This window comes from Microbacterium sp. Y832 (assembly GCF_057669765.1).
Window position 1 is genome coordinate 510374 of sequence record NZ_JBYHFM010000002.1, and the last position, 57671, is coordinate 568044.

Below are 57671 nucleotides of genomic sequence, written 5' to 3' on the forward strand. Positions count from 1 at the left end.
GCGAACCGACGTCGAGGGTGCGGAAGTCCTCCCACACGCGCTCGAGCTTGGCGATCTGCTCGTCGGCGCTCTTGCGCGTCTGAGCCATCTCCTTCTCGGCGGCGTCCTTGACCTTCTTCTTCTGGTCGGCCTTGGCGCCCTCTTCCTCAAGCGCTGCGAGCTCTTCTTCCAGCTTCAGCAGGCGCTCGGCGACCTTGGCGTCACGGCGGTCGCCGAGCGTCTTGATCTCGAGGCGGATGTTGTTCTCCTGCGTCGCGAGGTCGCGGTGACGCGCCTCTTCGTCGACGGAGATCACCATGTAGGCAGCGAAGTAGATGACCTTCTCGAGGTCCTTCGGAGCCATGTCCAGCAGGTAGCCGAGGCGCGAAGGCACACCCTTGAAGTACCAGATGTGCGTGACGGGCGCGGCGAGCTCGATGTGGCCCATGCGCTCGCGGCGGACCGAGGACTTGGTGACCTCGACGCCGCAGCGCTCGCAGACGATGCCCTTGAAGCGGACGCGCTTGTACTTGCCGCAGGCGCACTCCCAGTCACGGGAAGGTCCGAAGATCTGCTCGCCGAAGAGGCCGTCCTTCTCGGGCTTGAGCGTGCGGTAGTTGATGGTCTCGGGCTTCTTGACCTCGCCGTACGACCAACGACGGATGTCGTCGGCGGTGGCGAGACCGATGCGAAGCTCATCGAAAGTTGTTGATTCGAGCACTAGTCTCAGTTCTCCTGTATCGGAATTCTTGGTGAGTCAGTCGTTGGTCTGAGCGCCGAAGCGTCAGATCTCGTCGATCGAGGACGACTCGAAGCGGCTGGAGATGTTGATTCCGAGCTCCTCTGCCGCGCGGAATGCGTCGTCGTCCGTATCGCGGAGGTTGACCGGCGTGCCGTCGGCCGAGAGCACCTCGACGTTCAGGCAGAGCGACTGCATCTCCTTCATGAGGACCTTGAACGACTCGGGAATCCCGGGTTCCTGGATGTTCTCGCCCTTGACGATCGCCTCGTAGACCTTGACGCGGCCGAGGATGTCGTCGGACTTGATCGTGAGGAGTTCCTGCAGCGCGTACGCGGCACCGTAGGCCTCAAGTGCCCACACCTCCATCTCACCGAACCGCTGACCACCGAACTGGGCCTTACCACCCAGGGGCTGCTGCGTGATCATCGAGTAGGGACCCGTCGAACGCGCGTGGATCTTGTCATCGACCAGGTGGTGCAGCTTCAGGATGTACATGTAGCCGACCGAGATGGGCGCCGGGAACGGCTCGCCGGAGCGGCCGTCGAACAGACGCGTCTTACCCGTCGAGTCGATGAGGCGCTCACCGTCGCGCGTGGGAAGGGTCGAGTCGAGCAGACCTGCGATCTCCTCCTCGAACGCACCGTCGAACACGGGGGTCGCGACCTTCGTGCCGGGGGCGGCCTCACGTGCGGCGTCGGGCAGGCCCATGGCCCACTTCGGCGTGCCTTCGACCTTCCAGCCCTGCTGGGCGATCCAGCCGAGGTGCAGCTCGAGAACCTGGCCGAAGTTCATGCGGCCGGGGATGCCGAGCGGGTTCAGGACAACCTGGACCGGCGTGCCGTCCGCGAGGAACGGCATGTCTTCGACGGGGAGGATCTTCGCGATGACGCCCTTGTTGCCGTGACGGCCGGCGAGCTTGTCACCCTCGGTGATCTTTCGCTTCTGGGCGATGTAGACCACGACGCGGCGGTTGACGCCCGAGCCGAGCTCGTCGTCGCCGTCCTCGGCGTTGAACTCCTTGACGGCGATGATCGTGCCCTGCTCGCCGTGGGGAACCTTCAGCGACGTGTCGCGCACTTCGCGGCTCTTCTCGTTGAAGATCGCGCGGAGCAGGCGCTCCTCGGCCGACAGCTCGGTCTCACCCTTGGGCGTGACTTTGCCGACGAGGATGTCGCCGGGGCGAACCTCGGCGCCGATGCGGATGATGCCGCGCTCGTCGAGGTCCTTCAGCAGGTCGGGGCTGACGTTGGGGAGGTCACGGGTGATCTCCTCCTTGCCGAGCTTCGTGTCACGGGCATCCACCTCGTACTCCTCGATGTGAATCGAAGAGAGGGTGTCGTCCTTGACGAGTTCCTGGCTGAGGATGATCGCATCCTCGAAGTTGTGGCCTTCCCACATCATGAACGCGACGAGGAGGTTCTTGCCGAGCGCGAGCTCGCCGTTCTCGGTGGCCGGTCCGTCGGCGATGACCTCGCCGACCTCGACCCGGTCACCGGCCGACACGACGACGCGCTGGTTGTAGGACGTGCCCTGGTTCGAGCGGTCGAACTTGCGCAGGTAGTAGTCCTGCGTGCCGCCCTCGTCGAGCTGGACCGTGACGACGTCTGCCGAGACCTCGGCGACGACACCGGCCTTGGCTGCCGTGACGACATCGCCGGCGTCGATCGCGGCGTAGCCCTCCATACCGGTGCCCACGACGGGCGAGTCCGAGCGCAGGAGCGGAACAGCCTGACGCTGCATGTTCGCACCCATGAGAGCGCGGTTCGCATCGTCGTGCTCGAGGAACGGGATGAGCGAGGTCGCAACCGACACCATCTGGCGCGGCGAGACGTCCATGTACCCGATCTCGTCGGCGTGGAAGAGGTCGACCTCGCCACCCTGTCCGCGACGGGCGAGGACGCGCTCGTCGACGAACGAACCGTCGGGGTTGAGGGCGACTCCGGCCTGCGCGACGATGTAGTCGCTCTCGACGGATGCCGTGAGGTAGTCGATCTGCTCGCTGACCTTGCCGTCGACGACCTTGCGGTACGGCGTCTCGATGAAGCCGAACGCGTTGATGCGTGCGAACGACGCGAGCGAGCCGATCAGGCCGATGTTCGGGCCTTCCGGCGTCTCGATCGGGCACATGCGGCCGTAGTGCGAGGGGTGGACGTCACGAACCTCGACGCCGGCACGCTCACGCGACAGACCGCCGGGGCCGAGGGCCGAGAGGCGGCGCTTGTGGGTCAGGCCCGCGAGCGGGTTGTTCTGATCCATGAACTGCGACAGCTGGCTCGTTCCGAAGAACTCCTTGATCGCGGCCACGACGGGACGCACGTTGATGAGCGTCTGCGGCGTGATGGCCTCGATGTCCTGCGTCGTCATGCGCTCACGCACGACGCGCTCCATACGGGAAAGACCCGTGCGGACCTGGTTCTGGATGAGCTCGCCGACGGCGCGGATACGACGGTTGCCGAAGTTGTCGATGTCGTCGATGTTGAGACGGATCTCGGCCGGCTTGCCGTCGCGCATGCCCTCGAAGGTGTGGTCGCCACGGTGCAGGCGCACGAGGTACTTGATCGTCGCGACGATGTCGTCGACGGTGAGGACCGAATCGCTCAGCGGCGTGTCGAGACCGAGCTTCTGGTTGATCTTGTAGCGACCGACCTTCGCGAGGTCGTAGCGCTTCGGGTTGAAGTAGAAGTTGTCCAGCAGCGCGCGGGCGGCCTCAGCGGCGACCTGCTCGCCCGGACGGAGCTTGCGGTAGATGTCGCGCAGCGCGTCTTCCTTCGAGAGGATCGTGTCCTTCGCGAGGGTCTCTTCGATCGAGTCGAAGCCGGCGAACTCGTTCTGGATGTCCTCGGTTGTGAGGCCGAGGGCCTTGAGGAAGACGGTGACCGACTGCTTGCGCTTGCGGTCGATGCGCACGCCGACCTGGTCGCGCTTGTCGACCTCGAACTCGAGCCATGCGCCGCGGCTGGGGATGACGCGCGCCGAGACGATGTCCTTGTCGGAGGTCTTGTCGGGCGTGCGGTCGAAGTACACGCCGGGCGAGCGGACGAGCTGCGAGACGACGACGCGCTCGGTGCCGTTGATGATGAACGTGCCCTTGCCGGTCTGCAGGGGGAAGTCGCCCATGAAGACCGTCTGCGTCTTGATCTCACCGGTCTGGTGGTTCATGAACTCGGCCTCGACGTACAGCGGGGCGGCGTAGGTCTTGCCGCGCTCCTTGCACTCGTCGATCGAGTACTTCTCAGGCTCGAGGTAGGGGTTCGTGAACGAGAGCTGCATCGTCTCGCTCAGGTCCTCGATGGGCGAGATCTCCTCGAAGATCTCCTCGAGACCGCTGATCTCGGGGACATCGGTGCGTCCGGCGGCCTTCGCGTCGGCGACGCGGGCCTTCCAGCCGTCGTTGCCGACGAGCCAGTCGAACGACTCCGTCTGCAACGCGAGGAGGTCTGGGACCTCCAGCGTGTCGGAGATCTTGGCGAACGAGAGGCGAGAAGCGCCGCGTCCGCTCTTGGGGGTGGTGGGGTTGGTTGCGTTGCGCGCAGCAGCCAAGGGGAATACCTCCGTGGACCCGAGGGCCCGTTTCCTTGTCGTCAGGTGGAGTGCTCCGTCCTCCCGAAGCCCGGCGCCACGCGCGCGACACTCCGATGGTGAGTGAGGCGGGGGCACACGGGCACAGCCGACCACCATATGAGGGCAGGGGAACCAGAGCGCAACTACCGACTATAGCCCGCCAGACGCGCCGTGTCCAGCTCGATTCTTGACGAGCTTGCCCTGCTGCGGTATAGACGCGCGTCGTGTCACACGATGACGGCGCGCGCGTGCCGGAATCGCACGCGTGTTCCCGGTCGTGCTTGGGCCAGCAGATCCAGCGCAGCATCCGTCATGACGGCGATGACGGGGTAGCCGCCGGTCACAGGCCCGTCGACGCCGAGCACGACGGGCAGCCCGTCGGGAGGAACCTGCAGCGCACCCGGAACCATGCCCTCGCTCGGCAGCTCCTCGTCACGCACGTGCGTCAACGCGGGGCCGTCGAGACGGATTCCGACGCGGTCGGCGGCGGGAGAGACGGTCCACACCGCGGCGAAGAGCGACTCGAGGGCAGATGCGGCGAACCAGTCGGCGCGCGGTCCCGGTGCGAGCTCGAGGTGGAGCTCGTCATGGCGCGGAGCTCCCCACGGCGCGATGTCGGCGACCGGAATGCGTGCGGCGGGCTCGGCGCCGATCGGGATCGTGTCGCCCGCGGCGAGCCGGTCGGGGCCGAGGCCCGCGAGCAGGTCGGTCGATCGCGAGCCGAGCACGCCCACCGGGATCCACCCGCCGCGCACGGCGAGGTAGGCCCGCGCACCGTGTACGAAGGAGTCGATGTGCAGCTCGCTTCCGGCCGGCCACGCGTGCGCCGTGTACGGATCGATCGCGCGGCCGTCGAGGGTGAGCGGACCCCAGGCTCCGGCGACGGCGAACCACGCATCGACCTCGGCCACGGCGCGGAAGCCGCCCATCGTGATCTCGATCACAGCGGCGCCCTCGTCGTTGCCGACGAGCCGGTTCGCCGTGCGCAGCGCCGCGCGGTCGGCGGCGCCCGAGCGCGCGACGCCGAGCGCCGCATTGCCCGCCCGCCCGAGGTCCTGCACGGTCGCGAGGATCCCCGCCTCCTCGACACGCACTCCGCCCGCCGCCTGACTGCGAGACGGCACCGACGCGGCGGAACCGGGCGGTTCGCCCGCCGTCGCGGCCGCGGGCTGCCCTGGGGTCCTTCCGGGTTCGGCTGCGGGGATGGTGCGCAAGCGCACGCGGGTCCCCGGACTGAGCAGAGCGGGGGATGCCGCACCCTCGGCCGCAGCACTCCACAGTGGCGCCGCGGTCGTGCCGACGAGCCGCCAGCCTCCCGGCGACTCCCGGGGGTACGCGCCCGTGAACCCCGCCGCGAGCCCGACCGAGCCTGCCGGCACCCGCGTGCGCGGCGTCGGCAGCCGCGGCACATCGAACGTCCACGCCTCACTCACGAGGTAGCCGAACCCGGGTGCGAAACCCGTGAAGGCGACCGTCCACTCGGCGCCCGCGTGCCGGCGCACGAGCTCGTCCGTGCTCATGCCCAGCAGCTCCGCCGTCTCGGACAGGTCTGCCCCGTCGTACACGACCTCGAGGTCGACGACGGCGTCTTCACGGCGCGGCGGCTCGGGTCCGTCCGCGCCCACGCCCAGCGCCCACGCGCGCGCCGCCGGCAGCGTCAAGCGTGCCGGGTCGACGATGACGAGCACCGTCCGCGCCGCCGGCACGAGGTCGACGACCCCTTCGGCGCGGGATGCCGCGAGCCTGTCGTAGAGCGCCGACGCATCAGCGAGCGCGTCGGTCTCGAGCAGCAGAGCCCGCTCCCCCATCGGCCGCACGGTCACCACGGCGATCGAACCTCGATCCGCTCGGCATCCAACGCTGCCCGGACGCACTGGGCGATCGCCACGGCGCCTGGTGAATCCCCGTGCACACAGAGCGAGGCGGCATCCGATCTGACGCGCCCCCCGTCGACGGCGACGACGACCCCCTCGACCGCGAGACGCACGGCACGATCGGCGATCTCGGCGGCATCGGTCAGCAGATCGCCGGGCGCTCCGCGCGGAACGAGCCCACCCGTGGCGAGATACCCCCGGTCAAGGAAAGCCTCGCGCACGAACGGCACTCCGCGCTGCTCGGCGTGGAACCCGACCTCGCCGTCGAGTCCCAGAATCGGGATGCCGCGACCCAGCTGCGCCGACAGCTCGACGACGACGTCCACGACGAGGGCGGCTTCGACGGGGTCACGCGTCACCGCGTGGTAGAGCGCCCCGTGCGGCTTGACGTAGCGCACGTCGGCCCCGGCCGACACGAGCGCCTCCAGCTGCTGCACGAGTGAAGCAGCGAGGTCGTCGGGGGTGATGGCGATGCGCGTGCGCCCGAAGCCGGCGAGGTCGGGGTACGACAGATGCGCGCCGACGGCGACGCCGTGCCGCCCGGACTGCTCGACGGCGGCGCGCAACGACTCGGTGTCTCCCGCGTGCCCGCCGCACGCGATGCTCGCGCTCGAGATGACGGCGAACATCGCCTCGTCGTCGGCCGTCGGCACGCCGTCGACCGTCTCGCCCAGATCGGCGTTGAGATCGATCGCCACCATGCGTCCCACGGTAGCCGGGCGAAGAGCCTGGCTCCGGGCTGGGCCCACCCCAGTACGGTGGGGGCATGGCACGCGCACGGCTCGAACCCGACGACGCGCCTCGCGCCCGTCTCTCGGACGGCACGACGGCCCGCGTCGTGCCCGCGCGCTTCGCCGGCGGACTCGAACTGGTCGTCGACGGCACGCCGCAGTCCCACGTCGACCTCGACGATCCGACCCACCTGCACTTCGAGTACGTCGCGCGCATGGGCGCCGTGATCGACCAGCTGCGGATGCCGCGCCAGCCCCTCACCGTCGTGCACCTCGGCGCGGGGGCCCTCACCCTCCCCCGCTACATCGAGGCGACGCGGCGCGGATCGCGCCAGCAGGTCATCGAGCTCGAACCCGCTCTGTGGGATCTCGTGCGCGAGCACATCCCCCTCCCCCGCGGGGCGGCGATCCGCGTGCGCATCGGCGACGCCCGCGCCGGGCTCGCGCGTCTGCCGGCCGCGCTCGCGGGCAACGTCGACCTGCTCGTGTCCGACGTCTACTCGGGGGCGCAGACCCCCGCGCACCTGACGACCGTCGAGTTCTACCGCGACGCGGCGACGCTGCTCGCGCCCGACGGCGTCCTGCTCGTCAATGTCGCCGACGGCGCGGGGCTCGCCTTCGCCCGGCGCCAGGTCGCGACGGTCCGCCACGTGCTCGAGCATGTCGCCGTGCTCGCCGAGGTGCAGACGCTCAAGGGGCGACGCTTCGGCAACCTCGTCGTCGTCGCCTCGGCCGCGCCGCTTCCGACCGAGTGGCTGCCTCGACTCATGGCGGCCGGACCACACCCCGCCAAGGTGGCGCAGGGCCCCGAGATCGACGAGTTCGTGCGCGGGGCTGCGGTCGTGACGGATGCCACCGCGACGGCCTCGCCGAAGCCCGCGGCATCCGTCTTCGAACGCTGACCCCACCGGATGCCCCGACCCGGCGTGCCGGATAGGTGCCCGCGTGATGCCGGGGCACACTAGTAGGCATCGTGCGCGGGAGGGAGTCGTCGTGAGCTATATCAAGGGTTACGACCCGGAGACTCTGCGTGAGATCGTCGACCCGCACGAGTGCGCGGCGCGTCTGGACGAGATCGGCGAGCAGCGCAGCCTGCCCGCACTCCTGGAGCGCGTGTGGCTGCTCAAGGTGCTCGGCCGTATCGAGGACTCGCTCGTGCTGTCGGAGCAGTCCGTGCGCGTCGCGCGCATGGCGGGCACGCGCAAGGATCTGCTGCGGTCGCGCATCCTGCACGCGTCGGTCGTGCAGATGCGCGGAGCGCATGCCGCCGCCGAGCAGGAGCTGACGATGTGCGCCGACGAGGCCGACGGCCAGGGCTGGTCGGGCATCGCGGCCTTCGCCTACCAGCACCGCGGACGGAACAGCTACGAAGCCGGTGACTTCGACGCCGCGCGCCGCGACTTCAAGCGCGCACTGTTCCTGCGCCAGGAGGCCGGCGCGACCGACGCCCAGCTCGAATCGGCACTGCTCGCCGTCGACGCCGCAGACCGACGCCGCGCGGCCGCCCTCACCGGGTGAGTGTCGCAGGTTTGTTCTAACGTCTCGGCATGTCGGAACTGCATCGCGTGAGGCGATGGGCCGAAGCGCTCATCGCGACCCATCTGGATCCGTCGTGGACGTTCGCGTTCGACAACGCGAAGCGCCGAGCAGGTCTGTGCGACTATCAGCGCAAGCGGATCAGCATGTCGCGCTATCTCGCCGCCCGCTACGACGACGACGACAATCATCAGACCCTGCTGCACGAGGTCGCTCACGCTCTGGCCGGCCCCACGGCGGGTCACGGCCGCGAGTGGCTGCGCGTAGCCCGCGACCTCGGCTACGTCGGCGGCACGACACACCGCGGCGAGACGGCGACCGACCTCGCTCCATGGGTCGGCCGGTGCCCCGCGGGCCACGTCGCCTACCGGCATCGTCGCCCGTCGAGAGCGATGTCTTGTGCGACGTGCGCGCCCCGGTTCGACGAGCGCAACCTCTTCGCGTGGTCGCGCCGCGAGATCACGGCGGCGGCGCGTCTTGCCGCCATGACGCCGCGCTGAGCGCTCAGGCCGAGACGAACACGCCGTCGATGAGAATCGGCACGACAGAGACGACGTCGACCGCGGCCGCCTCGAGCACGTCGTCGCGCGCGCCGTCGTCGAGCAGGGCCTGACCGGACCCGCTCGCTGTGAGCAGGTGGCGGGTCGCGCGGCGCAGGCCGTGGAATCCCTCCGCCGCGACGGCGGCCTCGGGTGACGTGTGGTCGATGCCGAGCGTGGTGAGGGCGTCGATGACGGCGCCGGCTCCGAGAAAGTCCTCGACGGCGAAGCGCGGCGTGCCGTTCTCGTCGCGCTGACCGACCGCCACGACGGCGATGCTCGTGCGCCCCGCGCGACGCGTCTGCTCGGCGAGCACGGCGCGCGCCGTAGCCGAGGCGTTGCGCAGGCATCCGAGGAGCACGAGAGCTCCCGCCCGCGCGGCCGCACGGACGAGGGCCGCCGCTTCGTCATCGCGCGAGTCGTCGGCGACCGCGACGCTCTGCGTCCCCTCGGCGAGCGCATCGGTCACGTGCGTCGAGAGACCGAGCACGTCGACGACCACGACGATCTCCGCGTCGGCGAGCCGGGCCAGGCCCTCCGCGCCCCACTCGAGCCGGACTTGATAGCGGTGCTGGTCGAACGGTGAAGGCATCCCTCGATGCTAGGGGCGGTGCAACACTGGAGCATGCGCATCCTGCTGAAGCTCGAGATCGCCTGCGACCCGGATGCCGCGTGGCGTGCCCTGCACTCGCCGCGCGCCGTCGCCGAGCTCTACGGCCCGTTCCTCGAACTCGCGCCGATGGCGCCGGAGGGCCTGCCCACGAGCATGACCCCCGGAGACGACATGCCCGTCGAGCTCACGGCACTCGGCTCCATCCCGATGGGGCAGCAGCTCATCCACGTGAGTGAGCGCACCGTCGCCGATCCCGCCGGCACCGTGCGGATCCTGCGGGACAGCGGCATCCCGCTGACCGGTCCGCTGTCGAGCCTCGACGTGTGGGACCACCAGATGGCGGTCTCGCCGATTCCCGGGCGACCCGACCGCACGCTGTGGCGCGACCGCCTCGTCATCGGTGGCCCTACGGCCGCCGTGCTCTGGCCCGTGCTCTGGGCGACCTGGCAGTGGCGCGGTGCGCGCATCCGCGCCCTCGCCCCCTCGTGGGCGCACGACCCCGCAGACTGACCCGGCCGCCGCGGCCTACTCGGCGAGCGCCTCGACAGGGGCGACACGCGTGGCGATGCGCGTGGGCACGACGGCCGCGACCAGGGTGAGCACCGCCGTGGCGACGACGATCGCCACGATGGGCCACACCGGCACGACGGGCAGCACGAACGTGGGTGACAGCCAGAGCGGCGGCACGCGCACAGCGCCGAGCAGCGACTGGGCCCCCGCCCAGCCGTACGCGATGCCGAGCACGAGGCCCAGTGCGGTCGACGTGATCGTGATGTGCGCCGCCTCGAGCAGCACCATGCGCCGCACCTGTCCGTTGGAGACCCCGAGCGAGCGCAGCAGCCCCAGCTCGCGTCGCCGCTGGACGACGCCGAGCGTGAGCAGGTTGACCAGCCCGACGGCCGCGATGACGGCCGACACGGCGACGAGTCCCATCATGACCGCCGAGAACATGTCGATGACGAAGGCGAACTCAGGGTCGAGGGTGCCGCCTCCTGAGGCGGCCACAACCGCTTTGGCCGATTCGAGCGCGACGGCGAACATCGTCACGAGCGTCACTCCCATGACGACCCCGATCGCCATGCGGCTCGAGCGTTCCGGGTGGCGCAGGGCGTTCTCGGCGGCAAGGCGTGCCGTGGCCGAGCGACCGAAGGCGCGTCCGACGAGCCGAAGCGCAAGCGGCATGACGACCGTCGCCCCGAGGGCGAGCCCCGTGAACGAGAGCACGCCGCCGGCGAAGGCGACGATGACGCCGAGGGGCGAGACGAGTCCCGCGAGGACGCCGAACACGAGCAGCGCGACGCCGAGACCCAGCAGCACGACGGCGACGACGTTGCGTCGCGTGCGGCCTGCCACATCGGAGTGCGAGATCTCGACAGAACTGCCGAGCGCCTGCAGCGGCGTGACCGTCAGGACGCGGCGCGACCCCACCCACGCCGAGGCCCACGTCGTGAGCACGACGATTCCCGCCGGCGCCATCAGGTCGGGGCGTACGAGCACGAAATCGAGTCCCTCGAGCCCGAGCGCGGTCTCGGCCAGGAGCACGCCGGCCGCCGACAGCGCGGTTCCGAGCACCAACCCGATGACCGCGCCCACCGCGCCGACGACGAGGCCCTGGCGTGCGACCTCGGCGCGCTGCGAGCGGGCCGAGGCGCCGATGAGGCGCATCAGGGCGATCCGCCTCGTGCGGCCGGCGATGACGGTGGCGAAGGTGTTCGCCGTCACGATCGAGGCGACGTAGACGGCGAGGCCGAGCAGCAGCCCCGTGAGGATGGAGACGACGATCTGGAGCGTCTCGCTGTCGCCGATGTACGGGTCGGCGCGCAGCATCGCCCCGATGAAGTTCGTCGCCGTGAGCAGCACGACGCCGAAGGCGGCGGAGATCCCCGCCACGAGGATGCTGGCGCCCATGCCTCGCTCACGCATGTATCCGAGAGGCGCAGCGCGGGTCGCGGCGACGTCGGGGCGCGGCATCCGCTCGATCGTCGCGGAGCTCATGACGACACCTCGGCACCGAGCTCGGTGGCGAGCATGTAGGCGGAGATCTCTTCGGCGCTCTGGCGGGACTTGTCGGCGACGATGCGGCCGTCGCCGAGGAACAGCACCCGGTCTGCGTGGCTCGCCGCGACGGGGTCGTGCGTGACCATCGCGATCGACTGGCCGTGCTCGCGCGTCGCTGCGGCGAGCAGTCGCAGCACATCGCGTCCGCTGCGGGAGTCGAGGTTGCCGGTCGGCTCATCGGCGAACACCAGGTCGGGAGCCGTCGCGAGAGCCCGGGCGATCGCGACGCGCTGCTGCTGGCCGCCCGACAGCTCGTGAGGGCGGTGACCCAGCCTCGCTGCGAGTCCGAGAGAGTCGATGAGCCCCTCGATGCGCGCCCGTTCGAGCACCGACGGGCGACGACCGTCGAGGTCGAACGGCAGCATGATGTTGGCGCGTGCGTCGAGGGTAGGCACGAGGTTGAAGGACTGGAAGACGAAGCCGACGCGACGGCGGCGCAGGATCGTCAGCTCGAGGTCGGACAGACCCGTGATGTCGGTGTCGCCGATCCATGCCCGACCGCTCGTGGGCGCGTCGAGGCCGGCCATGATGTGCATGAGCGTGGACTTGCCCGACCCGGACGGGCCCATGATCGCGGTGAACTCGCCCCGGCGGATGCCGACGCTGACGCCGTCCAGCGCGCGGACGGCGCCGGCGCCGGTGCCGTAGGTTTTCGTGAGCTGGTGCACCCGGGCGGCGAGCCCGAGATCGGTCGATGTCAGTTCCATGCTCCGACGGTACGAATCGGATGCTCCCGCCCGCGTCGGCCTGTCGGGGCATCCGACTACATCTGGAGGATGATCCTCTTCCGAGCGACGCCCGCTGGTCGTAGTCTCTGCTTCGTCAGCGCAAAGGAGCGATCATGGCCGCGACACCCCTCCCCTCCAGCGGAGCTGTCTCCCCGGAACCGAAGACCTGCGACGCGAGTGGCATGGCCGAGATCCACCGCATGTTCCTCAAGGGATTTCGCGAAGGACCGCCCCTCGTGCGGGGCGTGCGGACGGGGAACACGGCGCACGCCGAGGTCGTCGCCACGCAGCTCGACCTTCTCTCGAGTGCCTTGCACGCCCACCACGACGGCGAGGACGAGAGGCTGTGGGGTCCTCTCGTCGAGCGCTCCCCCGCCTGCGCCGTCCACGTGGAGCGCATGAAGCAGCATCACGCCGCCATGCTCGCCGAGCTGACGGCTATGGATGCCGCTCTGCCCGCGTGGCGCGCCTCCGCGACCTCCACCGCCGCCGCACCGCTGCTCGCGGCACTCGACGGGATCAACGGGGCTCTGGCGATCCATCTGCCCGACGAGGAGCAGAACATCGTGCCCGTCATGGAGCGCACCATCACGCAGAAGGAGGTCGAGTGGTTCTCTGAGCACGGGCGCGCCTCGACGCCGAAGGGGCAGACGTGGAACGCGCTCGGCGCGATCGTTTCGTCGCAGCCCGACGGCGGCGATGCATGGCTGCGCAAGAACCTTCCGGCTCCGGTGCGTGTGATGTGGCGGTGGGTGGGCAAGCCCCGCTACGAGCGCACGCGCGCGGCGCTCGAGGGTCGCTGACCGAGCGCCCTCCCCGCGGGGGCGCGCGTCAGGTGAGCCCGTGCTCGAACGCGAAGACGACGAGCTGCACACGATCGCGCAGGCCCAGTTTCGTGAGGATGCGGCTGATGTGCGTCTTGACCGTCGCCTCGGAGAGGTATTCGCGCCCGGCGATCTCTGCGTTGGACAATCCGCGCGCCGCGAGCGCGAAGATCTCACGCTCGCGCTCGGTGAGCGCCTCGTAGGCGGGCGGAACGCTCACGGCGGCGGGCTGCGAGAAATGCGCGAAGAGATCGCGGGTGGCGGATGCCGCGATGACGGCCGACCCCGCGTGCACGGTGCGGATCGCGGCGAGGAGCAGCTCCGGCTCGGCGTCCTTCAACAGGAAGCCGCTCGCCCCCTGCCGGATCGCGCGTGCCGCGGCTTCGTCGAGGTCGAACGTCGTGAGCATGACGATCCGCGGCGGGTCCGGATCGGCGAGCAGCTCTGCCGTCGCCGCGAGGCCGTCCATGATCGGCATGCGGATGTCCATGAGGACGACGTCAGGCCGCGTCGCCCGCACGACATCGATCGCTTCGCGGCCGTCGGAGGCTTCGCCCACCACGTCGAGGTCGGCCTGCGAGGCCACGAGCATGCGGATGCCGGCGCGGAACAGCGCCTGGTCATCGACGAGCACGACACGGATCATCCGCCGGCTCCCTTCCGTCGTCGGGTGGGTGTGGTGTCAGGCGTCATGCGGTCGGCGCCTGACCGATGGGCAGCATCGCCGCCACGACGAACTCGTCGCCGCGCTCAGCGGCATCGAGCCGCCCGCCGATGAGGTGCGCGCGCTCACGCATGCCGATGAGGCCGTGACCGCTCCCGGTGGAGCGTTCGCCCGCGCGGAGCGGATTGCGCACGACGACCTCGACCCGATCGGGATGCCAGGCCAGCAGCACCGAGACGACACCGGCACCGTGGCGCAGCGCGTTGGTGAGCGCCTCCTGCAGGATGCGGTACACGGCCAGCTGCACGGCGGCAGGCGGCTCGCCCGGGGCCACCGGTTCGACCGAGACGCGCAGCTGGATGCCCGCGGCCCGCACCTGCGCGTAGAGCTGCTCCAGGTCGGCGAGTGTCGGCTGCGGGCCGTCGCCCTGGCTGTGGCGCAGCTGCGTCAGCAGCATCCGCACGTCGGCCAGCGCCGAGCGCGCCGTCGTCGAGATCGTGCCGAGCGCGGTGGTCGCGGCGGAGGGGTCGGCAGCCGCGGCATATCGCGCGCCGTCCGCCTGCGCGATGACGACGGCGAGCGAGTGGGCGACGACATCGTGCATGTCACGGGCGATCCGCACGCGCTCCTGCTCGACGACGGCCTCGGCCTCGGCGCGCTCCTGCGCTTGACGGTTCGCCTGGGCGCGACGCGCGGCGCGCACGAGCGCGCCGATCGTCCAGGCGAGCCCGAGTGCGAAGACGCCGGCGACGAGGATCAGGAGGGCCAGCGGAATCGCCTGCCACGTGACCGCTCCGCCGGCAAGGAGGTTCTCGGCCAGCAGGTACACCGTGATGACGACCGCGCCGACGAGCGACGACGCGAGGCCGATCCAGTACACACGGTCCGACCCGTACGCCGCTGCGGTGAACAGCACGACGAACACGGCGAGGTCGGCGAAAGTCGGTGGCCGGCCGAGCGACATCTGGATGACTGCGGCGAGCCAGGCGATCCCGAGCGCGAGGCCGGGAGCGAGCCGGCTCAGGGCAGCGGCGACGGTGAAGGGCACGACGAAGGCGAGCGCACCGAGGACGTCATTCGAGGGGTACACCCCCATGCCGGCAGACGTGACGAGCTCGAGCGGAAGCGCCACCGCGAAGAAGATCAGCGCCGCCGTCGCATCGACGACGATCTGGTAGGGCTTCAGGCGACGGAACACGGCTTTCACGCTACGGGAGAGCGCAGGCCGCGGCATCCGTCTGGCGATGTATCCCGACTGGACCCCTTGCCGGGTGTCGGCACCAGGCTCTACTGTCCCGAGACGGGCTGAATCCAGCGGCGGGACCTGATCGAGGACGATCCGGTCGACGAAGGAGACACGATGACGACGGTACGCGCGGCGATCTCGCAGACGACGTGGACAGGCGACAAGGAGTCGATGCTCGACAAGCACGAGCGCTTCGCGCGGGATGCCGCAGCGCAGGGCGCGCAGGTGATCTGCTTCCAGGAGCTGTTCTACGGCCCGTACTTCGGCATCACGCAAGACAAGAAGTACTACCGCTACGCCGAAGCCGCGGATGGCCCGATCGTCCAGCGCTTCGCGTCGCTCGCGAAGGAACTCGGCATCGTGACGGTGCTCCCCATCTACGAAGAAGCCGCGACCGGCGTCTACTACAACACCTCCGTCCTCGTCGATGCGGACGGCACGATCCTGGGCACGTACCGCAAGCACCACCTGCCGCACCTCGACCGGTTCTGGGAGAAGTTCTACTTCCGTCCGGGCAATCTCGGCTATCCCGTCTTCGAGACGGCGGTCGGTCGCGTCGGCATGTACATCTGCTACGACCGGCACTTTCCCGAGGGATGGCGCGAATTGGGTCTCAACGACGCGCACATGGTGTTCAACCCGAACGCGACCAAGCCGGGGCTGTCGAACCGGCTGTGGGAGGTCGAAGGACCGGCCGCCGCTGTCGCCAACGGGTACTTCGTGCTTCAGCCGAACCGCGTCGGGCGGGAGGACAACGAGTACGGCGACCTCGCCGTGGATTTCTACGGCACGAGCCAGATCATCGACCCCCGCGGTGACTTCGTCGGCGAGCGCGGTTCGGGCGAGCACGAGGAGCTGCTCGTGCGCGACCTCGACATGGACATGGTGCTCGAGATGCGCGACGACTGGCAGTTCTACCGGGACCGCCGGCCCGACTCCTACACCGGGATCGCGAAGCCATGAGCACGACACTCATCACCGGCGGCACGGTCGTCTCGGCGACGGGGCGCGCGCGGGCCGACGTGCTGATCGACGGTGAGACGATCGCGGCCGTGCTCGCGCCGGGTTCGCAGCTGCTCGGCACCGATGTCGCGGCATCCGTCGACCGGGTGATCGATGCGACCGGCAAGTATGTCATCCCGGGCGGGATCGACGCGCACACCCACATGCAGCTGCCGTTCGGCGGCACGAACGCGAGCGACACGTTCGAGACGGGCACGCGCGCGGCAGCGTGGGGCGGCACGACGTCGATCATCGACTTCGCCGTGCAGCGCCAGGGCGAGCGCGTGCAGGACGGCCTCGCACGCTGGCACGAGCTCGCGGCGGGCAACTGCGCCGTGGACTACGGCTTCCACCAGATCGTCGGGGGTGTCGATGAGGACTCGCTGCAGGCGCTGCGCGGGCTCGTCGACGAGGGCATCTCGAGTTTCAAGCTGTTCATGGCGTACCCGGGTGTCTTCTACTCCGACGACGCGCAGGTTCTGCGCGCGATGCAGGTGAGTCGCGACACGGGCATGCTCACGATGATGCACGCCGAGAACGGGCCGGCGATAGACGTCCTCGCGGCGCAGCTCGTGGACCGCGGCGAGACCTCCCCGTACTTCCACGGCATCGCCCGCGCCTGGCAGATGGAGGAAGAAGCCACGCACCGCGCGATCATGCTCGCGAACCTCACGGGCGCGCCTCTGTACGTCGTGCACGTCAGCGCGAAGCAGGCCGTCGAGCAGCTCGCCTGGGCGCGCGACAAGGGCCAGAACGTGTTCGGCGAGACATGCCCGCAGTACCTCTACCTGTCGCTCGAAGAGCAGCTGGGCGCATCGAGCGAGCGGTGGGGGGCGTTCGAGGGGGCGAAGTGGGTGTGCTCGACGCCGCTGCGCTCGCGCGCCGAGGGGCACCAGGATCACATGTGGCAGGCGCTGCGGACGAACGACCTGCAGATGGTGTCGACCGACCACTGTCCGTTCTGCATGAAGGACCAGAAGGAGCTCGGGCTCGGCGACTTCCGTGCGATCCCGAACGGCATCGGCTCGATCGAGCACCGCATCGACCTCATGTACCAGGGGGTCGTGACGGGTCGGATCGCCCTCGAGCGGTGGGTGGAGCTGACGTCGACGACGCCGGCGCGCATGTTCGGGCTGTATGGGCGCAAGGGCGTCATCCAGCCCGGTGCCGACGGCGACGTCGTCGTCTACGACCCGCACGGGCACACGACGATCGGGATGCCGGTGGACGAGAACGGCAGCCCCACGGGCCGCACCCACCACATGAACATGGATCATTCGGCGTGGGAGGGGTTCGAGATCGACGGGCACGTCGACACCGTGCTCTCGCGCGGGCGGGTCATCGTCGATGGCGGCGAGTATCTCGGCGCGAAGGGCGACGGACGGTTCCTCAAGCGCGGCCTGTCGCAGTACCTGGTGTGACGTGGACTTCGGCGTCGTTCTGCAGACCAATCCGCCCGCCGCGCGCACCGTGCAGCTGGCAAAGCTCGCCGAGTCGCACGGGTTCAGCCATGTGTGGACCTTCGACTCGCACCTGCTGTGGCAGGAGCCGTATGTCATCCACTCTGCGATCCTCGCCGAGACGCATCGCGTCACAGTCGGCCCCTTCGTCACCAATCCCGCGACGCGCGACTGGACGGTGACGGCGTCGGTCTTCGCGACGCTCAACGAGATGTACGGCAACCGCACCGTGTGCGGGATCGGACGCGGCGACTCCGCCGTGCGCGTCACGGGCGGCAAACCCACGACCCTGGCCGAGCTGCGCGAGGCGGTCCACGTCATCCGCGAACTCGGCAATTCGCGCGCGGTCGAACACAACGGCGCGACGCTGCAGTTCCCGTGGAGCCGCGGATCGAGCCTGGATGTCTGGGTGGCGGCATATGGCCCGTTGGCGCTCCGACTGACCGGAGAGGTCGGCGACGGGTTCATCCTGCAATTGGCCGACCTCGACATCGCCGAATGGATGATCACGACGGTGAAGGATGCCGCCGCCGCGGCGGGCCGCGACCCCGACTCGCTTGCCATCTGCGTCGCGGCGCCCATGTACGTCGGCGACGACGTCGCGCACATGCGAGACCAGTGCCGGTGGTTCGGGGGGATGGTGGGCAACCACGTCGCCGACATCGTCGCGAAGTACGGTCACCACGGCGCGGTGCCCGACGCACTCACGGCGTACATCGCGGGGCGCACGGGCTACGACTACAACACGCACGGAAAGGCCGACAATGACCACGTCGACTTCGTGCCCGACGAGATCGTCGACCGCTTCTGCATCCTCGGCACGGCTGACGAGCACATCACCAAGCTGAAGCGACTGCGGGATCTCGGCGTGACGCAGTTCGCGGGCTACCTGCAGCACGACAGCAAGGAAGAGACGCTGCGCGTCTACGGCGAGACCGTCATCCCCGCCCTCACCGGCCACGCCCCCGCCACGCGCTGATCACGGGGCCGGTGTACGCCCGGGACGGGCGTCCGCCGCGTCGGCGCGAGGGGTTAGCGTGGAACGGTGAGCGAAGGGATGAGGCGAAGCGTCCGGGGCGCCGCGATCGCACTCGCGATCGGGCTCGTCGCGACCGGATGCACCGTCGATGGCGAGGCGCCGCCCCCCGTACGAGCGCTCGAAGACGACGACGCCGTCGAGCTCGTGCCGATCACGCTGCACCTGCCCGACACGGGCGGCGCGCGTGTCGCGGGCTACGTCGTCGCTGTCGATCTCGGCTACTACACCGATGCGGGCCTCGAGGTCGAGATCGTCGTGCCCGACGACGAGACGCCTCCGTCCGATCTCCCGTCCGAGCAGCTGCCGGACTTCACCGTCGCCGACCTGCCCTGGGCCATCACTCTGGCCGAGGCGGACGCCGACGACGCCGACGCCGACGAATCCGGCGCCGACGAGCCCGACCCCCAGGACACCGCCCCCGACGAGCCCGACCCCCAGGACAGCGACCCCGAAGAACCCGACATCGACCCCGATGCCGACTCGGACGGGAACGACACCGTGCTCGCCATCGCCCAGAACTTCGTCGCCGCGGCATCCGCCGCCCCCGCGGGGTCCGACGCGGTCTGGACCGACGCGGTCTGGGCCGATGCGGCGCGAATCGAGGCCGACGAGGACTACGCCGATGCGGCCGTACGCTTCATCGCGGCCTCGACGAAGGGCTGGATCTACGCCCGGGACTCCCCCGACGAGGCGGCCAAGATCGTTCGTGCCGCCGGCCCGGCGCCCGACGGATCACCGACGCTGAGAGACGTCAACGCCCTGCTCTGGCCGGCCGAAGCGGGCTTCGGCATCATCGACGACGAAGAATGGCAGGAAGCCGTCGAGGCCGCCCGTGAGACGCTGGCCGACGCGCCCCGTCGTCTTCTCGATGGCGACGGCCCGGCCGTGCCGTACACGAACGAGTACATCGAGCGGGCGCTGGACGCCCTCGAGGGCGAGCGCATCGACATCACCGGCGACGGCCGCTGAAGTCCGCGGCCGGACGTTCCGTCTCGCATCCGCCGTCGATGACCTCTTCTGTACCTTGACCCCGCGCCGCCGGGGGACCAACGTAGCCAGGAGACCCCGCGCCACCGGTTGGAGAACGACATGACAGAAGACCTGGATGCTGAGACGACGCGCCTCGACCGCGCTCATGTGTTCCACTCGTGGTCGGCGCAGGGCTCGCTGTCGCTGCCGGTCGTCGCCGGCGCCCAGGGCGCGCGGGTGTGGGATCACGCCGGCAACCGCCTGCTCGACTTCTCGAGCCAGCTCGTCAACGTCAACATCGGTCACCAGCATCCGGCCGTCGTCGCGGCCATCCAGGAGCAGGCCGCGACGCTCGCCACGATCGGCCCCGCAACGGCGAATCTGACGCGGGCACGCGCCGCCGAGCGCATCGCGCAGAAGGCGCCCGAGGGGATGAACAAGGTCTTCTTCACCAACGGCGGCGCCGACGCCGTCGAGAACGCGATCCGCATGGCCCGCCTGCACACGGGCCGGGACACCGTGCTGTCGACGTACCGGTCGTACCACGGCAACACCGGCGCGGCGATCGTTGCGACCGGCGACTGGCGCCGCTTTCCCAACCAGTACGCGCGCGGACACGTGCACTTCTTCGGGCCCTTCCTGTACCGCACCGAGTTCTGGGCCACGACGCCCGAGGAGGAATGCGAGCGCGCTCTGCACCACCTGTCGCGCGTCATCGAGTCCGAGGGGCCGCAGACGATCGCGGCGATCCTGCTCGAGTCGGTGCCGGGCACGGCGGGGATCATTCCTCCGCCGCCGGGGTACCTCGCCGGCGTGCGGGCGCTGGCCGACAAGCACGGCATCGTCCTCATCCTCGACGAGGTGATGGCCGGCTTCGGCCGCACGGGCAACTGGTTCGCCTTCGAGGGCCACGGTGGCGAGCCCGACCTCATCGCTTTCGCGAAGGGCGTCAACTCCGGCTATGTCCCCGTCGGCGGCGTCATCATCTCCGACGCGATCGCGGAGACCTTCGATGACCGCGTGTTCCCCGGTGGCCTGACGTATTCGGGGCACCCGCTGGCGGCGGCATCCATCATCGCGGCGATCGATGCCATGCAGAACGAAGGGATCGTCGAGAACGCACGGCGCATCGGCGACGAGGCCATCGGGCCCGGCCTCGCGCAGCTCGCCGAGGACCATCCACTCATCGGCGAGGTGCGCGGCGAGGGCGTGTTCTGGGCGCTCGACCTCGTGAGTGATCGCGAGACGCGCGAACCCGTCGGGGGCGACACCATCGCCCGGCTCAAGAAGGAGCTCATGGCACGAGGGCTCATGCCTTTCACGGCGGAGAACCGCATCCACGTCGTGCCGCCGTGCATCGTCACGGTCGATGAGGTGGCCGAAGCCATGGCGATCTACGACGATGCGCTGGCGAGCGTCGAAGCGGATCTCGCCTGAGCAGGCGCGTTCGCTCGTTCGAATCTGTCGACGAGGAGGGAAACACGATGACCGAGCACACGATCCTCGATCACTGGGTCGGCGGGGCTGCCTGGGCCGGTACCGGGACCCGCATGGGCGATGTCTACAACCCCGCACGGGGCACCGTGCAGAAGTCGGTGCGCTTCGCCTCGGCCGATGATGTCGCCGCGGTGGTCGACATCGCGTCGGATGCCGCACTGTCCTGGCGCGACGCGTCAATCGCCAAGCGCCAGACCGTCATGTTCGCCTTCCGAGAGCTGCTCAATGCGCGCAAACAGGAACTCGCCGAGATCCTCACCGCCGAGCACGGCAAGGTGCTCTCGGACGCCCTCGGCGAGATCGCGCGAGGCCTGGAGGTCGTCGAGTTCGCGTGCGGACTGGGGCACCTGACGAAGGGCGCGTACTCCGAGAACGTCTCGACCCAGATCGACGTGTACACGCTGCGCCAGCCGCTCGGCGTCGTGGGCATCATCAGCCCCTTCAACTTTCCGGCGATGGTGCCGCTGTGGTTCTTCTCGATCGCGGTCGCGGCGGGCAACGCCGTCGTGCTGAAGCCCAGCGAGAAGGACCCGAGCGCGGCGAACTGGCTCGCCGAGCTCTTCACCGAGGCAGGGCTTCCGGACGGAGTGTTCAACGTCGTGCACGGCGACAAGGAAGCCGTTGACGCGCTGCTGGCGAGCCCCGACGTGAGCGCCGTCTCGTTCGTGGGCTCGACGCCCATCGCGAAGTACGTCTACGAGACGGCGACGGCCTCCGGCAAGCGCGTGCAGGCCTTCGGCGGCGCGAAGAACCACATGCTCGTGCTGCCTGACGCCGACCTCGACCTCGCCGCCGATGCCGCCGTCAACGCCGGGTTCGGCTCGGCCGGAGAACGCTGCATGGCCATCTCGGTCGTGCTCGCCGTCGACGCGGTCGCCGACGTGCTCGCCGCCAAGATCGCCGAGCGGATGAGCACGCTGCGCACGGGTGACGGCATGCGCGGCTGCGACATGGGGCCCCTCATCACGAAGGTGCACCGCGACAAGGTCGCGTCCTACATCGATGTCGCGGCATCCGATGGCGCCGAGGTCGTCGTCGACGGACGAGACGTCGAGGTCGACGGCGAGGCCGACGGTTTCTGGCTCGGCCCCACCCTCATCGACCGGGTGCCCACGTCGTCGACCGTGTACACCGACGAGATCTTCGGCCCTGTGCTGTCGATCGTGCGCGTGGAGGGCTACGAAGAGGGCGTGGCGATCATCAACGGCAGCCCGTATGCGAACGGCACGGCGATCTTCACCAACGACGGCGGCGCGGCTCGACGCTTCCAGCGCGAGGCGACGGTGGGGATGATCGGCGTCAATGTGCCGATCCCGGTTCCCGTCGCGTACCACTCGTTCGGCGGGTGGAAGGCGTCGCTGTTCGGTGATGCGAAGGCATACGGCCCCCACGGGTTTGACTTCTTCACCGCCGAGAAGGCCATCACGTCACGCTGGCTCGACCCGTCGCACGGCGGCCTCAACCTGGGCTTCCCCCAGCACGACTGACCGGCTCACGCCGGTTCGACGGGGCGGTTCTCGAAAAAGGTCTGCAGCACGACCGTCGTCCGGGTGCTGACAGATGCCGCCTGGCGGATGTCCCGGATGAGCGTTTCAAGGTCGCGCGGGCTCGCGACGCGAACGAACAGCATGTACGCGGCCTCACCGGCGACCGAGTGACACGCCTCGATCTCGCGGAGGTGCTCCAGCAGCTCGGGAGCGTTGTCGGGCTGGCCCGGGTCGAGCGGCGTGATCTCGATGAACGCCGACAGCGATTTTCCGACCGCCTCGGGGTTGAGGAGCGCCCGGTATCCCACGATGACGCCGCGCGTCTCGAGCCGCCGCAGTCGCGCTTGCACCGCCGACACCGACAGCCCCACGGCGTGGGAGATCTGAGCGAGGGTGGCGCGCGCATCGAGCGAGACCGCTTCGATGATGCGGAGGTCGACAGCATCTTCCATACGTGGAAGAATACCGGCAGCAGAGCCTGTTTGCCGGAAATATTCCGGTGGCTGCAGCCAAGAGCGATCGGAGGTCTCCATGTCCCTGACCCAGCACACCCGTGCCGCGCAGGTCGTCGTCGGTGAGCCCGAGGTCGTCGAGGACGCCCCGACCAGCGCCGGCGTCGAGACCAGCGCCGCATGGCTGCGTCTGAAAGATGCCGCGATCGCACTGCAGGCCATCCAGGCCAAGGACGGTTCCGTCCCCGCGGCCCCGGACCACGACGCCGCCCGCGACCACGTCGAGGCGATCACGGGAGCGATCCGCGAGCTCAGACCGCGATTCCCGCACGACGCGGAGTACCTCGAGGCCAGCGTGCGCGACTTCGAGCGCTGGGCCGCCGCGGATTTCGGCGTGCCGGACTTCTACGACTCTCTCGTGGCCTTCCAGCCACAGCGGAACCGCATCGACGGCACCCGCCACCTCGTCGTCTTTCCGATGTACACGCAGAACGGGTCGCCGAACCGCTTCGTCGAGGCGCTCATCGTTCAGGCGATCTGGCCGGAGTTCATCGCCCAGCTCGAGACCGAGTACACCAACCGGCTCTTCGTCTCGCTGCGGCTCGTCGACTTCACGCCGGGGTACGACACGAACTCGGCCGTGCTCTTTCCCGAGACCGTGGCGATGCGCGAGGTCCCCACGTTCACGTGGGGTGCGATCTTCCAGGACCGCGAAGCGGCGCGCTATCGGCGGGTCGTACGTGCGGCGGCTGACATCACGAAGCTCGACCTGCCGGCCGATGCGGCGCGCATGCTCGATGACCAGGACCTCACGGAGAAGACGTTCGTGATGTGGGACATCATCCACGACCGCACGCACATGCGCGGCGACCTGCCGTTCGACCCCTTCATGATCAAGCAGCGGATGCCGTACTTCCTGTATTCGCTCGAAGAGCTGCGCTGCGATCTCACGGCCTTCCGCGAGAGCGTTGCGATCGAGAAGCGCCTGAGCGCCGCGGATGCCCTCACGCCGACCGAATCCGAGATGCTCGAACACGCCGGGCTCGTGCAGTACGCCGTCATCTTCGACCGGATCTTCCGGTTCGCGATCACGGGCTCGCGCGTGCGCAACTACGACGGGCTCGGGGGGCAGCTGCTGTTCGCGTGGCTCCACCAGCGCGGCGTGCTGCACTGGACCGATACGGCCCTCACATTCGACTGGGACGACGTGCCGTCCGCCGTCGTCGCACTCGGCGATGCGATCGACGACCTGTACTGGCGCTCGATCGACCGCCCGAAGACGGCGCACTGGCTCGCCGCCTATGACCTCGTGCGCGGCACTCTGACGCCGCACCCGGCGTCGCAATGGGCGCGCGGACTGCCGACCGAAGTGCTCGCCGGGCCCCCGAAGGGCTACACCGACGCCGTGATGGACGATGAGTTCCCGCTGTCGATGTTCTTCGAGGCGCTCGAGAAGAAGATGCGTCCGGTCATCGAGTCGACGACGGGAATCCGCGCGGGCGATGAGTGAGCCCGGGGTGCGCGGACGCCTCGTCCTGATCGCGGGGGCGACCAGCGACGCCGGTCTGGCGCTGACGCGGGCGCTGGTCGCTGCCGGCGCCCGCGTCGTCGCGGTGGGGCGGGATGCCGCGGCGTTGCAGCGGCTCGAAGACCTCGGGGCGGCCCCTCGGCGAGCCGACGAACCGGCGAGCGATGTCGGCGGCGTCCGGACCGAGCTGTGCGACCTCACCGACGAAGCTGCCGTCGCGACGCTCGCGGAGCGCGTGCACGAGGCAGACGGTCCGGTCGACGGCGTCGCGCACCTCGTCGGCGGATGGCGCGGAGGCGGAGGCCTGGCCGGACAGTCCGACGCGGACTACCGGTTCCTCGAACAGTCGTTCACGGCGCTTCGCCACGTGTCGCGCGCCTTCGACGCGGATCTGCGGTCCTCCGAGGCCGGACGCCTCGCGATCGTGTCGTCGACCGCGGTCGCACGTCCCCTCGCGGGCGGGGCGAACTACGCTGCCGTGAAAGCCGCGAGCGAAGCCTGGGCGCGCGCCGTGGCTCAGGGCTTCGCGAAGGCGGCCCGTGACGCAGACGAGCCGCTGCGGGCGGCATCCGTGGTCTTTCGCGTGAAGAGCCTGTCCGGTCTCGAGGAGGCCCTCGCGCAAAGGTTCACCGATCTGTGGATGACCGACGCCGCCGAGGTGAATGACACGGTCGTCGAGCTCACCGACCCCACCCTGTGACCTGATCTCGAACTAGATTGGACCCTCGTGACCACGCTCCACGACTCCGCCGTCCGCGGCTTCGCCTCGGACAACTACTCCGGCATCCACCCCGACGTGCTCGCGGCCATCGCCGCAGCGAACGACGGGCACCAGGTGGCCTACGGCGAAGACGTCTACACAGAACGCCTGCAGGCCGTGATGGCGCAGCACTTCGGTGACGGAGTCGAAGCGTTCCCCGTGTTCAACGGAACGGGAGCCAACGTCGTCGGTCTGCAGTCGATGCTCCCCCGCTGGGGCGCCGTCATCGCCGCCGGCACGGCGCACATCAACGTCGACGAGGGCGGGGCCCCCGAGCGCGTCGCCGGCATCAAGCTGCTCACGGTGCCGACCGACGATGGAAAGCTCACGCCCGACCTGATCGACCGAGAGGCGTGGGGCTGGGGCGACGAGCACCGGGCGCAGCCGCTCGTCGTGTCGATCACGCAGTCGACCGAGCTCGGCACCCTGTACACGGTCGACGAGATTCAGGCGATCACCGCCCACGCCCACGCGCTCGGCATGCGCGTGCACCTGGACGGCGCACGCATCTCGAACGCCGCCGCCTCGCTGGGCCTGCCGCTGCGCGCGTTCACGCGCGACGCCGGCGTCGACGTGCTGAGCTTCGGCGGCACGAAGAACGGCGCGATGCTCGGCGAGGCCGTCGTCGTCCTCGATCCCGCCGCGTCGACCGGCCTCACCTACCTGCGCAAGCTCGACATGCAGCTCGCGTCGAAGATGCGGTTCGTCTCGGCGCAGCTCATCGCCCTTCTGGACGGCGACCTGTGGCTGCGCAACGCGTCGCACTCGAACGCCATGGCGCAGCGTCTGCGTGCCGGCGTCGAGGCGGGACTCGCCGACGGCTCGATCCGCGGTGTCGCGTTCACGCAGCCGACGCAGGCCAACGGCGTGTTCGCAACGCTGCCCGCCGGCGTCGGCGACCGTCTGCGTGAGACATTCCGCTTCTACGACTGGGGCGCCGCCACCGACGACGACGGCAAGCCGACGGGTGAGACCGAGGTGCGCTGGATGTGCTCGTTCGACACGACCGAGTCCGATATCGACGCCTTCGTCGCGGCGATCGCGCGCGAGACGGCGGCCGCGTAGATCTAGCTCGCGGGCTGACCATCGACGCGGCGCCGGGGCCGCATCGTGGTCCCGGCGTCAGCGCAGCGCGCCCACACTCGCGAGAGCGAGGCGGATGAGCGTGCCCCGACCGCCCTCCATCTCGGCGGCGAGACTGTCGGATGCTGCTTCTTCCGGCGGCATCCACGTCACTTCGAGGGCATCCTGGCGCGGTTCGCACGTGCCCGTGACGGGCACGACGAACGCGAGCGACACGGCGTGCTGCCGGTCGTCGTGGTACGGGCTCACGCCCGGGATCGGAAAGTACTCGGCGACCGTGAACGGCGTCGGCTGCGGCGGCAGGAGGGGGAACGCCATGGGCCCCAGGTCATCTTCGAGGTGGCGGAACAGCGCGTCGCGCACCGTCTCTCCGTAGCGCACGCGGCCGGACACGATCGTGCGCTTGATTTCGCCGAGAGGCGTCGCACGCAGCAGGATGCCGACATCGATGACCTGCCCCATGCCGTCGACGCGCACCGGGATGCCCTCGACATAGAGCATCGGCAGGCGGCGACGGCACTCGGCGAGCTCGACGTCGGACAGCCAGCCGGGATTCGAGACATCGCCCTGCGACGAGCCGAACGGCTGCTCGTCTGCCGGTTCGGGATCAGGGGTGCGCACGGACATGCTTTCTGTATACCTCACGATGCCTGGAAAGATGGTCGCATGGCTGAGTTCCCCGCACTCGAGACGCCGGCACTGGATTCCACCGTCGTGCAGTGGTCGGTCCCGCGCGGTGAGCGTGCAGGTCGGCCTCTGCTCGTGCTGCTGCACGGCTACGGGGCCGATGAGCACGACCTGTTCGGGCTCGCGACGCACTTCCCCGACGAATACGTCGTCGCCTCCGTGCGCGCTCCGCTCGCCCCGCCGTGGCCCTCGCCGGGCTACTCGTGGTACCCGATCGAAGGCCTCGACAGCCGCGACCCGCGGCACCTCACTGCGGCGGCATCCCGGGTGCTCGAGTGGGTGGATGCCACGGCCGAGAGCGAGACCGTCGGGCTGCTCGGGTTCTCACAGGGCGCCGCCATCGCCGTGCAGGCGATGCGCCTCGACCCCGCGCGGTTCGCCTTCGCCGTCGCACTGAGCGGCTATGTCTCGCCCGGCGACCTGCCCCGCGACGAAGAGCTCGCCGAACGGCGCCCGCCCGTCTTCTGGGGGCGCGGCACGCTCGACGAGGTCATTCCCGCCCCGCTGGTCATGCACACGACGCAGTGGCTGCCCGACCATGTCGAGCTGAGCGGCCGCGTCTATCCCGGCTTGGCGCACGGGGTCTCCGAAGACGAGGTCGCCGATGTGCGGGCCTTCCTGACCAAGCAGCTCGAGTCAGGCGACGCGTGACGAGCCTCACGGCGCACATCTCGCGGTCGGCGCTGGCCGGCAACGCGACATCCGCCCTCGCGCAGGGCGACGGGGTCGCCGACCTGCGCCGCGACGCGTGGGGGCACGGGTTGCCCCTCGTCGCCGACGTGCTCGCGGGCGCGGGCGTGCGTGCGGCCGCGATCGATGAGGTCGATCGTGCCGCCCTGACGGCGGCCGGACTCACGGCGGCGACCGAGCCGACGATCAACGGCGCCCTGCTGTTCGGGTTGCCCGGGTCAGGCGGCATACCCGTGCTCCGGCTGTCCGCGCGCGTGCTGTCGATCAAGTCGCTGCGCCGCGGTGAGGGCGTCTCGTACGGGTTCACCCACCGCGCAGCGAGGGACACGCGCGTCGCGCTCGTCGAGGGGGGGTATGGTCAGGGACTCCCCCGCGCGATCGGCAACGCCGTGTCGGTCGACATCGAGGGCGCAGCGCACCCCGTCGTCGGTCGCATCGCGATGGACGTCTGCGTCGTCGACATCGGCGAGGCCCCCGTCGGCGTCGGCGCCGAGGTCGTGTACTTCGGCGGCGAGGGCCGGAGGGCTGGGCTGGCGGGATGGGCGGAGGCGTCGGGGCTGAGCGCCGCCGAGATCGTCTGCGCCATCGGGCTGCACACGAGACGGGTGGATGCCGCATGAGCGGCCCCGTCCTGCGCGTGGATCTCGACCGGATCCGAGCGAACCTCGACACGCTGCGGCAGCGCGTCGCCCCGGCCGATGTCATGTTCGTCGTGAAGGACGACGCGTACGGGCACGGAGTGGACGCCGTGGCCCTGACCGCTGCGGCGGCGGGAATCGACTGGTTCGGATCGTTCAGCATCGCAACGGGCCTGCGCGTCCGCGAGGCAGTGCCGGCCGCACGGATCTTCGCGTGGGCGACGTCATCCGCCGCCGAGGTCGACGCGGCGATCGATGCGCGCCTCGACCTGGGTGTCGGCGACGCCGGGTATCTCGACCTCGTCGCGGCGCGCGCCGCGGGGCGCGCCGTGCGCGTGCACCTCAAGATCGACACGGGACTGCACCGCAACGGCGTGCGGCCCGAAGACTGGCCGGTCTTCGTCGGGCGGGCGGCCGAGCACGAGGCGGCGGGCGACATCGTCGTGGCGGGCATCTGGAGCCACATCGCCGAAGCGAGCGACGCCGACGACGACCGCGCCCGCGCAGAGTTCGACCGCGCCGTGGATCTCGCCCGCGCCGCGGGCCTCACCCCTGACGTGCGGCACCTCGCGGCGAGCGCCGCGGGCCACGCGCGACCCGAGTTCCGCAACGACCTCGTGCGCTTCGGGGCGTTCGGCTACGGCGTGCGGTCCGCGGACGGTCCTGTGCTGCCGGGCATCGTGCCCTCCGCGGCGCTCGTCGCCCCCGTCGTACGCGTCGACGGCGACGATGCCGTCGTCGGTCTCGGGGCCCTCGACGGACTGCCCTCGACACTCGGCGGCCGGATCACGGTGGGGACGCCTGCGGGAGCACGCGCGCTGCGTCGCGTCGACCTCGCCGAAAGCGTCGTCGACGCGTGGCCGCACGCGCAGGTCGGCGACGAGGTGACCCTGTTCGGTCCCGGCACGCAGGGCGAATCCGACCCGACGACGCTCGGCGAGGCGATCGACACGGTCGGCGAAGAGATCCTCGTGCGGGTCTCGCCGCTCATCCCCCGCGAGTACACGGGCGGCTGATCGGAGCCGGCGGCGGGGGCGTGGGCGTGCACAGCGTCGGGCCTGCCAGCCGACACTCCGCGTCGCAGCTCGTCCCTACCGGCGTGTCGCCACGACCACCCGACACTGTGCACGGCGCGCGAGGCACGGGGCACCGGGCACAGGTGCGCCGCCGCACCGCATCCGGTATCGTGTCGTGCGCTCCTGTCCCTCGTGTGAGGAAGTCCGTTGAAGAGAATCGACGCGCCCGCGCTGTAATCGCGCCGCATCCGTCGTCCTCGACGCAGCCACGGCTGCTCAGGACCCGCTGTCGGCGCCCCTCCCCTCGCGCTGACAGTCGGTCCTCCGCTCTGCACCCGGCTTCGCCGTGCGTGCCGCGTCGGTGTCGTGTGTCTGCGCACCCGACACGAACGGAGCCGCATGCCTGCTCACACCCTCACCCCCTCCCTCATCCTCGACCGCGTCTCGTACGCCTGGTCCGACGGCACGATCGCCGTCAGCGACGTCTCGGGCGCGTTCGGCTCCGGCCGCACGGGCCTGGTCGGCCGCAACGGCTCGGGCAAGTCGACGCTGCTGCGCCTCATCGCGGGCGACCTCGTGCCCGACAGCGGGCACATCACGAGAACAGCGGATGCCGCATACCTTCCGCAGCGCCTCACCCTCGACGTCGCACGCCCTGTCGCCGACCTACTCGGCGTGGGCGACGCGCTGCGCGGCCTGCGGGCGATCGAGTCCGGAGACCCCGACCCGCGACGCTTCGACGCCGTCGGCGACGAGTGGGACGTCGAGGCGCGCGCCCACGCGGCCCTCGCCGAGGCGGGGCTCGACCCCACCATGCTCGACCGGTGCGTCGGCGAGCTATCCGGCGGCGAAGCCGTGCTGACCGCGATCGCCGGCATCCGTCTCTCGGCGGCGCCGATCGTACTGCTCGATGAGCCGACCAACAACCTCGACCGCGACGCCCGGGTTCGGCTGTACGACATGGTGCGCACGTGGCGCGGCGCCCTCGTCGTCGTCAGTCACGACACGGCGCTGCTCGACCTGATGGATGACACCGCCGAGCTGTACGACAGCGAGCTGTCGGTCTTCGGCGGCCCCTACTCGGCGTGGCGGGAGTGGCTCGACACCGAGCAGGATGCCGCGCGTCAGGCGGAGCGCGCGGCGGTCCAGGCCTTGCGCCGCGAGAAGCGCGAGCGGATCGAGGCCGAGACGACGATCGCCCGGCGACAGCAGATGGGCCGAAAGGCGCACGCCGAGAAGCGACTGCCGAAGATCGTCATGAACGCACGCAAGCGCGAGGCGCAGGTCTCGGCCGGCAAGCTGCGCGGCGAGAAGGCCGAGCGCGAAGCGGCGGCGCGCTCAGCGCTCGACGCCGCCGAGCGGCGCGTGCGCGACGATGACGCCGTCGTGATCGACCTGCCCGACCCCGGTGTCGCGGCGGGGCGCCGCATCGCGACACTCGTCGACGGCGAGCGCGCCTGGATCGTGCAGGGGCCCGAGCGGGTCGCCCTCATCGGCCCGAACGGCAGCGGCAAGACGACGCTGCTCGAGCGGCTCGTCGGGGCGTCCCCGCCTCGCGCCGCCGCGCTCGGCGGCGCCTACGCAGAGCTGCACACCGACCGCGTGGGGTACCTGCCGCAACGCGTCGACGGGCTCGATGAGGCGGCATCCGTTCTCGAGAACGTCGCGGCGGTCGCCCCGGGGGTCGGAGCGGTCGAGCTGCGTAACCGGCTCGCTCGGTTCCTCATCCGCGGCGCGGCCGTCGAACGGCCCGTGTCGACGCTGTCGGGCGGGGAGCGGTTCCGGGTCGCGCTCGCGCGGCTGATGCTGGCTGACCCGCCGCCGCAGCTGCTCGTCTTCGACGAGCCGACGAACAACCTCGACCTCGACACGGTCGACCGCTTCGTCGCGGCGCTGTCGGCGTACCGCGGCGCCGTGCTCGTCGTGAGCCACGACGACGCGTTCCTCAAGCGGATCGGCGTCGACCTGACGGTCGAGCTGTCGCGCGATGGGACGCTGAGAGAGGTGTGAGCCCGGGGCATAGAGCACCGAGCGGGCACACTGTCGGGCCCGCGGGACGACACGCCGTGAAGCAGGAACGCCGGGCCGGCGTGTCGCGGCACAGACCCGACACGGTGCACGGGCATCGGTACGCCTCGGCGCAGCGCCGGCTATCCCCCGCACGACGGATCTTGCAAGGCCCGGCCCGATGTCGGTGGCAGCGACGAAGATGGAGGGGTGAGCGACGTGCTCGAGCGTTTCGGCCCCGCGACCCAGGACTGGTTCCGCGGGGCGTTCGCCGCGCCGACCGAAGCTCAGGCGGGTGCGTGGCGAGCCGTGTCCGCCGGAAAGCACGCGCTCGTGGTCGCTCCGACGGGCTCAGGCAAGACCCTCGCGGCGTTCCTGTGGGCGATCGACCGGATCTTCCGCGAGAAGGATGCCGCACGCCCGCCCGCCGCGAAAGGCCGGCGCCGCTCCGGTCCTGCGCCCGGCACGCACATCCTGTACATCTCGCCCCTCAAAGCGCTCGGCGTCGATGTCGAGCGCAACCTGCGCTCGCCGCTCGTCGGAATCGACCAGTCCGCCCGGCGCCTCGGTATCGCGGTGCCGGGCGTCTCGGTGGGCGTGCGTTCGGGCGACACGACGTCGTCGGATCGCCGCAAGCTCGTCACGGCCCCGCCCGATATCCTCATCACGACGCCCGAATCTCTGTACCTCATGCTGACCAGCCAGGCGCGCGAAACCCTGCGCGACGTGCACACCGTCATCATCGATGAGGTCCACGCCGTCGCCGCGACGAAGCGAGGTGCGCACCTCGCCGTCAGCCTCGAGCGGCTCGACGCGCTGCGCCGCGCGCACGATCCGAAGATCGGTCCCGCGCAGCGCATCGGACTGTCGGCGACGGTGCGGCCCATCGACGAGGTCGCCCGGTTCCTCGGCGGCTCGTCGCCCGTCGAGATCGTCGCGCCACGTTCGACGAAGGCCTTCGACATGTCCGTCGTCGTGCCGGTCGAAGACATGCTCAACCCGCCGCCCCCGCCGGGCACCCCTGAGCCCGGCGCCGAGGGCGACGCGGACTGGTTCGCAGACGCCGGTCAGACCGAGGTGACCGGTTCGGTGTGGCCGCACGTCGAAGAGGCCATCGTCGACCGCATCCTGCAGCATCGATCCACGATCGTCTTCGTCAACTCGCGCAGGCTCGGCGAGCGCCTCACCGGCCGCCTCAACGAGATCTACTCCGAACGGCTCGGCCTCGACCTGCCCGAGCCAGCCGTCCCCGCCGAGATGATGGCACAGGCGGGCTCCTCGGCGGGTGCAGAGCCGGTGCTCGCGAAAGCGCATCACGGCTCGGTGTCGAAAGAGCAGCGTGCGCAGGTCGAAGAAGAGCTCAAGAGCGGTGTCCTGCGCTGCGTCGTCGCGACGAGCAGCCTCGAGCTCGGTATCGACATGGGGGCGGTCGACCTCGTCATCCAGGTCGAGGCGCCACCGAGTGCCGCATCCGGTCTGCAACGCATCGGGCGCGCCGGCCACCAGGTCGGCGAGGTCAGCCGTGCGGCCCTGTTCCCCAAGAATCGCGCCGATGTCCTGCACACGGCGATCGTCACAGAGCGGATGCTGGCGGGGCAGATCGAGTCCATCTCGATCCCGCAGAACCCGCTCGACATCCTCGCGCAGCAGACGGTCGCCGCAAGCGCCCTCGAGCCGCTCGATGTCGAGGAGTGGTACGACACGCTCAAGCGCTCGGCGCCCTTCCGCTCGCTGCCGCGGTCGGCCTACGAGGCCACGCTCGATCTGCTCGCGGGCCGGTTCCCGTCCGACGAGTTCGCCGAACTGCGGCCGCGCCTGGTCTGGGACCGAGACCACGGAACACTCACGGGTCGACCCGGCTCGCAGCGCATCGCCGTCACGAGCGGCGGCACGATCCCCGACCGGGGACTGTTCGGTGTCTTCATCGCGGGCGAATCGCAGAACGCGCGCGTCGGCGAGCTCGATGAAGAGATGGTCTACGAGTCGCGTATCAACGACGTCTTCACCCTCGGCACGACCAGCTGGCGGATCGTCGAGATCACGCACGACCGGGTCAACGTCGTGCCGGCATTCGGGCAGCCGGGCAAGCTGCCGTTCTGGCACGGCGACGGAATCGGCCGACCGGCCGAGCTCGGCGAAGCACTCGGCGGCTTCGCGCGCGAGCTCTCGACCGCGAAGCCCGAGAAGTCCCGCGCCCGGCTGGAAGAAGCCGGGCTCGACCCGCTCGCACAGGGCAACCTGCTGGCTTATCTCGCCGAACAGCGTGAAGCCACCGGCACCTTGCCGACTGACCGCTCACTGACCGTCGAGCGCGGTCGCGACGAGGTCGGCGACTGGCGGATCATCTTGCATTCCCCATACGGAATGAAGGTTCACGCACCCTGGGCTCTCGCCGTCAATGCGCGCATCCGCGAGCGCCTCGGAGTCGAGGGGTCGGCGGTGGCCAGCGACGACGGCATCATCGCGCGGGTTCCCGATGCCACGGCAGAACCCCCCGGCGCCGAGCTCTTCGTCTTCGAACCCGACGAGCTCGAACAGCTCGTGACCGACGAGGTCGGCGGGTCGGCGCTGTTCGCCTCCCGCTTCCGCGAGTGCGCAGCACGCGCCCTGCTGCTGCCGCGCCGCAATCCGGGCCGGCGCAGTCCGCTGTGGCAGCAGCGCCAGCGCTCGGCGCAGCTGCTCGAGGTGGCTCGGCGTTACCCGACCTTCCCGGTGATCCTCGAAACGCTCCGCGAAGTGCTGCAAGACGTCTACGACGTGCCCGCGCTCCTGCGCATCGCCCGCAGCATCGGCGACCGTCGCATCCGTCTCGTCGAGACCGAGCCCGCTCAGCCGTCGCCGTACGCGCGCGACCTGCTGTTCGGCTACGTCGGCGCGTTCATGTACGAGGGTGATTCCCCGCTCGCCGAGCGACGCGCCGCCGCGCTGTCGGTCGACCCCGCACTGTTGGGCGAACTGCTCGGCAAGGTCGAGATGCGCGAGCTGCTCGACCCCGACATCATCGCCCAGTTCGCCCGCGAAGTGCAGCGACTCGACCCCGAGCGTCGCGCCCGCGGAATCGAGGGCACGGCGGATCTTCTGCGCCTGCTCGGCCCCCTCGACGCCGACGAGGCGGCTCTGCGTCTGCAGAGCGACGACGTGCCTGCAGACGACACGGTGCCGGAGCACGCGACCCGCGACGATGCAGCCGCCCTGCTCGACGCGCTCGTCGATGCGCGGCGGGCGATCCGGGTGACCATCGCAGGCACGGTCCGCTACGCCGCGATCGAAGACGCCGGGCGACTGCGCGACGCGCTCGGAGTCGCGCTTCCCGTCGGAATCCCGACGGCATTCCTCGAGCCGCTGCCCGACCCGCTCGGCGACCTCGTCGCTCGCTACGCCCGCACCCACGGACCCTTCCGTGCGGATGCCGCGGCCCAGCGGCTCGGGATCGGCCCTGCCGTCGCCCGTCTCACCCTGCAGCGACTCGAGTCCCAGGGGCGGGTCTCCAGCGGCTACTTCCTGCCCGAGCCATCGACCGGGTCCCGGGTCGGCGACGAACCCGCGGGCGATGACCTCGAATGGTGCGACTCCGAAGTGCTCCGGCGTCTGCGGATGCGCTCGCTCGCCGCCATCCGCGGAAGCGTCGAGCCCGTGCCCCCCGACGCGTTCGCCCGGTTCCTTCCCGTGTGGCAGCACGTCACCCGCCCTCTCGAGGGCGTCGACGGCGTCGCCGCTGTCATCGAGCAGCTCGCGGGCGTACCGATCCCCGCGAGTGCGTGGGAGTCGCTCATCCTGCCCGCCCGCGTGGCCGACTACGCCCCGGCGATGCTCGACGAGCTCACGTCGTCGGGCGAGGTCGTGTGGTCGGGCCACGGCACGCTGCCCGGTCGCGACGGCTGGATCGCCCTGCATCCCGTCGATGCCGCACCCCTCACCCTCGCGCTGCCCGACGACGACGTCGCGCCCGGCTCACTCGAAGACCAGCTGCTGCAGACCCTGTCGGCGGGCGGGGCGTACTTCGCCGCCCAGCTCAGGCAGCTCACCGGAGCCGCCAGCGAGCAGGCCGTCATCGATGCACTCTGGAGCCTCACGTGGGCCGGGCGCATCACGAACGACACGTTCTCGCCCGTGCGCACCCTCACCGGCGGGGGCTCGCAGGCCCATCGGGTGGCCCGCCGCGCACCGCGGGCACGCATGTATCGCGGCACCGCCTCGCGCACCCTCGCAGCCTCGGTGCCGCCGCGGCCTCCCGCTCTCGGGGGTCGGTGGTCGCTGCTGCCTGCGGCTGAGACCGACCCGACGCTGCGCGCGACGGCGAGCGCGAGCCTGCTCCTGGACCGGTACGGCGTCGTCACCCGCGGGTCCGTGCAGTCCGAGGGCGTGCCGGGTGGATTCGCGCAGGTGTACCGCGTGCTGGCCGGGTTCGAAGAGGCCGGCCACTGCCGCCGCGGCTATGTCATCGAGAAGCTCGGCGCCGCCCAGTTCGCCGCCTCGGCGACCGTCGACCGGCTGCGCGAGTTCGCGGGTCTGCCCGACCCGCCGCCGCGGCACGCCGTCGCGCTCGCGGCGACCGATCCGGCGAATCCGTACGGAGCGGCACTGGCGTGGCCGGCCCTCGAGGGCGTATCGCATCGCCCCGGGCGAAAGGCCGGCGCCCTCGTCGTCCTCGTCGACGGCGCGCTCGTGCTCTACCTCGAGCGCGGCGGCAAGTCGGCGCTGGCGTTCACCGACGACGAGCAGGCTCTCGAGGCGGCGACGCGCGAGCTCGCCGCCACGGCGCGCGCGCGTCGACTCGAGACCCTGACGATCGAGCAGGTCAACGGCACGCTCGTCTTCGGCACGGCGGTCGACCGTCTGCTGCGAGCGGCGGGCTTCGTCGAGTCGCCCCGAGGCCTCACGCTGCGCCGGCTCACGGCCGGCGATGCCGCACGGCAGGCGACGCGTGCCTGAGGGCGACACCGTCTACCGCGCGGCACGGCGGCTTGACGACGTGCTCGCCGGCGCCGAAGTGACGCGCTTCGAACTGCGCGTGCCGCAGGCCGCCACGATCGACCTCACGGGACTCACGGTGCACGGGGTCGTGCCCCGCGGCAAGCACCTGCTGCACCGCATCGGGCCGTGGTCGCTGCACTCGCACCTCAAGATGGAGGGCGAGTGGCACATCTATCGCCGCGGCGAGCGCTGGCGCGCGCCCGCTTTCCGAGCCCGCGCCGTCATCGGCACGGCAGGGCACGAGGCGGTCGGCTTCGACCTCGCCGACATCGAGGTCGTGCCGACGGCGCGCGAAGACGACCTCGTCGGATACCTCGGCCCCGACCCGCTCTCCTCCGAATGGGATGCCGGCGAGGCGGTCCGCCGGCTGCAGTCCGATCCGCGAGCCGCGCACGTCGCGATCCTCGACCAGCGCAACGTCGCGGGGTGGGGCAACGTCTACGCGAACGAGATGCTGTTCGTCCGCGGGATCCTGCCGACCACCCCGGCGAACGAGGTCGACGCCGCTGCGCTCATCGACACGGGCGTGCGCATGATCCGCGCGAACCGGGACCGATCGGGCCGCACCTTCACCGGAGACTCCCGCCCAGGCCGCCGCACGTGGGTGTACCGGCGTGAGAACGCCCCGTGCCGACGCTGCGGAACCCCGATCCGCACGACGACACTCGGCGCCGACGGGACCCGTGAGCGCAACGTGTTCTGGTGTCCTGTGTGCCAGACCTGAAGCCACCTCTCCCGGACGATCTGTCAGACACCGCACACCGCCCTTTCGGATCGTCCGGTTCGGTCGCCGGGGCGTTGCGCCGCGCGGATTTCGCTGGATTGAATACCCGGTACTGCGCACTGAGGCGCGGTGACCAGGAGGCTCGACGTGGCGACCGCGACCGACGTGCAGGCGACCCGTGACTCTCCGAGCGATGCGCCCACCGCGCGCGGATCCGTCGTCCTCGACGCGATCACGAAGCGCTACGGCGACCAGACCGCCGTCGATGATCTGTCGCTCGTGATCCAGCCCGGCGAGTTCATCTCGTTCCTGGGCCCGTCGGGCTGCGGCAAGACGACGACGCTGCGCATGATCGCCGGGTTCGAGAATCCCGATGAGGGCGACATCCGCATCTCCGGTCAGTCCGTGCTGTCGGCCCCGCCTTATCGCCGCGATGTCAACACGGTCTTCCAGGCGTACGCCCTCTTCCCCCACCTCTCCGTCGCCGAGAACGTCGCGTACGGACTGCAGCAGCGCCGCACGCCCAAGAGCGAGGTGCGCGAGCGGGTCGCCGACGCGCTCGCGCTCGTGCAGATGCGTCCGTTCGCCGACCGCAGGCCGACACAGCTCTCCGGCGGCCAGCAGCAGCGGGTCGCCTTGGCCCGGGCGCTCGTCAATCGTCCGGCCGTACTGCTGCTCGACGAACCGCTCGGGGCGCTGGACCGGCAGCTTCGCGAAGAGATGCAGCTCGAGCTGAAGCTGCTGCAGTCCCGCCTCGGCATCACTTTCGTCTTCGTGACGCACGACCAGGGCGAGGCGCTGTCGATGAGCGACCGCATCGCCATCATGCGCGCCGGCCACATCGAGCAGCTGGCCGACGCCGACACGATCTATGCACGCCCTGCGTCGGCGTACGTCGCGGCATTCGTCGGACAGCAGAACTTCTTCCGCGGCGAGGTCGCCGACGGTGGTACGACCGTGACGACTCCGCACGCCACGGTCCGCGGAGTCGAGGCGGCCCTGGCCGGCAAGACGCACGGCGAAGCTGCCATCCGTCCCGAATTCATCGCGATCGAGCGCAATGCCGCCACGACTCGGGGGGCCAACACCGTCAGCGGTGAACTGATCGGACTGTCCCACCTCGGCGACACGATGCAGTACCTCGTGCGACTCGGCCTCGACCAGTCCTTCATCGTGCGGCGCCCGACGCCTGAGGCACCCGCTCTGCAGGTCGGTGACACCGTCACGTGCACGTGGTCGGCCGCGCACGTCATGCTCTTTCCCGCCGACGCTGCCGCTGAGGAGGGCGGGTACCTCGCGCCACCGACCCTCTAGCCCGCGCCTCACACCGGCGCTCGCGCTCCGACCCGAACAAGGAGACACCGATGACCGCCTCACGCACCCCCGTCCGCATCCTCGCGCACGACAGCGCCGTGCCGCGTATCGCGCAAGAACTGTCCCGGCGGCGCTTCCTCGGTCTCGCCGCCCTCGCCGGCGGCACCGCGATGCTCGCGGCGTGCTCCCCGGGCGGCAGCGCCGCGCCCGCGCCCGGCGCGACGGGGGGCGACCTCGAAGCCAACCTGTCGGTCTACACGTGGGGTGACTACGACGCCCCCGAGGTCATCACGGCGTTCACCGAGCAGCTCGGTCCGCGCGTCACGTTGGACTCGTACTCATCCAACGAAGAGCTCATCGCCAAGCTCATCGCCGCGCGCGGAACAAGCGGGTACGACATCATCGTGCCGACGGGCGTCTTCATCCCGCAGATGATCGAGAACGGCCTGCTCCTGCCGTTCACCAAGGAACTGCTCCCCAACATCGACAACATGGACCCGTCGGTGCTCGGCCGCGCGTGGGATCCCGACAACGCCTACTCGATCTGCAAGGCATGGGGCACGACGGGATTCGTCTACGACAAGAACGTCATCACGCGGGAGCTGTCGACGTGGGGGGACTTCTTCGACGCCGCCCAGAACGAGGCGAGCGGCCGCACCTCGATGTCCGATGATCCGGCCGGGATCGTCGGCGCGTACTTCTGGGCCAACGACATGGACTGGAACACCGAGGATCCCGCCGAGCTCGAGGCATGCCGCGAGTTCCTCATCACCCAGATCGCCCCGCACATCTCGGCGTTCGACTCGTACCCCGGCACGAACGCCATCCCGCAGGGCACGCAGGCGCTCGTGCAGTCATGGAACGGCGATGCGCGCCTCGGCATCCTCGAGAGTCCCGATCCCGAGCGGTGGCAGTGGGTACTGCCCGGGCCGGTGACCGAGCTGTGGATGGACAACTGGTGCATCGCCGAGGGCGCTCCCAACCCCGAGGCCGCACACGCCTTCATCAACTTCTCTCTCGCTCCCGAGAACCTCTTCCTGAACCTCGACTACATCGGATATCACGTCGGCGGGAAGGACATGGAGCAGGGCGCGATCGATGCCGGCCTGGAGCTGACCGATCTCATCTTCTTCACCCCCGACCAGCTCGAGACGATGCATGAGCAGGTGCTCAACGACTCGCAGACCGTGCGCGTCGAGATCTGGAACGCGATGAAGGCCGCCGCGGGTGAGTAAACGCTCCCCGGGCCCCCTCCTCGCGATTCCCGCGTGGCTGTGGCTGGTCATCTTCTTCGTCGCCCCCGTGGCGATGGTCGTGTGGTTCAGCTTCGGTTACAAGCCCGGCATCTTCGGCACCCACGCCAATGACGTCCTGTCGTTCGATCGCTACATCGAGGCGATGTCGCCGACGTTCTTCACGACGTTTCAGAACACCCTGTGGGTCGGGCTGATCGGCACGGTCCTGTGCTTTCTGATCGGCGCCCCGGTGGCGTACTGGATGGCCTTCAAGGTGCCCCCTCGCCGCCGCGGACTTCTGATCGCGCTCGTCCTCGTGCCGTTCTGGACCAACTTCCTCGTGCGGACGATCGGCTGGCAGGTGATCATCGCCCCCGAGGGATGGCTGTCGACCATGCTGCAGTCGATCGGCGTGCTCGACGGCCCGCTCGATCTGCTGTACACGCGCACGGCCGTCGTCATCGGCGTCGTCTACAACTACCTGCCGCTCATGGTGCTGCCGCTGTTCGTCGCGTTCGACCGGGTGGGGCCGGCCCTGCGCGAGGCATCCAAGGATCTCGGTGCCGGCAAGGTGCGCACGTTCCTGCGGGTCACGCTGCCGCTGTCGCGGCCCGGTGTCATCGCGGGTGTGCTGCTCGTGTTCATCCCGCTGATGGGTGACTACATCACCGCGACGGTGCTCGGCGGGGCGAAGGGCAACATGGTCGGACAGCTCGTCGCGAGCCAGTTCCAGACGGCCCAGAACTGGGCTCTGGGCTCGGCGATGGCGGTGCTGCTCATGCTCGTCATCACCGCCACGATCGCCCTCGTCGGCCTCGTGCTGTGGCTCGTGACGCTGCCGTTCCGATCGGCGAACCGCCTCGTGCTGGGGCCGGCGCCCGCGACGACGGAGACGACGGATGCCCCCGCTCCCGCGGGCGAGAAGGTGCGGGTATGAGCACTCACCCCTCGACCGAGACGATCCTGCGGGCACGCAGCCGCACCAAGGGGCCGCGTGCGAAGCGGCCCTGGACCGACGTGCTGCTGAACGTGTGGGGCATCCTCGTGCTGCTCTTCCTGTTCGCGCCGATCATCGTCATCGTCATCTACTCGTTCAACACGGGGCGGCTGCTCGTCGCGTGGGACGGCTTCGGGTTCGACGCGTTCCGGACGATCCTCGACAAGCCCGCGATCCAGAATGCCGTGCGCGTGTCGATCATCACGGCTGTCATCTCGGCGCTCATCGCGACGGTGCTCGGCACGCTCGCCGGCATCGCGATGGCACGCTACCCGGGCAAGTGGGCGTGGTGGCTACTGGGACTGCTGCTGCTCGTATCGGTCACACCCGAGATCGTCGACGCCGTCGCCCTGCTGCCGTTCCTCGTCTGGCTCGGGCAGGACCTCGGTCTGTCGATGTTCAACGACGGCATCGTGCGCCTCTCGGTGGGCTCGTCGCTGTTCTCGACGGCGGTCGTGTCGTACATCGTGCGAGCGCGGCTGATCGGGCAGGACGCGAACCTCGAAGAGGCCTCGGGCGACCTGTACGCGAAGCCGGTCACGACGTTCCGCCGCATCACGCTCGCGCTCGCGATGCCCGCCGTGCTCGCGGGCTTCCTGCTGGCGTTCACCCTCGCACTGGACAACACGATCGTCGCGGCGTTCGTACAGGTGTCGGGCACGACGCCGTGGCCCGTCTACGTGCTGAGCGCTGTGCGTTCCGGGTTGCGTCCCGAGATCGCTGCGGTGTCGACGATCATGCTGCTGCTCACACTCGTCGCCCTGGCCCTCGTAGCGCTCGTCCTCAAGCGCGCCGGCGACTCGGCGACCCAGATCGCCCGCACGATGACGGGCGGCTGATCGTGTCCTCTTCCCCCATGCGACCCGAAGCAGACCTGGTCTTCCGCGGAGGGGCCGTGTTCACCGCGGATGCCGTGCGCTCGCGCGCGCGATCGGTCGCCGTCACCGGCGGACGGATCGTCGCGGTCGGCGGCGACGACATCGGCAGCCTCATCGGGCCCCGCACCGAGGTCGTCGACCTCGCCGGGCGCCTGCTCGTGCCCGGGTTCCAGGACGCGCACGTGCATCCGGTCTGGGGCGGACTGGACATGCTGCGCTGCGACCTGTCCGACCACGCGACAGCTGAGGAGTATCTCGCCGCGATCGCGCGCTATGCGGCATCTCACCCTGACGACGCGTGGATCCTCGGGGGCGGCTGGCAGATGTCGGCGTTTCCCGGGGGCACCCCGACAGCCGCCGCGCTCGATGCCGTCGTGGCTGATCGCCCCGCCTTCTTCCCCAATCGCGACGGGCACGGCGCGTGGGTCAACTCCGCCGCGATGCGGCTCGCCGGGATCGACCGGGCCACCCCCGACCCCGCAGACGGCCGCATCGAGCGCGACATCGACGGTCATGCGACCGGAACCCTCCACGAGGGCGCGATGTCGCTGGTCAACCGGCTCCTGCCGGAAGAACCGCCGGAGCGACTCGTCGAAGCCCTCCTCACCGGTCAGCGCCACCTGCACTCGTACGGCATCACGGCCTGGCAGGACGCGATCGTCGGTCCGTACGGCGACGCCGGCGATCCCGGCCCCGCCTACCTCGCCGCCGCGGCGGCTGGCACACTGACGGCGCGCGTCGTCGGAGCACTGTGGTGGGACCGCACGAAGGGCATCGAGCAGATCCCCTCGCTCGTCGAGCGCCGCGACCGCTACCGTGGAGGACGCTTCGCCGCGACGAGCGTCAAGATCATGCAAGACGGGGTCGCCGAGAGCTTCACCGCCGCCATGCTCGAGCCCTACGGCGACGGGCACGGCCACCCCACCGACAACTCCGGCATCTCGTTCGTGCCCCCCGACGTGCTGAACGAGGCCGTGCCGCTGCTGGATGCTGCGGGGTTCCAGGTGCACTTCCACGCGATCGGCGACCGGGCCGTGCGCGAGTGCCTCGATGCCGTCGAGCACGCGATCGCGCGCAACGGCCGCGGCGACAACCGTCACCACATCGCCCACATCCAGGTCGTGCACCCCGATGACGTGCCGCGGTTTCGCGAACTGGGGGTCGCGGCGAACATGCAGTCCCTGTGGGCGACGCTCGAGCCGCAGATGGTCGATCTCACGCTGCCCTTCCTCGGGCAGCCGCGCAGCGCGTGGCAGTACCCCTTCGGCGATCTGCTGCGCGCGGGGGCCGTGCTCGCGGCGGGCAGCGACTGGTCGGTGTCGACGCCGAACCCGCTCGCCGCGATCCACACCGCCGTCAACCGCACGGCAGCGCCCGGCTACGAAGAGGGCGAGTACGACCCGTTCCTGCCCGAGCAGGCGATCGATCTCGCGACCTCGCTCACGGCGTACACGGCGGGCTCGGCGTGGGTGAACCACCTGGACGACGTGACGGGCACGATCGAGGTCGGCAAGCACGCCGATCTGGTGGTGCTCGACCGAGACCCCTTCGCCGGTCCCGCCGACGAGATCGGCGCGACCGGGGTTCTGCAGACCTTCGTCGCGGGCGAGCGCGTCTACGAGGCAGGGGCGACCCGATGAGCACGACGGTCTACGAGCGGCAGCGGCCCGCGGCATCCGTCATCGCCGAGAGCCTCGCCGACACCCGGCACAGCGTCTTCTGGCTCGATGACCTGCCCGCTCAGCCGCAGCGGCCGGTCTTCACGGGCACGGGTGCCGCCGAGCTCGTCGTCGTCGGCGGCGGATACACGGGCCTGTGGACCGCCCTGCTCGCGAAGCGGCGCGCACCGGATGCCCGCGTCATCGTCGTTGAAGCGCGCACGGTCGGGTGGGCGGCGTCGGGACGCAACGGCGGATTCTGCGACGCGAGCCTGACGCACGGCCGCGACAACGGAGCATCGCGCTGGCCCGGCGAGATCGATGAGCTCGATCGACTGGGCATGGCCAACCTCGAAGCGATGGGCGCGGACATCGCCGCGTACGGCATCGACGCCGACTGGGAGCGCACCGGAGCCCTCGGCGTCGCGACCGAACCGCACCAGCTCGCCTGGCTCGACGAGTGGGCGGCCGATGCCGCGCGCCGCGGCGACACGAGCATCGAGCGGCTGAGCGTCGACGAGACGCGAGCGGCTATCGCGTCTCCGGCGTTCCTGGGCGCGGTGTTCGAGAAGCAGTCCACGGCGCTCGTGCATCCGGGCAAGCTCGCGGCGGGGCTCGCGCGCGCCGCCGAAGAAGCCGGCGTCGAGATCTACGAGCATTCGCTCGTGCGAGGTCTCTCTGATGCGGGCGGCGATGTCGCGGTCCAGATGCCGCAGGGACGGGTCATCGCGTCGCGGGTCGCTCTCGCGACGAACGTCTTCCCGTCGCTGCTGCGGCGCAACCGACTCATGACGGTGCCGGTCTATGACTACGTGCTCATGACCGAGCCGTTGTCGAGCGCGCAGCTCGCGTCGGTGGGATGGGCCGGGCGGCAGGGGTTCAGCGATCTCGCGAACCAGTTCCACTACGTGCGGCTGAGCCGTGACAACCGTCTCCTCTTCGGCGGCTACGACGCCGTCTACCACTACGGCCGCCGCGTGCGCTCGGCGTACGAGAACCGGCCCGAGTCGTGGCGGCGGCTGGCGAGCCACTTCTTCACGCTGTTCCCGCAGCTCGAAGGACTGCGGTTCACTCACCGCTGGGCGGGCGCGATCGACACGTCGACGCAGTTCAGCGCCTTCTTCGGCTCGGCCCGCGGCGGACGCGTCGCCTACGCCGCGGGCTTCACGGGGCTGGGCGTCGCGGCGACCCGCTTCGCGGGCGAGGTCATGCTCGATCTGCTCGCCGGCGAGCAGACGGCGCGCACTCAGCTGCAGATGGTGCGCACCCGCCCGCTCCCCTTTCCGCCCGAGCCTCTCGCCTCGATCGGCATCCAGGCGACGCGCTGGTCGCTCGACCGGGCCGACCATGACCAGGGGCGCCGCAACCTGCTGCTGAAGAGCCTCGACGTGCTCGGACTGGGGTTCGACTCATGACCCGGCTGACGTCGGGGGTCGCTGCCGACGCCGCGCACCTGCCGGTGCCGTTCGAGACCGTGCCGCTCGACCACGTCGTGGCCGGCTCCCCCGCGACACGCGCCGTCGACCTCGACGACGCGGCGGGCCGGGTCGTCGGGGTGTGGGAGCACACGCCCGGCGTCTCGCGCGATGTCGAGTCAGACGAGGTGTTCGTCGTCCTCGCGGGCGACGCGACGGTCGAGTTCGAGCATCCGCTGCTACCGCCGATCGTGCTGCGCGCGGGGTCGATCGTGCGCCTCGAGGAGGGGATGCGCACGGTCTGGACCGTGCGCGAGACCCTCCGCAAGGTCTACGTCGCGCCGTGATGGGCCACCGGCGACGGACGCGTCAGCGCCCCGCCGACCGGCGCACGAGCAGCGCGATGTGCAGCGCCGTCTGCACTTCTCCGTCATCGAGGTCAACACCCAGCAGCTCCTCGATGAGGGCGATGCGCTGATAGAACACCGACCGGGAGAGGTGCGAAGCGGACGCCGCGGCGGTGCGGTTGCCGGGATGCGCGAGCATCGCCTCGAGTACATCGAGCAGGTCGCCGCCGCGGCCGAGGTCGTGCACGATGAGCGGCGCCAGCATCCGTTCGCCGTGGTCCAGCACGCGCGGGTCGCCGCGCAGCGCGCTCACGAGGTGCACGAGCGGCCGGTCGTCCGAGCGGCGCAGCACGGGTCCGCGGCCCCCGCGTCGACGTCGCCCGTGCGCGAGGTCGACGGCGTCGTGCAGCGAGACCAGAGCGCGTTCGACGGTGTCGGCGGCCTGCCCGATCGACACGAGGAGGCGGTCGGCGGCTTCAGGCGAATCCACGAGCGAGCGGGCGAAGCCCGTGGCGGTCGCATCGTCGAACGCGACGTCGGCGGGCAGCGACAGCAGGATCGTCGTCGCAGGGGCCGCCATGCCCTCGGGCGCCGATCCCGCGACGGCGCGACCGCGCAGCGCGCGCGCGGCCCCATCGACGGCTTCGGCTGACACGGGCACGCCGCAGGCGACGATGCCGTACAGGTGCGCGCCGCGCAGCGGGATGCCCGCCGCCTCGAGGCGCGCGGATGCGCCGCCGATGCCGGCGAAGCGTCCGGCGAGCAGTCCGTCGATGAGCCGGCGCCGCCCGATCCGGCCCCATTCATCGGCATCGCCGTCGGCCAGACGCCCGACGGCGAGCGCGATCGCGGCCTGCTCGAGCACGGCTGTGCGTCCGGCGGGGTGCGTCGGCCCCGGCAGCACGACGAGGTGCCCCCACCGGATGCCGCGTGCTTCGACGGGCACGACCGCCCAGTCCTCGGCGTCATCGAGCTCGCCCCTGTCGCGTCGCTGGTCGGCGCGGCGGTGCGCAGCGCGCGAGCGCAGCTCCCACTGCGCGAACAGCTCCTCCTCGAGGGAGAGCGGCACTTCGGCGGCGACGACCTCGTGCGCGCGATTCTCGAGCACGACGGGCGCGCCGAGGGTCTGAGCGAGCTGATGCACGATGAAATCCGCGGGTGATCCGCGCAGGGCGAGCATCGTGAAGCGCTCGTGCACCTCGTCGCGGGCGCGCAGTGCGTCGTGCTGATCCGAGATGATGCGGCTGTGCACGGCCTGCGTCAGATTCACGAACTTCACTTCTCGGTGCAGCACGATCATGGCCATCCCGCGGTCCGCGGCCACCGCGACGATCTCGGGCGGAGCGGCCCGATGTCGCGTGCCCAGTTCGAGCACGATTCCCGCGACACCGGCGTCGGCGAGGCCGTGCGCGAAGGCGGCTCGGTCCTCGGCGGCATCCGGCCAGGATGACCCCGTCGACAGCAGCAGCTCTTGGCCGTCGAGCAGACGCGCCACGCCCGCACTGTCCGACACGTGAAGCCACCGCACGCGGGCATCGAGGGCGACACCGCCCACGAGCACTTCGGGAACGCCGGCGGCGACCGCGTCGAGCGCCAGCACGTCGCGCACCGTCGGCCGGGTCTCGTGCGCGGCCCGGGCCACCGGGCGATCCGTCGGGATCGGACTCTCATCACGAGGTGCGGGAAGCATCGCGTCCGCCTCTCCATCGACACGGGACGCCCTCAGCGTAGACGACGCCGTGGATCCGTCCAGACGCGCCCCTCAGCGCCGCGGCGTCCAGCCCGAGGGTCTCGGACCATCGGCGAGGGACCGTTCGCGGTCAGCCCGCGCCGACCAGCCCTGCGCCGCGTCGACGGCGTCGAAGCCGCCGCGCGCGAAGCGCAGACCCACGTCGTCGTGGTGCATCCGCGGCGCGCCGCCGCGCCGCGTCGACGCCCGCACGCTCCACGCATCGTCAGCGAACCCGCCACCGCGGAACACGCGGTAGTCGTCGTAACGCGCCGGATCGAGCGGGTCCCAGCACCATTCCCACACGTTGCCGAGCGTGTCGAAGAGCCCGAAGAGGTTGGGATGCCGCCCACCGACCGGCTGCGGTTGCGTCACGCCGTCGGCGGCCGTCCAGGCGACATCGGCGAGCGGTCCGTAGTGGGGCCCGGTCGAACCCGCGCGGCAGGCGTACTCCCACTCCGCCTCGGTCGGCAGACGGTAGCCGTCGGAGTCGATGTGCCACGTCACCTGCTCGCCCTCGAATGTGTAGGCGGGATCGAGCCCTTCCCATTCGGATGCCGCGTTGCACACCCGCACGGCACGCAGCCAGCTGACGTCGACGGCCGGCCGCCGGGGGTGCGTCGCCGTCTCGCCGAGCAGTTCGGCCATCTGCGCCTGCGTCACGGGGTACACCCCGATCTCGAAGGGCTCGAGCTCGACCCTCCAGCGCCGGTCGCGCCGCGCGTCGTGCAGCGCGACCGATCCCGCCGGGATCGCCGCCATCTCGATGTCCGCCACGGCGGAAGTATGCCATGCGGGAATGGACCGCGACGCGGCGAGGTTATGTCATTGTTCGCTCGATCGGGAGGGATCTGTGGGCAAGAACTATATCGACATCGAAAACGACCGCGGAGAAGTGCTGCGCTACCGCAAGCACGTCAACGGCCGGGGGCTCGTCGCGCACGGCGCGAAGGTGCACCCCTCAGCCGTCGTCGAGGCGGGTGCGTATGTCGAACCGGGTGTGCAGATCGCGGCGGGCGCCCGCGTCAGCCGCGGTGTGTGGGTCGAGACCGACGCCGTCATCGGACCCGCGGCGCAGATTGCCCCGCACGCGCACATCTGCACGGGTGCCGCCATCGGTGCGGGGGCCAAGATCGGCATCCGCGTCCAGGTCGGCGTCGGCGCCAGGGTCGCGGGGGGCGCGCTCATCGGCGATGACGAGACGATCGCCGATGGCGAGCGCGTCGCGACCGACCCGCGCGGACTCCGTCTGGCGGCCTGATCCTCCCCAAACCCCCAGGCCCACCCGAACCGTCCGTATCTCACGCGAGATCGCGCAGGCGTGCGGCCAGGCCCGACTGCTCGCCCGCGCGGCGCTCGTAGGTCACCGCAATGATGAGCAGCACGGCGCCGACGACGGCGAGCGTGATCCACCACGGCATCGACTCGATTCCGCGACCGATCTGCACGACGAACGCGAAGACGTTCTCGACCGGCAGCACGACGATGCCGATGAGGAACGGCGCCGCGAGGCGCTGAGACGCCCCCACGAGGATCGCGAGCAGTGCGAGCGCGATGACGAGGATCGCCCGCCACGTCAGCGGGTCGGTGAACGTCGCCGCGATCGACGCGCTCAGCAGCACGCCAAGCCCCGGCGCGAGCAGCGCCCACGACCCGCGGAAACCGGCAGGCCATGCGCCCAGTGAGCGGATGCCGCGACCCGCGGCATCCGTCGATGACAACGCCCACGCCCCGGCCGCCAGCAGGGCGACGCCGAGCGGCAGCGAGAACCACTCGACGCGCAGGTCGCGCGGACTCCACGCGACGACGGCCGTCGCGAAGGCGAGCGCGAAGACGAACCAGACCGGCGGCAGAGCCGTCTCGCCGCGCATACCGCGGCGGGCGATGACGACGACGGCGACGAGCAGGGCGAGCATGAGGCCCCACATCGTCCAGATCGTGAGCCAGTCACGCTCGATCGCGGGCCACGTGCCCACGGCGAGCATCGCAAACGCCGGGGCGGTGAGCCACCGGGTTCGCGCCGCCGCGGACCGGCGCAGGCTGCGACCCGCGAGCAGCGACGGCAGCGCTCCCGCGGCGGCGACGCCGAGGCACACGAGCACGAGCGGCCCCGCGATCGGCGCCGTGTCGAGCCCCAGACCCAGCCGCACACCGGCGACGGCTCCCGCCGCGCCCGCGACGATGACCGCCGCGAGCGTCACAGGTCGAAGCCGTCGCATCCGCCCGCGGGATGCCGCGCCGATCAGTAGCAGCACCCACGCCGCGCCGACGAGGGCGAGAGCCCGGACCGAAGGGCCGACGACGGCGGCGAGCACGAGCACGGGCGCGATCGCGGCGAACAGCCCGACCGCGTACAGCCGGACGCCGCGCATCCCGAGCACGGTCAGCACGGCGCCCACGACGGCAGCGGCGAGCGCGGGCGGCAGCAGATATGCCTCGACGAGGGTGACACCGGTCAGCTGCCAGACGCTCCACAGTGCGCCCGTGAAAGCGGCCCCCGCGAACCACCATCCGTACCGACGGCCCGCTCCGACCGCGGTCGCGAGACCTCCGACGCCGAGGATCGTCAGGACGACGAGGGCCGTCTCGGCGCCCGCGGCGGCGCGCAGCACCGAGAGCAGCACGGCGATCGCGGCCGTCACGAGGGCGGACGCCTCGACCGCGATGCGCACGAGCGCGGCGTCGCGCTCCCCCACGCGAGGCGCGAGACCGGCGTGTACGACGGATCCGCTGGCGAGCGCGACCGCGACGATGACAGCGACGACGGGCAGCACGACCGGCGACCCGCTTCCGACCAACAGCTGTGCGCCGAGGCACACCACGACGACGGCGAGCGCCGGAACGAGCACGGCAGCGGCCGCGAGGCGCAGCACCGTGCCGAGCCCCGCGCGGCGAGTCGTCACGAGGGTGAGCGCGAGCAGGAAGATGAGCCCGGTCGACAGCGCCGTCCAGCCGCTGCGCTCGAACACGACCTGCGCGACGCCGATCAGGAAGGGCACGGCGGTCACGACGAGGATCGCATGCCACGCCCGCACGCCGATACGGCCGACGAACGTCACGACGATCGCGACGACGGCGCCCGCCGACGTCGTCAGGCACAGGCGGGCGATGTCGCCGGCACCGGCCAGTCCGAGCGCCGTCGCCAGCACGATGAGCGCGTACGCGTACGCGACCCCCACGTGCACGAACCGGGCCCGAGCCGAAACGGAGAGCGCGAGCGCGCCGATCGCTGCGACGACGAAGACGCCCGCCGCGACCGCGAGCGCGCTCTCGCGCCACGACAGGATCAGCGCGAAGAGCACGAGCACGTGCGCGCCGACCACGAGCGGTGTTCGCACGGCGACGGGCCGCAGCCGCGGCATCCGGAAGGTCATGAGACTCACGGCGGCGGCGACGGCGAGTCCCAGCGCGACGCGACCGGGCACCGTGATGGTGGGGATCGTCATGACGGTGAGCACGGCGATCGCGGCGTACCAGAGGCCGAGGTAGCCGACCCAGCGCGTGCCGGTCGGCACCGTCATGCCGTCGGCACGCACGTGCGGGCCGTGCAGGCGCTCGCGCAGCAGCGCGAACATGACGAGGCCGACAGCGAGCGAACCGAGCGCGACGGCGATCGATGCCGGATCGTCGGCCGAGAGCATGTCGGTGCCGAGCACCGCCGCGCCGCCGAAGATCGCCGCGGCCATCGTCGGCGGGACGGCCGTGACAGCGACGGTGGCGATCGCGCCGCCCGCGAGGGCGCCGCGCGCGACCGCCGAGGGCATCGGCGCGAGCACGGCGACCGTGATGGCGCCCACGACGGCGGCTGCGGTCAGTGCCGTCACCCACCACGTGCTCACGGGAAGCACCGTGAAGGGCAGCACGACGACCGCCGCGGTGCCGAGGAGCCCCGCTGTGAAGCTCCACATCCGGCGCGCCGGGTGTCGCGTCGAGAACACGGCGAGCAGGGCGGATGCCGCGAGCACGCCGCACAGCGCCGGGGCGATCGCGTCGGCGGGGAACGCCCCGAAGAACACGCCCTGCACGGGGGCGAGCAGGATCGCGCCGAATTCGAGGGCCGTGAGGCTCACCCGCTCTGTGCGCAGCGTCGTCGACAGCCGCGCGGCGAAACGTGGCGTGAGCGCGAGCAGGGCGAACGCCGCGAGCGCCGTGCCGAGGGCGCCGAGCACGGGCGCGGTGGCGGCCGCGCCGATCATGGCCGGCACGAGGGCGAGCGCGACGAGCGATGCCCACAGCCAGGCGCGCAGCCGCAGCGCGAGGGCAGCGGCCGCAAGCACCGCGCCGACGACGAGGGTGGTCCCGGCCGCGACACCCCATTCGGCACCGGGCGCCGCGAGCGCGAGGGCACGCACATCGAGCGCGACGAAGACGACACCGAGCCCGCCGACCGCTTCGGCCGAGAACCGCAGGCCGCGGCGCACGAGCACGGCAGCGCCGGCGAGGAAGACGACGGTCACGGCGGCGACGATCAGGCCGCGCGCGAGCGGGTCGGTGAGGTCGGGGTTGAAGAACGTGAAGACGACGGCGGCGACGGCGACGAGCCCGGCCCCCGCGACGGCGAGGACGGACTGCACGGTCGCACTGGCCCCCGCCGGCGTGGCGGGCGTCAGGGTGCGCGCAGCGGCGGACGCCGGTGCGAGGCGCGGAGCGGCGACGCGCGAGGGCACGCGGTCGAGCACCGCCTGACGAGCGCGAAGGGCGGCCGAGGCCGTCTGCGAGGCATCCCACAGCTCTGCCCCGATCGTGCCGGTGAAGTCGGCTCCGCAGCGGCGGCAGTACTGCTCATCGACGCGGAATCCGCAGCGCGGGCAGGACAGCTGATCGTCGAGATGGGCGATGGCCGCCTCACTCCACCCCGGCCGGATCGCGACGGTGCTCACGGGGACTCCGGATCGTCGTCGACCCACTGCAGGATGTCGCCGGGCTGACAGTCGAGCACGCGGCAGATCGCGTCGAGCGTCGTGAAGCGGATGGCCTTGGCCCGGCCGTTCTTCAGCACCGCGACGTTCGCGGGGGTGATGTCGATCGCGGCGGCGAAGTCGCCGACCGACATCTTCTTCTTCGCGAGCTCGACGTCGAGGTTGATGATGATGGGCATCACACGACCTCCGACAGGTCCTGCTCGAGCTGCGTCGCCTTGCGCAGCAGCCCGCGCAGCACGACGATCAGGAGCGACAGTCCCGCACCGACGACGATGCCGATGAGGCAGAGGATGGCGATCGACGGCGGCGCGGCGCCGGCAGCCCACAGCAGGGCGAGGGCTGCGACGACGAGCAGGGATGCCACGACCACGACCGCGAGCGCGACGTCGACCCAGACGAACGCACGCGGCGTGAAGATGCTGTCGACGCCGACGAGCGACAGCAGCCGCCACACGCAGACGAGCAGCACCTGCGCGCACAGCGTGAACACGGTCCCGATGAGGATGCCCGGGATCTGCAGCTGCGCCAGCTCGGGGTAGCGGTCGGCCATGGCGGCCGCGGTCGCCGGGATGACGAGCACCTGGCAGAACAGCAGCAGGCCGATGAGCACGGCGATGAGGGCTTTGAGGCAGACGATCGTGGCGCGGTTCATGGGCTACCTATCGATATACGGCAATGATCTATCGAAAAACGATAGGCTACCGCTGACCCGTCCGCAAGCGCCGCCGTGCAGCCGACGTCACTCCGGGTAGCGGCGTCCCGCGAAGGGAATGAGTCCGTCGCGCAACCGCTCGAGGTCGGCGACGTCCATGTGCACGGCCTCGAGGATCTGCTCGGGCACCCGCAGTGCCTGCGTGCGCAGCGAGCGACCTGCATCGGTGAGGGCGATGTCCAGCATGCGCTCGTCGTCTGCTCTGCGTGACCGGGTCACGCGCCCCTGTGCTTCGAGTCGTTTCACGAGCGGCGAGAGAGTCGCCGGCTCCATCGCCAGATCGTCGGCGAGACCGCGCAGCGATCGGGGCGAGCGCTCCCAGAGGGCGAGCATCACCAGGTACTGCGGATGAGTGAGGCCGAGCGGCTCGAGCACGGGTCGGTAGAGCGCAACGATGTTGCGGGCAGCGGTCACGATCGCGAAGCACAGCTGGTTCTCGAGCAGAAGCAGGTCGTCATCGGCTTCTGTAGACGGGAAACTCATGCCCGGACTGTATCGCACACAGATCATTAGTACACTAACCATCATGACGACCGATCCCCACGAACCGCCGCGCTCGTTCCGTGAGCGCGTGAAGGCCGCCGGCGGCTGGTACGCCTGGTGGAACTCACGGCTGATCCGGTTGGCCGGCCCCGCCTCGGTGGGACCCTACGAGACCACGCCGCCGCCGAGTTCGGCAGCACGCGCCGAACGCGCCTGCCCGCTGTGCGGCCACCCCGTCAACCAGCACACGTTCGACCGGTCCGGGCCCAAGCCCCTCATGCACTGCCCGTGACGGTGTCACCGCCGTGCTGGCCCTGGCGACGCGCCACCCCTAGAGTGAGAAAAACCAAGGAGGTGGCGCAATGTTGTTTGCGTTGAGTTTCATCTTGCTCGTGGGCGGCATGTACGTCACGGGCCTGTCGTTCAACATCCCCGAGTTCGCCCCGCTGCTTTTCGTGCTCGGGATCCTGATGGTGTCGGCGGCTCTCGCGACGCCGCTCATCGCCAGCGCTCTCGACCACCGGGGCGAGAAGAACGCGCGCTGATCTGTCGCGCCGTCACCGCGGCGAACGGATGCCGCCGCTCACGCCGATACGCTGGAGCACATGGCGAAGGGCGGCAATCCGCGAGGCGGCGGGCGCAAACCGGCGCAGAGACCGAGACGCGCGGCATCCGCGAGCCCGCGCCGTAAGCCGGCGCCCGCGCCGGCCGCCGCACCCGAACCTCCTGCCCGGCCGTTCCGCCTCGGCCTGATCCCCGGCGCGACGCCGGGCACGTGGATCGACCGTTGGATCGAGCGGATGCCTCGCCAGCCCATCGACCTCGTGCCGCTCGCCGTCCCGGATCAGCGCGCGGCCCTCATGGCGGGCGACGTCGACGCGGCCCTCGTACGGCTGCCGATCGAGCGCGACGACCTGCACGTCATCTCGCTCTACGACGAGGTTCCCGTCGTCGTGACCTCGAGCGAGTCGCATCTCACGGCGGCTGATGAACTGACGCTCGACGACCTCGTGGGCGAGGTGCTCATCACGCCTCTCGACGACGTGCTGCACACGACGGTGCCGGGTGCCGTCGCACCGGTGTTCGCGCCGCCCGCGACGACCGAGGAGGCCATCGCGACGGTCGCCGCCGGCGTCGGCATCGTCATCGTGCCGATGTCGCTGGCCCGGATGCACCAGCGCAAGGACGCCGCTGCACGACCGCTGCGCGACGGCCCATCCTCGACCGTGGCGCTGGCCTGGGTCGCCGATCGCACGACGCCGTCGGTCGAGACCTTCGTCGGCATCGTGCGCGGTCGCACCGCGAACTCGTCCCGCACCTGACCGCGCGCGCCGAGATCGATCGAGCGGCGAGCCAACGGGAGAGCGGTATCCGGGGGATGCCGCGAGCGAAGCCGAACCGCGACATCCCCCGATGGATCGATCCCCGATGACACGCACGGATCGTGCGCCCCAGAGTCTTCGGTGCCCCCGACGGCGAGAAACCCCTGAGCCTCACCGGCATGGACCGTCCGCTAGGAGAAGAGCGGGGTCCTGCGGCGGTGATACATGCCGCCCGAACTTTCAGAACCCCGTGCCGTGCACTTGGAAGGGCGCCATGATCCCGGTGCGCGAGGTCGCCGACGCGAGCGCCACGGACGGACTCTCGCCCACTGCGAGGCCCGCGTGCATCGCGGCGAGCAGTTCGCAGGCGATGTCGTCAGCCACGACGACGGGCGCTGCGACCACGGCGCGCGCGCCGGCGTGCAACCACACGCGGGTCATGCCGACCGCCTCCTCGCCCCACCTCACGGTTGAGCGGCCGACTTCGCACGCCGACAGCACGACCGTCTGCGGCACCTCGGGAATGAGGTCGACGTCGTACCCGAACAGCGTGCCGTCGGCCAGTTCGAGCCCCGAGAAGAGCGGATGGTCGGCTGCGTGCCGGCCGTGCGCCGCGACGTGCAGCACGTCGGCGGTCGCCGCCGACGCCGCCAGCGCGGCGACCGTCGCTTCGCCGCCGCGCAGCACGATGCGCTCGTCCCACGCATCGGCCGCCGTGAGCACCTCTTCGTCGCCGCGGGCGACGCGCGGCCCGGCGACGAACACGGCACTTCCCACCCGTCGCGCGCTCGACCTCGACTCGGCCACCCACCGCGACGCCGACGGCGCGATCGTGAGCGCGCGCCCCTGCATGGCGGGCAGCATCGTCCACGGGATGCCGGTGAGCAGCCCGGGAGCCGTGAGTACGACGCGCGCCGGATCGCCCGCGTCCGCCAGCACCTTGCCCACCGTCTCGCGCGAGAGCTGCTCGAGGCGCCTCGCGAGCGCGTGCTGCACGACCCCCGCCATCGGACCCGAGCGCACCGCGGCTGAGACGTCGAGGTCGGCGCGCAGCCCCTCGATCGCGGTCCGCACACCCGCCGCGTCGAGGTCGACGAGCCGCTCGGAGGTGCGATCGGCGACGAGGGAGACGAGCGACCGCCCGTCGAAGACGAAGGACACGAGCACGGTGTCCTCGCTGAGAGCCGCGCGGGCCGCAGCGAGCGTGACGCGGTCGTGCACGGCCGCCGTTCGCATGGCCGCCCATTGCCGCTCGCGGGCACGGGCGCGCAGCACATCGACGCGCGCGTCGGCGAGCCAGTCCCCGTCGGGGTCGGCGAGGCGGATGCGACGCAGCTCTTCGAGCTCGGCGGCCAGCACCGGATCGGGCGGCGGCCTCAGAGGCACGACCTGCGTGTGCAGGTGCCGCGAGCGTTCCGACCACTCGAACACGACGTCGGGCCGCCGCGACCGCAGCGCCGACGCGAGCCCCGTCACGATGAGCCCGAGTCCTTGCCGAGCGATCGACCCCGACTGCTCGAGGCTCGCGCCGAGCCGCTGGGACTGCTCGAGCGCCTCGATGCCCCGGGCAGCGCGCCGGCGTGCGACGCTCTCACGTCCGTCGCGCCGAGCACGCTCGGCGGCGACCTCGTGCGTCAGCAGGGCGGTCTCCAGCGGTGCGCCCGGCCGCAGGCGCGGTACCCGGATGCCGGGTTCTTCGCCCCGGCGCAGTGCGGCCAGGGCCGCGGTCAGCCGCAGGGCGGCGGCATCGTGCGGAAACCCGTGCTCCTCCAGCGCGTCAGCGACGACCACGACGGCGCCCGGCGACGGGGCGCGACCGACCGCGAGCGGCGTTCCGGTGCGGTCGAGGCGACCGCGCGAGAGACGTGCCCGCAGTCGGATGCCGTCGGCACGGGCCGCCCAGGCGTGGCTGCCCTGACCGCGGAACCGGCGCGCCGATGCGAGGGCGACCGCGGCGGCACGGCCGGGGTCATGGTCGAGCAGCGAGCGCGCAAGCTGGTACTCGGCACGCGCCCGCTCCCCCGGGGCGCGGTGGCGTCCGAGCGCGCTCGCGACGTGGGTGAGGGCGTGTTCGGCCTCGGTCTGCAGGCCCGCGTCCCGCAGCACTTCGGCGTGGTCGATCTCGTTGACGGCTGCCCAGAAGTCCGACACCTCATTGAGCGGCTCCCGCACCGCCTGCATGAGCGACAGCGCCGTGACGAGGTCGCCGGCGAGCATCGCGATGTACCCGCGGTTGTGCACCGCCTGCTCGGCTTCGCGCGGGCGCCCCGCGGCGCGATACGCCGCTTCGGCCCAGTGCAGATCGGCGGCGGCGTCCTCCCACCGTCCGCGCTGCATGTCGGCCACGCTGCGGTTCATGCGCATGTTGGCCGCGCGCACGGAATCACCGTCGAACGCGTCGATCGCGTCGGTGAGCCACGAGACGGCGCTGTCCAGTGCCCCTCGCTCGAGCTCGAGGGCGCCCATCTGCCCGGCGAGGATCGCGCGCGTCTCCGCGCTGAGGCCGGGACGCGCGAGCGCCTCGCGGCACAGCGCCACACCACCGTCGACGTCACCTCGTCGCGCGAGCAGGTACGCCGTCGTGCCGGCGACCTTGGCCTGCATGTCGCTGTCGCCCTCGCGCGCGGCTGCGGCGGCGGCATCCGTCAGCACCGCCCGCGCTGCGGTGTACCGACCCGCGTTGACGAGTTCGACGCCGCGCGCAGAGAGGTGTTCGGCGCTCGAGGTCACGGTCCCCATGATGGCCCGTCGGGGCGGGCCGCGCATCGTCAGGACTCGATGCGCGAGCGGTCCTCGGCCGCGATCCCTTCCAGCGCCTTTCCGACGACATCGCGCGGCCTGTGCGCCGCGTTCGCCATGAGCCCGGGCGCGAGCGACGCGGCGACGCGCGCGGCAACGTACGGGGCGGCGAACGAGGTGCCGCTCCAGATCGCGTACCCCGCCGAGTAGTCATCGGGATCGAGGCTCTGCCGACGGCGCCCGAGCAGGTCGGCACGCGAGCCCGACTGCATACCGCCCGTCAGCGCGGGAAAGGCGCTCAGCACCGACGTGCCGCGGCCGTAGACGTTCACCCACGCTCCGATGTTGCTGTACAGCGCGACCGACGTGCGCTGGGGATTGAGCGCCCCCACCGCGAGGTGTCGGGCGAGCCCTTTCTTCTCGTCGATGCCGAGGTCGGGGTCACCCCACCCGTACAGCGCCGCGGGGAAGATCGGCCGGTCGGTCGCATCGTTGCCCGCCGAGCACACGACCACGACGCCGAGGGCGCGCAGGCGGCGCAGCGCGTCATAGAGCCGCAGCGAGAACAGGCCGTCCTCGGGGGTCTCGTGGTAGTAGCCGAGCGACAGATTGACGACGTCGAGCGGGTTGCTCCGGCCCCACACCACGAGTTCTTCGACCGCGTCGATGAGCTCGCTCTCGAGCACCGTGCCGTTGCTGTCGGCGACCCGGATCGAGACGAGATCGGCCTCGGGACAGACCTGACGCAGGATGCCGGCGACGAATGTGCCGTGGCCGGCCGCGTCGTCGAGGTAACCGTCGCGCGGACCCGC

At 70.7% G+C, this 57671-nt stretch carries 50 protein-coding genes (2 of these 50 running past the window's edge); 31 read left to right on the forward strand and 19 right to left on the reverse strand.

Annotated elements, in window-relative coordinates:
• The 4 genes from rpoC to AC25YV_RS05235 all read right to left on the reverse strand — a co-directional run.
• Positions 1–700: the start of a DNA-directed RNA polymerase subunit beta' gene (gene rpoC, locus AC25YV_RS05220; RefSeq protein ID WP_488122767.1), read on the reverse strand. The gene continues 3173 nt to the left of window position 1, outside the view; the window shows 700 of its 3873 coding nt (coding positions 1–700); it begins with the start codon at positions 698–700; the stop codon falls past the left edge of the window.
• Between the two features lie 63 nt (positions 701–763).
• Entirely contained in the window at positions 764–4261 is a 3498-nt protein-coding gene (gene rpoB / locus AC25YV_RS05225; protein ID WP_488122768.1) for a DNA-directed RNA polymerase subunit beta, read from the reverse strand.
• Positions 4262–4509: 248 nt separating this feature from the next.
• A complete protein-coding gene (locus tag AC25YV_RS05230) occupies positions 4510–6108 on the reverse strand; it encodes a 5-oxoprolinase subunit B/C family protein (protein WP_488122769.1) in 1599 nt (532 codons plus the stop codon).
• Positions 6102–6857, reverse strand: coding sequence for a 5-oxoprolinase subunit PxpA (locus AC25YV_RS05235; RefSeq protein WP_488122770.1), 756 nt, complete (start codon positions 6855–6857; stop codon positions 6102–6104). Before AC25YV_RS05235 ends, AC25YV_RS05230 begins: the two co-directional genes overlap by 7 nt.
• 65 nt (positions 6858–6922) lie before the next feature.
• Between AC25YV_RS05235 and AC25YV_RS05240 the strand changes: the two genes are divergently transcribed.
• From AC25YV_RS05240 to AC25YV_RS05250, 3 genes are all read left to right on the forward strand, one after another.
• Positions 6923–7789 carry a spermidine synthase gene (locus AC25YV_RS05240; protein ID WP_488122771.1) on the forward strand — a complete coding sequence of 289 codons (867 nt, stop codon included), beginning with the start codon at positions 6923–6925 and terminating at the stop codon, positions 7787–7789.
• 91 nt (positions 7790–7880) lie between these two features.
• Positions 7881–8405 carry a CD225/dispanin family protein gene (locus AC25YV_RS05245; RefSeq protein ID WP_488122772.1) on the forward strand — a complete coding sequence of 175 codons (525 nt, stop codon included), beginning with the start codon at positions 7881–7883 and terminating at the stop codon, positions 8403–8405.
• A 29-nt stretch (positions 8406–8434) separates the two neighbouring features.
• On the forward strand, positions 8435–8923 hold the full coding sequence (locus AC25YV_RS05250) for a SprT-like domain-containing protein (RefSeq protein WP_488122773.1): 489 nt from the start codon (positions 8435–8437) through the stop codon (positions 8921–8923).
• Positions 8924–8927: 4 nt separating this feature from the next.
• Here the strand turns inward: AC25YV_RS05250 and AC25YV_RS05255 are convergent, their stop codons facing one another.
• Positions 8928–9554 carry a 2-phosphosulfolactate phosphatase gene (locus AC25YV_RS05255; protein WP_488122774.1) on the reverse strand — a complete coding sequence of 209 codons (627 nt, stop codon included), beginning with the start codon at positions 9552–9554 and terminating at the stop codon, positions 8928–8930.
• 33 nt (positions 9555–9587) lie between these two features.
• Between AC25YV_RS05255 and AC25YV_RS05260 the strand changes: the two genes are divergently transcribed.
• Positions 9588–10085, forward strand: coding sequence for a hypothetical protein (locus tag AC25YV_RS05260; RefSeq protein WP_488122775.1), 498 nt, complete (start codon positions 9588–9590; stop codon positions 10083–10085).
• A gap of 15 nt (positions 10086–10100) precedes the next feature.
• Here AC25YV_RS05260 and AC25YV_RS05265 read toward each other — a convergent pair whose 3' ends face one another.
• Positions 10101–11570 carry an ABC transporter permease gene (locus AC25YV_RS05265; RefSeq protein ID WP_488122776.1) on the reverse strand — a complete coding sequence of 490 codons (1470 nt, stop codon included), beginning with the start codon at positions 11568–11570 and terminating at the stop codon, positions 10101–10103.
• Positions 11567–12340, reverse strand: a complete 774-nt coding sequence (locus AC25YV_RS05270; RefSeq protein ID WP_488122777.1) for an ABC transporter ATP-binding protein — start codon at positions 12338–12340, stop codon at positions 11567–11569. Before AC25YV_RS05270 ends, AC25YV_RS05265 begins: the two co-directional genes overlap by 4 nt.
• 134 nt (positions 12341–12474) lie before the next feature.
• On the opposite strand from AC25YV_RS05270, the gene AC25YV_RS05275 reads away from it, so the two are divergent.
• On the forward strand, positions 12475–13164 hold the full coding sequence (locus AC25YV_RS05275; protein ID WP_488122778.1) for a hemerythrin domain-containing protein: 690 nt from the start codon (positions 12475–12477) through the stop codon (positions 13162–13164).
• A gap of 28 nt (positions 13165–13192) precedes the next feature.
• Here the strand turns inward: AC25YV_RS05275 and AC25YV_RS05280 are convergent, their stop codons facing one another.
• Positions 13193–13831: a response regulator gene (locus AC25YV_RS05280; RefSeq protein ID WP_488122779.1), complete on the reverse strand. Its 639-nt coding sequence runs from the start codon at positions 13829–13831 to the stop codon at positions 13193–13195.
• Positions 13832–13874: 43 nt separating this feature from the next.
• Positions 13875–15047 carry a sensor histidine kinase gene (locus AC25YV_RS05285; protein WP_488122780.1) on the reverse strand — a complete coding sequence of 391 codons (1173 nt, stop codon included), beginning with the start codon at positions 15045–15047 and terminating at the stop codon, positions 13875–13877.
• Positions 15048–15209: 162 nt separating this feature from the next.
• Here AC25YV_RS05285 and AC25YV_RS05290 point away from each other — a divergent pair, with 162 nt between their 5' ends.
• The 6 genes from AC25YV_RS05290 to AC25YV_RS05315 all read left to right on the forward strand — a co-directional run bounded on the left by AC25YV_RS05290 (position 15210) and on the right by AC25YV_RS05315 (position 22549).
• Entirely contained in the window at positions 15210–16058 is an 849-nt protein-coding gene (locus tag AC25YV_RS05290; RefSeq protein WP_488122781.1) for a nitrilase-related carbon-nitrogen hydrolase, read from the forward strand.
• Positions 16055–17518 carry a dihydropyrimidinase gene (gene hydA, locus AC25YV_RS05295; RefSeq protein WP_488122782.1) on the forward strand — a complete coding sequence of 488 codons (1464 nt, stop codon included), beginning with the start codon at positions 16055–16057 and terminating at the stop codon, positions 17516–17518. Before AC25YV_RS05290 ends, hydA begins: the two co-directional genes overlap by 4 nt.
• A gap of 1 nt (position 17519) precedes the next feature.
• Entirely contained in the window at positions 17520–18536 is a 1017-nt protein-coding gene (locus AC25YV_RS05300; RefSeq protein WP_488122783.1) for a TIGR03842 family LLM class F420-dependent oxidoreductase, read from the forward strand.
• A 78-nt stretch (positions 18537–18614) separates the two neighbouring features.
• The gene (locus tag AC25YV_RS05305; protein ID WP_488122784.1) at positions 18615–19565 is read left to right on the forward strand and encodes an ABC transporter substrate-binding protein; all 951 of its coding nucleotides are present in this window, start codon (positions 18615–18617) and stop codon (positions 19563–19565) included.
• Between the two features lie 120 nt (positions 19566–19685).
• Complete coding sequence (locus AC25YV_RS05310; RefSeq protein ID WP_488122785.1) at positions 19686–21002, forward strand: aminotransferase class III-fold pyridoxal phosphate-dependent enzyme; 1317 nt, start codon at positions 19686–19688, stop codon at positions 21000–21002.
• 47 nt (positions 21003–21049) lie between these two features.
• Positions 21050–22549 carry a CoA-acylating methylmalonate-semialdehyde dehydrogenase gene (locus AC25YV_RS05315; RefSeq protein WP_488122786.1) on the forward strand — a complete coding sequence of 500 codons (1500 nt, stop codon included), beginning with the start codon at positions 21050–21052 and terminating at the stop codon, positions 22547–22549.
• Between the two features lie 5 nt (positions 22550–22554).
• On the opposite strand, the gene AC25YV_RS05320 is transcribed toward AC25YV_RS05315, so the two are convergent.
• Positions 22555–23001 carry an Lrp/AsnC family transcriptional regulator gene (locus tag AC25YV_RS05320; protein ID WP_488122787.1) on the reverse strand — a complete coding sequence of 149 codons (447 nt, stop codon included), beginning with the start codon at positions 22999–23001 and terminating at the stop codon, positions 22555–22557.
• A gap of 79 nt (positions 23002–23080) precedes the next feature.
• Here AC25YV_RS05320 and AC25YV_RS05325 point away from each other — a divergent pair, with 79 nt between their 5' ends.
• Genes AC25YV_RS05325 through AC25YV_RS05335 form a run of 3 tightly spaced genes read left to right on the forward strand, consistent with a single transcriptional unit; the run spans position 23081 to position 26354 of the window.
• Positions 23081–24511: a DUF6421 family protein gene (locus AC25YV_RS05325; RefSeq protein ID WP_488122788.1), complete on the forward strand. Its 1431-nt coding sequence runs from the start codon at positions 23081–23083 to the stop codon at positions 24509–24511.
• Complete coding sequence (locus tag AC25YV_RS05330) at positions 24504–25229, forward strand: SDR family NAD(P)-dependent oxidoreductase (RefSeq protein WP_488122789.1); 726 nt, start codon at positions 24504–24506, stop codon at positions 25227–25229. The genes AC25YV_RS05325 and AC25YV_RS05330 overlap by 8 nt, the downstream gene beginning before the upstream one ends.
• A gap of 27 nt (positions 25230–25256) precedes the next feature.
• Positions 25257–26354: a threonine aldolase family protein gene (locus AC25YV_RS05335; protein ID WP_488122790.1), complete on the forward strand. Its 1098-nt coding sequence runs from the start codon at positions 25257–25259 to the stop codon at positions 26352–26354.
• 57 nt (positions 26355–26411) lie between these two features.
• Here the strand turns inward: AC25YV_RS05335 and AC25YV_RS05340 are convergent, their stop codons facing one another.
• Positions 26412–26999: an NUDIX hydrolase family protein gene (locus AC25YV_RS05340; RefSeq protein WP_488122791.1), complete on the reverse strand. Its 588-nt coding sequence runs from the start codon at positions 26997–26999 to the stop codon at positions 26412–26414.
• A gap of 39 nt (positions 27000–27038) precedes the next feature.
• Between AC25YV_RS05340 and AC25YV_RS05345 the strand changes: the two genes are divergently transcribed.
• The 13 genes from AC25YV_RS05345 (at position 27039) to AC25YV_RS05405 (ending at position 44952) form a co-directional block, all read left to right on the forward strand.
• Entirely contained in the window at positions 27039–27710 is a 672-nt protein-coding gene (locus AC25YV_RS05345; RefSeq protein ID WP_488122792.1) for an alpha/beta hydrolase, read from the forward strand.
• The gene (locus AC25YV_RS05350; RefSeq protein WP_488122793.1) at positions 27707–28369 is read left to right on the forward strand and encodes an alanine racemase; all 663 of its coding nucleotides are present in this window, start codon (positions 27707–27709) and stop codon (positions 28367–28369) included. The genes AC25YV_RS05345 and AC25YV_RS05350 overlap by 4 nt, the downstream gene beginning before the upstream one ends.
• Complete coding sequence (locus AC25YV_RS05355) at positions 28366–29403, forward strand: alanine racemase (RefSeq protein ID WP_488122794.1); 1038 nt, start codon at positions 28366–28368, stop codon at positions 29401–29403. The genes AC25YV_RS05350 and AC25YV_RS05355 overlap by 4 nt, the downstream gene beginning before the upstream one ends.
• Positions 29404–29802: 399 nt before the next feature.
• Entirely contained in the window at positions 29803–31413 is a 1611-nt protein-coding gene (locus AC25YV_RS05360; protein WP_488122795.1) for an ABC-F family ATP-binding cassette domain-containing protein, read from the forward strand.
• 207 nt (positions 31414–31620) lie between these two features.
• Complete coding sequence (locus AC25YV_RS05365) at positions 31621–36342, forward strand: ATP-dependent helicase (RefSeq protein ID WP_488122796.1); 4722 nt, start codon at positions 31621–31623, stop codon at positions 36340–36342.
• On the forward strand, positions 36335–37108 hold the full coding sequence (locus tag AC25YV_RS05370; protein ID WP_488122797.1) for a DNA-formamidopyrimidine glycosylase family protein: 774 nt from the start codon (positions 36335–36337) through the stop codon (positions 37106–37108). Before AC25YV_RS05365 ends, AC25YV_RS05370 begins: the two co-directional genes overlap by 8 nt.
• Before the next feature lie 147 nt (positions 37109–37255).
• Complete coding sequence (locus AC25YV_RS05375) at positions 37256–38422, forward strand: ABC transporter ATP-binding protein (protein ID WP_488122798.1); 1167 nt, start codon at positions 37256–37258, stop codon at positions 38420–38422.
• A 50-nt stretch (positions 38423–38472) separates the two neighbouring features.
• The gene (locus AC25YV_RS05380; RefSeq protein WP_488122799.1) at positions 38473–39657 is read left to right on the forward strand and encodes a polyamine ABC transporter substrate-binding protein; all 1185 of its coding nucleotides are present in this window, start codon (positions 38473–38475) and stop codon (positions 39655–39657) included.
• Complete coding sequence (locus tag AC25YV_RS05385) at positions 39650–40594, forward strand: ABC transporter permease (RefSeq protein ID WP_488122800.1); 945 nt, start codon at positions 39650–39652, stop codon at positions 40592–40594. Before AC25YV_RS05380 ends, AC25YV_RS05385 begins: the two co-directional genes overlap by 8 nt.
• A complete protein-coding gene (locus AC25YV_RS05390; RefSeq protein ID WP_488122801.1) occupies positions 40591–41493 on the forward strand; it encodes an ABC transporter permease in 903 nt (300 codons plus the stop codon). The genes AC25YV_RS05385 and AC25YV_RS05390 overlap by 4 nt, the downstream gene beginning before the upstream one ends.
• Before the next feature lie 17 nt (positions 41494–41510).
• Entirely contained in the window at positions 41511–43172 is a 1662-nt protein-coding gene (locus tag AC25YV_RS05395; RefSeq protein WP_488122802.1) for an amidohydrolase, read from the forward strand.
• Complete coding sequence (locus AC25YV_RS05400; RefSeq protein ID WP_488122803.1) at positions 43169–44605, forward strand: NAD(P)/FAD-dependent oxidoreductase; 1437 nt, start codon at positions 43169–43171, stop codon at positions 44603–44605. The genes AC25YV_RS05395 and AC25YV_RS05400 overlap by 4 nt, the downstream gene beginning before the upstream one ends.
• Positions 44602–44952, forward strand: coding sequence for a cupin domain-containing protein (locus tag AC25YV_RS05405; protein WP_488122804.1), 351 nt, complete (start codon positions 44602–44604; stop codon positions 44950–44952). The genes AC25YV_RS05400 and AC25YV_RS05405 overlap by 4 nt, the downstream gene beginning before the upstream one ends.
• A gap of 22 nt (positions 44953–44974) precedes the next feature.
• Here AC25YV_RS05405 and AC25YV_RS05410 read toward each other — a convergent pair whose 3' ends face one another.
• A complete protein-coding gene (locus tag AC25YV_RS05410; RefSeq protein WP_488122805.1) occupies positions 44975–46642 on the reverse strand; it encodes a PucR family transcriptional regulator in 1668 nt (555 codons plus the stop codon).
• Positions 46643–46714: 72 nt separating this feature from the next.
• Complete coding sequence (locus AC25YV_RS05415; RefSeq protein WP_488122806.1) at positions 46715–47458, reverse strand: formylglycine-generating enzyme family protein; 744 nt, start codon at positions 47456–47458, stop codon at positions 46715–46717.
• A gap of 76 nt (positions 47459–47534) precedes the next feature.
• Here AC25YV_RS05415 and AC25YV_RS05420 point away from each other — a divergent pair, with 76 nt between their 5' ends.
• The gene (locus tag AC25YV_RS05420; protein ID WP_488122807.1) at positions 47535–47942 is read left to right on the forward strand and encodes an LbetaH domain-containing protein; all 408 of its coding nucleotides are present in this window, start codon (positions 47535–47537) and stop codon (positions 47940–47942) included.
• A gap of 40 nt (positions 47943–47982) precedes the next feature.
• On the opposite strand, the gene AC25YV_RS05425 is transcribed toward AC25YV_RS05420, so the two are convergent.
• The 4 genes from AC25YV_RS05425 to AC25YV_RS05440 all read right to left on the reverse strand — a co-directional run bounded on the left by AC25YV_RS05425 (position 47983) and on the right by AC25YV_RS05440 (position 52798).
• A complete protein-coding gene (locus tag AC25YV_RS05425; protein WP_488122808.1) occupies positions 47983–51561 on the reverse strand; it encodes an SCO7613 C-terminal domain-containing membrane protein in 3579 nt (1192 codons plus the stop codon).
• Positions 51558–51779, reverse strand: coding sequence for a helix-turn-helix domain-containing protein (locus AC25YV_RS05430; RefSeq protein ID WP_488122809.1), 222 nt, complete (start codon positions 51777–51779; stop codon positions 51558–51560). The genes AC25YV_RS05425 and AC25YV_RS05430 overlap by 4 nt, the downstream gene beginning before the upstream one ends.
• Complete coding sequence (locus AC25YV_RS05435) at positions 51779–52255, reverse strand: DUF2975 domain-containing protein (RefSeq protein WP_488122810.1); 477 nt, start codon at positions 52253–52255, stop codon at positions 51779–51781. The genes AC25YV_RS05430 and AC25YV_RS05435 overlap by 1 nt, the downstream gene beginning before the upstream one ends.
• 87 nt (positions 52256–52342) lie before the next feature.
• The gene (locus AC25YV_RS05440) at positions 52343–52798 is read right to left on the reverse strand and encodes a MarR family winged helix-turn-helix transcriptional regulator (protein WP_488122811.1); all 456 of its coding nucleotides are present in this window, start codon (positions 52796–52798) and stop codon (positions 52343–52345) included.
• A 43-nt stretch (positions 52799–52841) separates the two neighbouring features.
• Between AC25YV_RS05440 and AC25YV_RS05445 the strand changes: the two genes are divergently transcribed.
• From AC25YV_RS05445 to AC25YV_RS05455, 3 genes are all read left to right on the forward strand, one after another.
• Positions 52842–53090 carry a hypothetical protein gene (locus AC25YV_RS05445; RefSeq protein WP_488122812.1) on the forward strand — a complete coding sequence of 83 codons (249 nt, stop codon included), beginning with the start codon at positions 52842–52844 and terminating at the stop codon, positions 53088–53090.
• Positions 53091–53172: 82 nt separating this feature from the next.
• Positions 53173–53343, forward strand: coding sequence for a hypothetical protein (locus AC25YV_RS05450; RefSeq protein WP_488122813.1), 171 nt, complete (start codon positions 53173–53175; stop codon positions 53341–53343).
• A gap of 60 nt (positions 53344–53403) precedes the next feature.
• Complete coding sequence (locus AC25YV_RS05455; RefSeq protein ID WP_488122814.1) at positions 53404–54120, forward strand: LysR family substrate-binding domain-containing protein; 717 nt, start codon at positions 53404–53406, stop codon at positions 54118–54120.
• Positions 54121–54360: 240 nt separating this feature from the next.
• Here the strand turns inward: AC25YV_RS05455 and AC25YV_RS05460 are convergent, their stop codons facing one another.
• Both AC25YV_RS05460 and AC25YV_RS05465 read right to left on the reverse strand, forming a co-directional pair.
• Positions 54361–56859, reverse strand: a complete 2499-nt coding sequence (locus AC25YV_RS05460) for a CHAT domain-containing protein (protein ID WP_488122815.1) — start codon at positions 56857–56859, stop codon at positions 54361–54363.
• A 29-nt stretch (positions 56860–56888) separates the two neighbouring features.
• Positions 56889–57671 carry the end of a S8 family peptidase gene (locus AC25YV_RS05465; RefSeq protein ID WP_488122816.1) on the reverse strand. 909 nt of this gene lie beyond the right edge of the window, so the window shows 783 of its 1692 coding nt (coding positions 910–1692); its start codon lies beyond the right edge, outside the window — the gene reads right to left on this strand; it ends in the stop codon at positions 56889–56891.

Bases quoted from the DNA above. Each gene is read 5' to 3' on its own strand.
- AC25YV_RS05340 (WP_488122791.1), bottom strand. From the start codon at position 26,999: ATGTCCGTGCGCACCCCTGATCCCGAACCGGCAGACGAGCAGCCGTTC.
- AC25YV_RS05410 (WP_488122805.1), bottom strand. From the start codon at position 46,642: ATGCTTCCCGCACCTCGTGATGAGAGTCCGATCCCGACGGATCGCCCG.
- AC25YV_RS05315 (WP_488122786.1), top strand. From the start codon at position 21,050: ATGACCGAGCACACGATCCTCGATCACTGGGTCGGCGGGGCTGCCTGG.
- AC25YV_RS05460 (WP_488122815.1), bottom strand. From the start codon at position 56,859: ATGGGGACCGTGACCTCGAGCGCCGAACACCTCTCTGCGCGCGGCGTC.
- AC25YV_RS05290 (WP_488122781.1), top strand. From the start codon at position 15,210: ATGACGACGGTACGCGCGGCGATCTCGCAGACGACGTGGACAGGCGAC.
- AC25YV_RS05280 (WP_488122779.1), bottom strand. From the start codon at position 13,831: ATGATCCGTGTCGTGCTCGTCGATGACCAGGCGCTGTTCCGCGCCGGC.
- AC25YV_RS05355 (WP_488122794.1), top strand. From the start codon at position 28,366: ATGAGCGGCCCCGTCCTGCGCGTGGATCTCGACCGGATCCGAGCGAAC.
- AC25YV_RS05320 (WP_488122787.1), bottom strand. From the start codon at position 23,001: ATGGAAGATGCTGTCGACCTCCGCATCATCGAAGCGGTCTCGCTCGAT.
- AC25YV_RS05400 (WP_488122803.1), top strand. From the start codon at position 43,169: ATGAGCACGACGGTCTACGAGCGGCAGCGGCCCGCGGCATCCGTCATC.
- AC25YV_RS05430 (WP_488122809.1), bottom strand. From the start codon at position 51,779: ATGCCCATCATCATCAACCTCGACGTCGAGCTCGCGAAGAAGAAGATG.
- AC25YV_RS05455 (WP_488122814.1), top strand. From the start codon at position 53,404: ATGGCGAAGGGCGGCAATCCGCGAGGCGGCGGGCGCAAACCGGCGCAG.
- AC25YV_RS05250 (WP_488122773.1), top strand. From the start codon at position 8,435: ATGTCGGAACTGCATCGCGTGAGGCGATGGGCCGAAGCGCTCATCGCG.
- AC25YV_RS05235 (WP_488122770.1), bottom strand. From the start codon at position 6,857: ATGGTGGCGATCGATCTCAACGCCGATCTGGGCGAGACGGTCGACGGC.
- AC25YV_RS05440 (WP_488122811.1), bottom strand. From the start codon at position 52,798: ATGAGTTTCCCGTCTACAGAAGCCGATGACGACCTGCTTCTGCTCGAG.
- AC25YV_RS05270 (WP_488122777.1), bottom strand. From the start codon at position 12,340: ATGGAACTGACATCGACCGATCTCGGGCTCGCCGCCCGGGTGCACCAG.
- AC25YV_RS05360 (WP_488122795.1), top strand. From the start codon at position 29,803: ATGCCTGCTCACACCCTCACCCCCTCCCTCATCCTCGACCGCGTCTCG.
- AC25YV_RS05325 (WP_488122788.1), top strand. From the start codon at position 23,081: ATGTCCCTGACCCAGCACACCCGTGCCGCGCAGGTCGTCGTCGGTGAG.
- AC25YV_RS05275 (WP_488122778.1), top strand. From the start codon at position 12,475: ATGGCCGCGACACCCCTCCCCTCCAGCGGAGCTGTCTCCCCGGAACCG.
- AC25YV_RS05255 (WP_488122774.1), bottom strand. From the start codon at position 9,554: ATGCCTTCACCGTTCGACCAGCACCGCTATCAAGTCCGGCTCGAGTGG.
- hydA (WP_488122782.1), top strand. From the start codon at position 16,055: ATGAGCACGACACTCATCACCGGCGGCACGGTCGTCTCGGCGACGGGG.
- AC25YV_RS05305 (WP_488122784.1), top strand. From the start codon at position 18,615: ATGAGGCGAAGCGTCCGGGGCGCCGCGATCGCACTCGCGATCGGGCTC.
- AC25YV_RS05265 (WP_488122776.1), bottom strand. From the start codon at position 11,570: ATGAGCTCCGCGACGATCGAGCGGATGCCGCGCCCCGACGTCGCCGCG.
- AC25YV_RS05330 (WP_488122789.1), top strand. From the start codon at position 24,504: ATGAGTGAGCCCGGGGTGCGCGGACGCCTCGTCCTGATCGCGGGGGCG.
- AC25YV_RS05310 (WP_488122785.1), top strand. From the start codon at position 19,686: ATGACAGAAGACCTGGATGCTGAGACGACGCGCCTCGACCGCGCTCAT.
- AC25YV_RS05390 (WP_488122801.1), top strand. From the start codon at position 40,591: ATGAGCACTCACCCCTCGACCGAGACGATCCTGCGGGCACGCAGCCGC.
- AC25YV_RS05260 (WP_488122775.1), top strand. From the start codon at position 9,588: ATGCGCATCCTGCTGAAGCTCGAGATCGCCTGCGACCCGGATGCCGCG.
- AC25YV_RS05445 (WP_488122812.1), top strand. From the start codon at position 52,842: ATGACGACCGATCCCCACGAACCGCCGCGCTCGTTCCGTGAGCGCGTG.
- AC25YV_RS05405 (WP_488122804.1), top strand. From the start codon at position 44,602: ATGACCCGGCTGACGTCGGGGGTCGCTGCCGACGCCGCGCACCTGCCG.
- AC25YV_RS05240 (WP_488122771.1), top strand. From the start codon at position 6,923: ATGGCACGCGCACGGCTCGAACCCGACGACGCGCCTCGCGCCCGTCTC.
- AC25YV_RS05395 (WP_488122802.1), top strand. From the start codon at position 41,511: ATGCGACCCGAAGCAGACCTGGTCTTCCGCGGAGGGGCCGTGTTCACC.
- AC25YV_RS05435 (WP_488122810.1), bottom strand. From the start codon at position 52,255: ATGAACCGCGCCACGATCGTCTGCCTCAAAGCCCTCATCGCCGTGCTC.
- AC25YV_RS05345 (WP_488122792.1), top strand. From the start codon at position 27,039: ATGGCTGAGTTCCCCGCACTCGAGACGCCGGCACTGGATTCCACCGTC.
- AC25YV_RS05380 (WP_488122799.1), top strand. From the start codon at position 38,473: ATGACCGCCTCACGCACCCCCGTCCGCATCCTCGCGCACGACAGCGCC.